The 46,057-nt window shown below is 38.9% G+C and carries 34 protein-coding genes and 1 pseudogene (1 of these 35 running past the window's edge); 23 read left to right on the forward strand and 12 right to left on the reverse strand.

The genetic code is table 11. The features are described from left to right. The 6 genes from tssF to AKG98_RS17575 all read left to right on the forward strand — a co-directional run. Nucleotides 1-1,124: the 3' portion of a type VI secretion system baseplate subunit TssF gene (gene tssF / locus AKG98_RS17550; RefSeq protein WP_067048902.1), read on the forward strand. The gene continues 712 nt to the left of window position 1, outside the view; 1,124 of the gene's 1,836 nt are visible here — the last part of the coding sequence; its start codon lies beyond the left edge, outside the window; the stop codon is at nt 1,122-1,124. Between the two features lie 15 nt (nt 1,125-1,139). Then, nucleotides 1,140-2,117: a type VI secretion system baseplate subunit TssG gene (tssG, locus tag AKG98_RS17555; RefSeq protein ID WP_067048905.1), complete on the forward strand. Its 978-nt coding sequence runs from the start codon at nt 1,140-1,142 to the stop codon at nt 2,115-2,117. A 208-nt stretch (nt 2,118-2,325) separates the two neighbouring features. Continuing rightward, nucleotides 2,326-2,988 carry a hypothetical protein gene (locus tag AKG98_RS17560; RefSeq protein ID WP_067048907.1) on the forward strand — a complete coding sequence of 221 codons (663 nt, stop codon included), beginning with the start codon at nt 2,326-2,328 and terminating at the stop codon, nt 2,986-2,988. A 21-nt stretch (nt 2,989-3,009) separates the two neighbouring features. Continuing rightward, the gene (locus tag AKG98_RS17565; RefSeq protein WP_067048910.1) at nt 3,010-6,552 is read left to right on the forward strand and encodes a toxin VasX; all 3,543 of its coding nucleotides are present in this window, start codon (nt 3,010-3,012) and stop codon (nt 6,550-6,552) included. A 10-nt stretch (nt 6,553-6,562) separates the two neighbouring features. Then, nucleotides 6,563-7,276, forward strand: a complete 714-nt coding sequence (locus AKG98_RS17570; RefSeq protein ID WP_067048913.1) for a hypothetical protein — start codon at nt 6,563-6,565, stop codon at nt 7,274-7,276. A 49-nt stretch (nt 7,277-7,325) separates the two neighbouring features. Then, complete coding sequence (locus tag AKG98_RS17575) at nt 7,326-8,051, forward strand: hypothetical protein (RefSeq protein WP_067048915.1); 726 nt, start codon at nt 7,326-7,328, stop codon at nt 8,049-8,051. A 76-nt stretch (nt 8,052-8,127) separates the two neighbouring features. On the opposite strand, the gene AKG98_RS17580 is transcribed toward AKG98_RS17575, so the two are convergent. Both AKG98_RS17580 and AKG98_RS17585 read right to left on the reverse strand, forming a co-directional pair. Further along, entirely contained in the window at nt 8,128-9,030 is a 903-nt protein-coding gene (locus AKG98_RS17580) for a S1/P1 nuclease (protein WP_067048919.1), read from the reverse strand. 291 nt (nt 9,031-9,321) lie between these two features. Further along, the gene (locus AKG98_RS17585) at nt 9,322-10,614 is read right to left on the reverse strand and encodes a serine hydrolase (protein WP_157534156.1); all 1,293 of its coding nucleotides are present in this window, start codon (nt 10,612-10,614) and stop codon (nt 9,322-9,324) included. Nucleotides 10,615-11,003: 389 nt separating this feature from the next. Here AKG98_RS17585 and tssH point away from each other — a divergent pair, with 389 nt between their 5' ends. From tssH to AKG98_RS17625, 8 genes are all read left to right on the forward strand, one after another. Continuing rightward, the gene (tssH, locus tag AKG98_RS17590) at nt 11,004-13,601 is read left to right on the forward strand and encodes a type VI secretion system ATPase TssH (RefSeq protein ID WP_067048925.1); all 2,598 of its coding nucleotides are present in this window, start codon (nt 11,004-11,006) and stop codon (nt 13,599-13,601) included. 235 nt (nt 13,602-13,836) lie between these two features. Beyond that, on the forward strand, nt 13,837-14,316 hold the full coding sequence (locus AKG98_RS17595) for a type VI secretion system tube protein Hcp (protein ID WP_067048928.1): 480 nt from the start codon (nt 13,837-13,839) through the stop codon (nt 14,314-14,316). Between the two features lie 76 nt (nt 14,317-14,392). Further along, nucleotides 14,393-16,294, forward strand: coding sequence for a type VI secretion system Vgr family protein (locus AKG98_RS17600; RefSeq protein ID WP_067048931.1), 1,902 nt, complete (start codon nt 14,393-14,395; stop codon nt 16,292-16,294). Nucleotides 16,295-16,330: 36 nt separating this feature from the next. After that, the gene (locus AKG98_RS17605; protein WP_067048934.1) at nt 16,331-16,618 is read left to right on the forward strand and encodes a PAAR domain-containing protein; all 288 of its coding nucleotides are present in this window, start codon (nt 16,331-16,333) and stop codon (nt 16,616-16,618) included. Between the two features lie 8 nt (nt 16,619-16,626). Then, a complete protein-coding gene (locus AKG98_RS17610; RefSeq protein WP_067048937.1) occupies nt 16,627-17,775 on the forward strand; it encodes a hypothetical protein in 1,149 nt (382 codons plus the stop codon). Next, a complete protein-coding gene (locus tag AKG98_RS17615; RefSeq protein ID WP_067048940.1) occupies nt 17,772-18,725 on the forward strand; it encodes a hypothetical protein in 954 nt (317 codons plus the stop codon). The genes AKG98_RS17610 and AKG98_RS17615 overlap by 4 nt, the downstream gene beginning before the upstream one ends. Nucleotides 18,726-19,117: 392 nt before the next feature. Then, nucleotides 19,118-21,766 (forward strand): ExeM/NucH family extracellular endonuclease, encoded by a 2,649-nt coding sequence (locus tag AKG98_RS17620; RefSeq protein WP_067048943.1) that lies wholly within the window; start codon nt 19,118-19,120, stop codon nt 21,764-21,766. Nucleotides 21,767-22,016: 250 nt separating this feature from the next. After that, on the forward strand, nt 22,017-23,291 hold the full coding sequence (locus AKG98_RS17625) for a DEAD/DEAH box helicase (protein ID WP_067049005.1): 1,275 nt from the start codon (nt 22,017-22,019) through the stop codon (nt 23,289-23,291). A 331-nt stretch (nt 23,292-23,622) separates the two neighbouring features. Here AKG98_RS17625 and AKG98_RS17630 read toward each other — a convergent pair whose 3' ends face one another. Genes AKG98_RS17630 through AKG98_RS17650 form a run of 5 tightly spaced genes read right to left on the reverse strand, consistent with a single transcriptional unit; the run spans nt 23,623 to nt 28,600 of the window. Further along, the gene (locus tag AKG98_RS17630; RefSeq protein ID WP_067048945.1) at nt 23,623-24,288 is read right to left on the reverse strand and encodes an OmpA family protein; all 666 of its coding nucleotides are present in this window, start codon (nt 24,286-24,288) and stop codon (nt 23,623-23,625) included. After that, on the reverse strand, nt 24,285-25,076 hold the full coding sequence (locus AKG98_RS17635) for a motility protein A (RefSeq protein WP_067048948.1): 792 nt from the start codon (nt 25,074-25,076) through the stop codon (nt 24,285-24,287). Before AKG98_RS17635 ends, AKG98_RS17630 begins: the two co-directional genes overlap by 4 nt. A gap of 3 nt (nt 25,077-25,079) precedes the next feature. Beyond that, nucleotides 25,080-26,894, reverse strand: coding sequence for a FliG C-terminal domain-containing protein (locus tag AKG98_RS17640; RefSeq protein ID WP_067048951.1), 1,815 nt, complete (start codon nt 26,892-26,894; stop codon nt 25,080-25,082). 8 nt (nt 26,895-26,902) lie between these two features. After that, entirely contained in the window at nt 26,903-27,466 is a 564-nt protein-coding gene (locus AKG98_RS17645) for a tetratricopeptide repeat protein (RefSeq protein WP_067048954.1), read from the reverse strand. Between the two features lie 9 nt (nt 27,467-27,475). Continuing rightward, nucleotides 27,476-28,600 (reverse strand): hypothetical protein, encoded by a 1,125-nt coding sequence (locus tag AKG98_RS17650; protein WP_067048957.1) that lies wholly within the window; start codon nt 28,598-28,600, stop codon nt 27,476-27,478. A gap of 322 nt (nt 28,601-28,922) precedes the next feature. Between AKG98_RS17650 and AKG98_RS17655 the strand changes: the two genes are divergently transcribed. Beyond that, nucleotides 28,923-29,807 (forward strand): metal-dependent hydrolase, encoded by an 885-nt coding sequence (locus AKG98_RS17655; protein WP_067048960.1) that lies wholly within the window; start codon nt 28,923-28,925, stop codon nt 29,805-29,807. A gap of 93 nt (nt 29,808-29,900) precedes the next feature. Here AKG98_RS17655 and AKG98_RS17660 read toward each other — a convergent pair whose 3' ends face one another. From AKG98_RS17660 to AKG98_RS17670, 3 genes are all read right to left on the reverse strand, one after another. Further along, on the reverse strand, nt 29,901-31,157 hold the full coding sequence (locus tag AKG98_RS17660; RefSeq protein ID WP_067048963.1) for an MFS transporter: 1,257 nt from the start codon (nt 31,155-31,157) through the stop codon (nt 29,901-29,903). A 349-nt stretch (nt 31,158-31,506) separates the two neighbouring features. Beyond that, on the reverse strand, nt 31,507-31,962 hold the full coding sequence (locus tag AKG98_RS17665) for an L-alanine exporter AlaE (RefSeq protein ID WP_067048966.1): 456 nt from the start codon (nt 31,960-31,962) through the stop codon (nt 31,507-31,509). A 308-nt stretch (nt 31,963-32,270) separates the two neighbouring features. After that, a complete protein-coding gene (locus AKG98_RS17670; RefSeq protein ID WP_067048969.1) occupies nt 32,271-33,095 on the reverse strand; it encodes a DUF2797 domain-containing protein in 825 nt (274 codons plus the stop codon). A 340-nt stretch (nt 33,096-33,435) separates the two neighbouring features. Here AKG98_RS17670 and thrS point away from each other — a divergent pair, with 340 nt between their 5' ends. The 8 genes from thrS to ihfA all read left to right on the forward strand — a co-directional run bounded on the left by thrS (nt 33,436) and on the right by ihfA (nt 43,451). After that, nucleotides 33,436-35,370, forward strand: a complete 1,935-nt coding sequence (gene thrS / locus AKG98_RS17675; protein ID WP_067048971.1) for a threonine--tRNA ligase — start codon at nt 33,436-33,438, stop codon at nt 35,368-35,370. Continuing rightward, entirely contained in the window at nt 35,367-35,909 is a 543-nt protein-coding gene (gene infC / locus AKG98_RS17680) for a translation initiation factor IF-3 (RefSeq protein WP_083544009.1), read from the forward strand. The genes thrS and infC overlap by 4 nt, the downstream gene beginning before the upstream one ends. An 84-nt stretch (nt 35,910-35,993) precedes the next feature. Further along, nucleotides 35,994-36,188, forward strand: coding sequence for a 50S ribosomal protein L35 (gene rpmI / locus AKG98_RS17685; protein WP_006034631.1), 195 nt, complete (start codon nt 35,994-35,996; stop codon nt 36,186-36,188). A gap of 27 nt (nt 36,189-36,215) precedes the next feature. Further along, on the forward strand, nt 36,216-36,572 hold the full coding sequence (gene rplT / locus AKG98_RS17690) for a 50S ribosomal protein L20 (RefSeq protein ID WP_019439702.1): 357 nt from the start codon (nt 36,216-36,218) through the stop codon (nt 36,570-36,572). Between the two features lie 229 nt (nt 36,573-36,801). Further along, a complete protein-coding gene (locus tag AKG98_RS17695) occupies nt 36,802-39,678 on the forward strand; it encodes an EAL domain-containing protein (RefSeq protein WP_228140346.1) in 2,877 nt (958 codons plus the stop codon). A 90-nt stretch (nt 39,679-39,768) separates the two neighbouring features. Then, on the forward strand, nt 39,769-40,752 hold the full coding sequence (gene pheS / locus AKG98_RS17700) for a phenylalanine--tRNA ligase subunit alpha (protein ID WP_067048981.1): 984 nt from the start codon (nt 39,769-39,771) through the stop codon (nt 40,750-40,752). Nucleotides 40,753-40,766: 14 nt separating this feature from the next. Beyond that, on the forward strand, nt 40,767-43,154 hold the full coding sequence (gene pheT / locus AKG98_RS17705; RefSeq protein WP_067048984.1) for a phenylalanine--tRNA ligase subunit beta: 2,388 nt from the start codon (nt 40,767-40,769) through the stop codon (nt 43,152-43,154). 3 nt (nt 43,155-43,157) lie between these two features. Then, entirely contained in the window at nt 43,158-43,451 is a 294-nt protein-coding gene (gene ihfA / locus AKG98_RS17710; RefSeq protein WP_067048987.1) for an integration host factor subunit alpha, read from the forward strand. A gap of 134 nt (nt 43,452-43,585) precedes the next feature. Here ihfA and AKG98_RS17715 read toward each other — a convergent pair whose 3' ends face one another. Both AKG98_RS17715 and AKG98_RS22530 read right to left on the reverse strand, forming a co-directional pair. Further along, complete coding sequence (locus tag AKG98_RS17715; protein WP_067048991.1) at nt 43,586-45,145, reverse strand: SulP family inorganic anion transporter; 1,560 nt, start codon at nt 45,143-45,145, stop codon at nt 43,586-43,588. Between the two features lie 168 nt (nt 45,146-45,313). Beyond that, nucleotides 45,314-46,057 (reverse strand): annotated as a pseudogene (locus AKG98_RS22530) (ribonuclease E); the annotation flags it as partial.

The following is a 46,057-nucleotide window of genomic DNA, read 5'->3' on the forward strand; positions in this document are numbered from 1 at the left end:
CTGTTTTACCTTATGGCAAGAAGTCGTTTGATGGTTATCGATTATTAGTCGAGCAGTTTGCTTTCCCACAAAAGTTTTTGTTTGTTGAATTAGTCGATTTGCTCTCTAAATTAACACCAGAGTATGAAGATGAAGTGCAGTTTCACTTTTATTTTTCAGCGTCTTCGCCAGAGCTTGAGTCAAATATTAATCAGGACAGTCTGAAATTAAACTGCACGCCGATCATCAATTGCTTTGAACAGCAGTTAGAGCCCGTTGTATTGGACCCCAGTGTATATGAGTATCGGATTGTTGCAGATAACCGCGATGAATCATGTTCTGAAGTTATATCGATTACAGATGTTGCCTTGTATGACAGCGAGATGGATAAAATGAGGCTCGGTCCTTTTTATAGTCAGACTCATCCACGTTATCAAGACGTGAAACATTTTTGGGTTGCAAGGCGTGAGCATTCAAATTGGTCTGGTGGCGTGGCACAAAAAGGCACAGAGTTATTCTTATCAGTCGTTGATCGTGAGTTTAATAGTTTTACGGATATCGCGGAAAATGGCAGTCGCCAGCGTTTAAGTTTACACGGGCTTTGCTCTAATCGTAACTTGCCAGTACAACTGCCTTATGGTGGGGGAAACCCTGTATTACATACGCCATCCGGTGGTCACATGGTACAAAGTGCCACTTGCATGACACCTTTCACCGCGTCAGTCAGACCTGAATTAGGTAAAGCAACCCGCTGGCAGCTATTACGTTTAGTTAGCCTCGAGCATTTCTCTGGGAATGAAGGTCGAGATAAACTACGTGATTTATTACACCTATTTAACTTTGCAGACAATGCGGCCAGTAATACTCAAATCCAACATATTGAGGGATTAACGATTACGCCTTCTACAGCCAAGTTACTGATACAAGGTCGTATGGGCGTTTGTTATGGCAGTGATATTAATCTAACACTCAATCCTGCTGGTTTTCCAGACAATGATTTATTCTTCTTCGCAACAATCTTAGATCGTTTCTTTGCATTGTTTGCTGCGATCAATAGCTTTACCCGTCTTAAGGTCACTTGTAACGGCAGTACGCAGTTATATCATCAATGGCCAGCGCGGATTGGCGAACGTGCTTTATTATAAGCTGAGGGAAGCGATATGTTAGACAAAGATTTAATACAATACCCGCAGGATTATGATTTTTACCAAGCCGTGTATGCATTGCAAAACCGCGCAAAGCGGGCTGGTTTTGAGCATGGTGCTATTGGACGTGATAACTTTCCGAGCCTTGAAGCCGTTCGCTTTTCGGTCGCTCAGCAAGTGGGTTATGCAGGCGCGCCAATTAACAAGGTTTCTGAGGTTACTGACAGTCACCAGTTAGATCTCGCCGTCACATTCTTAGGATTGACTGGAATGAATGGGGTACTGCCATTTCATTATACCGAGGCCATACTCCAACGCATTCGGCATAAAGATCATGCATTGTGTGATTTTTTTGATATGTTTAATAACCGCATTATTGCCTTGTACTACCGTAGTTGGGAGAAATACCGATTTGCAATAGGGTATGAACAGAATGCGTGCAAGCCAACAGATCCAATCAGTGTGGCACTCAGTAATTTAATCGGTGCTGAAGACGACTTAGCGTTATATTTCGCCAGTTATTTTAAACATGCTATCCGTAATGAAGCCAACCTGCGCAACATGTTGCAAGAGATCGTTGATGGTGAAGTTGTCATTAAGACACTGCAAGGTCAGTGGGTTAACATGGGCGATGATGAAGTTACGCGGTTATGCTCAAGGCAGCAACCTGAAGGAGCATTTGCCTGTTTAGGGGTTAATAGTATGCTTGGTGATAATATGTGGGATCTTAGCAGCAAGATTGATATCGTGATAAAACCCCGTGATGGCAGGGATTTTGACCAGTTAAAACCTAACTCTGCAACACGTAAGGTTATTGAAAACCTAGTCGCTAAGTATCTTGGCCCTGCAATTAAAAGTTCTTTAAAAGTGGAAGCTGATTATGATGCGATTATAAAGCCGCGTTTAGGCTCAGTCGAAATGCAGTTGGGGGCTGGTGCGATGTTGTTGCATGACGAATCAAAGAGTTGTCAGCCTCGTAAAGTGTGTTTATAATTAACAAATTTCATACTTTTTTCATATTTAAGCCATTGATATTGATGATAAGCTGACTTTATTACGGGATGGCGTTACGGCTATTCCCAATAAATTGTTGTATTAAGGATTGATAATGGCAGAACAATACTCGGTAGTGCAGGGCGATACCTTCCCACGGATTGCTAAACATCATGGTAATTAAATTTTTCGCTAAACGGATTTGGCAATGTCTTATAAGTTAATATTATTAAGTGATTTAACACCCACAGATCTTAAAATGGTATTAAGACCGCACGTTGCTGTGGATATAATTCGTGAATTGCATCTCTATCACACCCAGATTTGGGATCTTGATTGGCATAATGCTCATGCTGATTTCATGACGTTGCCAGAAGATAAATATGCTCGTGTAATTGATAAACTCCTTCTAGGCCACATTGTTTTATTACAATGGCCACGAGCACAGTTTGATGGTGTGATAGATCATCGTGGTAACGTAAACCTATCGATGACAATGGGTATTGGTAATGAAGTATTGGTGAGTAAAGTTAGGACACTTCAAGCGACAACAACAAAACAAGAAAGCCATTCTCTAGCTGCTGAAAGTAAACCTCTATCAAAACCAATTATTACACCAGTTAATTCACCAGATGTAGCATCTAGTCGAACGATAAAAGGTGCTGCCGCGCAGCAGCCTGTTTTGTTAGAATTTAAATTGCTAGACCATGATGATGTACCGATGGCAAATGCCGCGTATTTAGTCACGCTGGCATCTGGAGATGAAGTTAATGGACAATTAGATACTGACGGTTACGTGAAACTTTGTGGTGTCGAATATAAGAATGCAAAAATTTGTTTTCCAGAGTTTGATAGCGGAGATTGGTCATAATGACAACGTTAGGGATTGATAATGTCAGATAAATCTAGTGTATATACAGTTGTAAGTGGTGATAACCTTACTCTCATTGCTCGTCGTTTTGGTTTTCGTAATTATCAGACCATATATGATCATGAGCTCAATAGCGAATTCAAAAAATCACGCCCAAATCCTAATATAATCCATCCTGGCGATGAGATAATTATTCCTAATAAAGTCATGAAAACTGTACCTGCGGCAGAAGGAAAAGTACAAGTTTATCGATTGGTTAAAGAAAAACAGATCCCTTCTTCAGGTGGCCAGCAGATCGGTATTTTACCTGTCCGGTATGCTTTTTCTGACAAAATGGCTGAATCACTCGATGAAGAGCGTGAGCAACTCGATAGCACCGGAACTAACTTAGAGTCAGGGCTGATGTCGAGTGGTATGCGTGATTATACCTTGCGTCAATTACGTGATGGTTGGCTATATGTGTATAACGACACAAAAAGTGAATTAGACGAATACCAAATAACAGGGTCAACGTATACCAAATATGAATGGGATACGATAGATCAGCACGCAACCAGTCAGGCTGGAGACGCAAAAAGTATTCTGTTATACAACACTAGCGATAAACTGACCATTGCGTTTGCACCATTGCGTTGGACAGACCGTGTTTGTGAACACATGAGTAATGATGCTGGCAGTCGTGATGCATGGATGCGACAGTTGAATGTGAGTGACTACAAAGTTGCACCGCACACAGCTAACATTACTAAACTAAGCGAATTAGTTGCAGATGTGGATATTGAAGGAGAGGAAACCTTTAATAATACCTGTACACCGCTATCTTATCCTGAGTTAGAGGGGAATAATGATGGTTTGGTTAGTCACAAGGCTGCAAGCACAGAGGTTGATCATACTGTCGATCTGCCAGAGAACACAGCTGCTATTATCGTTGCGCTTGATGATTCCCTTGCCGATGTCAAAGATCTGTATATTGCTTTGGCACAACCTTACGCAAGGCACTCTCTGGTCATGGGGTCAACGGAAGAAGAAGTTGCAGAGAATACTCGTAAATGGGAAATGGCGCAGTTTACCAAGAGCTTAGCGAGAGTACAGTTAAGTGGTGATGAATTACCATCAAAAATTAAAGATAACCCTAAACTAAAAAGTAAATTCAACATTGATTTTAATGAATACTTAAATCGGGTTGAAGCTAAGAATGCTTATTCACAAACATATGCTGCGACACAAGATATGCTCGGAACTGTAGGCCAAAAGTATGATGATAAAATTGTGGAATCTAAAAATAAATTATTGGCAAAATATAATTTTGAATCTACGGGAAAACAAGATCTTGATTTTATTGCACAGCAAAAAAATAAATATCAAGATGAAGTTAGGTGGGATGAATTAGATGCATTTTGTGATGATATTGAACCTAAGTTAAAAGTCAACTTACCGCTAATTAAACAGGCTCATCAAGATTTATTAGTAAGTTTGCAAGTTATTGGTATTGATGCAATGAAGCTTGGCTTTGATGTTGAAAATACTGAGAGCATGATCTATCTATTGAACCTTTCGAATGCGCTAACTTCAATGCTTATGCTTACCACTCTCGATGAGGACGGTGGTGCGTGTCTTAAATCATTTTTAACTCAGCAATCCCCTGACAACCTGTTATCACTGACTACTTTCTGCTTTTCAACTGAGTATAAAAAAGAGTTTGAAGAACGAATGTCATTATTCCGAGAACTAAAAACTGAAACGGATAGTGGTAATTATAGCTTTGCACGTAGTGCAGCAAATGGTTCCTTGTGGGTGGGACGCTTCAGTGAAATTGATACCCTTATGGGTTTCAATGTGGCAGGCGCTCAGGGGTCAACATGGTATCCACTAGTTCAATCCGCTATTCAGCGAACTTTCAGTGCTTTTAAAGAAGCTGCAAAAGGAGCTGCTAGCTCGGCATGGGGGTCGTTGCAAACCTCATTATTCACTAATGCTCTGCCTTCTATAGTATCAAAGAATGTGAATGATTCGATCATTCACCATCTACGATTGGGATTATTAAGTAATGCAATTGAGGAGAATTCTATCATCTTAAATGAGCAGTTTGATATTAAGATGAAACAATTTAATGCTGATCTTGATGCTATCGACAATCGGCTTAAACCACTTCTTAGAAGCAAAGCGAACTTAAATTCAAATAAAAATACCAGTGGTAAAGGGAATTCTTTCTACGCTAAAAAATTCAAGAAAGAAGCAATCGATATAGAAATTGAAAAGCTAGTTAATCAAAAGCACATTCACATCGAAAATAAACCTGATTTGCTTGTTTTTGAAAATGAAAAGATGAAACAGATAGATGTTATATCTAGCCAAAGTACAGCAGAACTTGCTGGCACAGAAGTGGCAAAACGAACACAAAAAGCGCAAGTTATTTATGAAAAATATGGTGCTACTTCACCTGGGTTAGCTATGTTGAATTTTGTTAACCTACTGTATAAAGCTGAAGATTATGCAAATAGCTATGATTATTTGGATGACAAACAGAAATCTAGAATTAATAAAGATCTTGCTTCCACTTTCTTTTGGACTGCCTCGTCTATCAGTGATGTGTTTAGAGGCGTACATTGGGCGCAGGTTCAGAATCAAGGTGAAACACTATTAGCCCTATCGCTTCGGGAGGCAGTGTCTCATGATACATATGGTGCTTTGGTGAAACGGTTTAGTATCAGCATGGGAACTATGGCTGGATTTGGCCTAGTAGCAGCAGGTGTAGAAGCTTGGATGACTTGGGATGATATAGATGATGCAGGTAGTGAATTGGAAGATTCATTATTATGGGGGAAATTAGGAGCATTGGCTGTTCAAGGAGGCGTATTTAGTGTTCAGTCCGTACGTTGGCTATTGTCACAATTTGGTAGCAGAGCATTAGGAACTATTTTCCTTCCTTGGATGACAGCCGTTTTGGCTGTATCAGGTATCGTCTATCTTATTGTTTCAGTTGTTCTTGGTATTATACAAAAAACACCTCTAGAGATCTGGGTAAATAAAAGCACATGGGGCAAGAGACAAAATATCGAATGGACGGCTGAACAAGAACTTCTTGAATATGACAAAATAGTTCGTAAACCAGTGGTTGAAATTACCATGTTAGTGGAAAAAGAAACGGCAGCACAGAAGATGGGCTATGGCCGTGAACCTAATAAGAAACGTTTGGTTATCTTTGTACCTGGGGTTAAACCAAATGATGAAGTTGATGTTGGCATAATCAAGCACAGCTATGTATCTACATCAACGCGTATTAGAGACATAAGTGATATACCTGCGGTAGCATCACTTACATTGGATGACTTAAATCAAGGGACTTGGACTGAGCAAGATGGTCTATGGCAGTACAGTGTAGACGTTGTTGTAGAAGCAGAGCGTGATAGCTTCAATGTCGATATTGTAGTTCCCGCGGGCGATTCAGAAATAGAGTATAAAGCGACAGGTAGTGAAGGCTCTTTGACTGTACATGTACAAGATCAAGTAACTATTGAAAGTAGTTCCAACTTATTTACGAGCAGAGTAGGACATCATGAATAAAGGAAATGGAATGACAGAACAGGAAATAAATGAACTGCGTTGGCAGGAAGAAAGACAATTGCGGGCTATTTTAGATGAAAATTTATTTCAAGCACCTGTTAGTTATGAGTGGAAGGTACTTGTACCCGAAGAAATAATAATGAAGATGGCCAACGTTATTATAAGTGTAGTTATTGGTGGTCTATTTGTTTATGCGGGTCAATCAAGAGACTCTATAGGGTTAATTATTACTGGTGTTATTTTTGGTGTTTTATTCTTTCTCATGGCTCGTTATCTATTCAGTCCGGACAAGGATATGCACTACAAACTCACTCCTTTAGGAATCATTTACACTGAAAAAGATACCATCCCTGATGTAGCTTATACAATCATGCGTGGTTTTGCATGGTTCTCTGCGGTGGCCTGTTTGACGACGGTTGTATATGTTGGCCCACTTGCTTTTGTAGGTGCTGGTGGGATGGCGTTATTAGCCGTTAAATTTACTGGTTTTCATGCAGTGACGAAAACTGTTACGGTTCAATTTGCTAAAGATTATAAAATAAAGACGTTAAATAAAGCTGGTATTATGTGTTTGTGCAGTCAGCCCGTCGATATTTATTGTACTCGCCGAATCCACTACGAACCGAATCAAGAAGCTGAATTACTTGTAGCATTATCACAATATATAAATATCGAGCAAGTAATAAAAGTGAAAGGGCATCGTGCGCTTGGGTATTATAATTGAGTCTTAAGTTCACATATCTATGATTAATGATTAGTTACTGAGATCCTGTATGAGAAAAACAGACGAAATATCGGAACAGGAATTAAATGAATTACGCTGGCAAGAAGAGCGTAAGTTACGTGATATCTTAGATGCTAAATTATTAAAAGCACCTGTAACTTATGAGTGGCGACTCATGGTGTCTGGGCACATAGTAATCAAGATTAGTGGTGCTGTTATGAGTATATTTTTAGGCGGATTATTTATTCAGATGGGTGTAGGTGACGATTCTTTAGGGACCATTATTTTCGGTATTATCTTTAGTTTAATGTTATTAGGAATGACTCGTTATCTATTTTGTCCTGATAAGGCGATACACTACAAGCTCACTCCTTTAGGTATCATTTATACTGAAAAAGACACCATCCCTGATGTTGCTTATACAATCATGCGTGGTTTTGCATGGTTCTCTGCGGTGGCCTGTTTGGCGACTGTTGTATATGTTGGCCCACTTGCTTTTGTAGGTGCTGGTGGAATGGCATTATTAGCCGTTAAATTTACGGGTTTTCATGCCGAAACAAAACATAAGAGTGTAAATTTTATTGGTGAATATACGATTAAAGTTGTTCCAAATAATGGGGTGCTAAGCATCTGGAGTTCTAGTGATGAATTGTATGCATCACGTCGATTTTATTTTGAGCCTGCTAAAGAAGATGAATTAATTATGGAACTGTCAAAACATATGGAAATCAAAGAAATAATTCAGGTAAAGAGTATGCGTGAATTAGATTTTTAAAAAATGATATTTATCACCACTAACTTGCATAAAACGAGTCTAAAGTGACTCGCTTTAGGCGGTATCAGACTTGAGGTTACTTGGTTGGGTATGCCGAATTTATTTCATCAGCTAAACGATAACCGGCTTGGGATAAACGCTGTTTAACGTCTTTAGTGCCTTGCTTATAGTATGCAGCACTTGGTGTTGTGTCTTTCTTCACACTGTATCCGAAGTCAGCCATTTTATAACTTTCTTGTACCCACTGATTGATATTACCAGTAGTACCTAGTTCAAACGACTTTTTAGGGTGCGTTTGCTGTAGTGTTACAGCCACATCATGGATATTATAAAGTGTGTCAAGGAAACCCATACCACTGTCCCATAAATGGTGGAGATCGCGTTGTGGAATATTAAGCGTATACTTATTCGCACCTAGGTCACTATTACAGCTGTTAGCGGAAATGTCGCTGCTAATAGAGTGCATTGGTTGGTGTGAATCGCCAACAAGGTGGCTAATGAACATCATGCTTGCAGCTTGATGATTTACTTTGAAGCTATCAAATAAGCTTTTAGATACGACTTCCACATTTGGAATGTGAATAAAATTACATTTACTGCTTGCTGGATACGCTTGGTTAATATAATGCCAAGCACCCGTGGTTTTTTCATCCCACTGATTTAATGATGCAGGTATTTGTTCGCCCATCGATTCCCAAATGTTTTCTGCAGGAACCTTACGAATCAAATCCGGCACCATAGCGAGTTTTGCAAATTGACTTGCACCTTCAAAAGTATCCATTTTGTTTTTGATCTCTTGAGGCATTGAGCGATATGCTTTTTCTGCTAACACGTCAACGTGTGCGCGTGCTGTGTCAGATAGATTCTGGTAAGCAATTTCTGCAACGGTTACATGTCCTTGGTAGTTCCATGCGTTTGCAGCCTGTGGGAGTAGGGCCAATAGTACAACAGATGATGCAATCAGATTTTTATTCTTCACGTTCGTCTCTATTTTATCGTTCAATAAGATAGGCACCGATTAGGCATTCTTATGCGAGGTACGTCAAATAATATCTTGTAATCTTTTTTATTAAAGGTTGAATTTTGTGCCGTTTGGTCTTGAAGCATCTTTACAGTAGATTTTGAATGTAGGAATTGAAGAAGGGGAAGGACAAGAGTTCAACCAGATCAGTACAAGAGAGATTATGTATTTTGATGAAGAGATACTTATAGGCTTAATCAACTAGAATCTGATGTGTACTAGCTCAGATTAAGCCTAAGCTAGTACACCTTAGCTTATCTTCTCAAATTTAAACTTATCCGCTACCGTTATGCCAATAACTCTACCAACGTCATCTTTATGGAAAACGTATGGGTTAAACTTGGACTCTACCTCAATGAATTTTGTTTCCTCAACAGGGTATAAACGTGAAAATTTTTCTTCATCAGGTGCCTTAAATTGTAATTTTTCATCGATAACTCTAATGTCTACAATGTAGTCTCCAGAATAACCAATATTAGTGGACATTTTATACTTTCCTGTAAACTCTTTAAGTTTATCAAGAGGAACATAGAATACATCAATGGACTTTCGTTTATACATGCCCATTTCATAATATTTGGAGATGGCCATCATAACCTTCATATTCGTTAAACTACCACTGTCTCCATTACTCATCACTATGATGCCTTCACCTTCATTTACGAAAGCGTTAAAGTCATTAGTAAAACCAAGATTTTTACCGTCGTGACCAAAGATAATTTGGTTGTTAACCTGTCTTATAGATGGACCGAGTCCCCAATCACCTTGATGCTTGATAAAAATAGACTCTACTGTCGATTTCTTTAATATCCCATCGGTTTTCCCCGCTATTATTGATTGCATATGCATGACATATAAAGCTAAATCTGATGGTGTAGTCCATAGGCCGGCTGCAGCCTTCTCTGGGTAATCATTATAAATCGCGGGGTACATTTTTCCATTCTGGTCATAAGCTGCACTTGCACGCTGCTTTAACATCATAGGCAATACATGCTTGAATGTACTACTTGTCATCCCCATTGGCTTAAGAATTTGATTATCGGCATATTCTGAAAAAGAAAGCCCTGTAATGTCTTCGACTATTTTTTGGATGACAGTATAGCCACCTCCAGAATATCGCCAATTTTTTCCTGGTAGTTGATTAACTTCAACTTTGTGAGTGTTTCCCTTACCACTAAGAATATCAATTGTACTTGGAAGTTTACTACCAGTTGCGTACCCTGGAAAACCCGGAACGCTAAGGCCTGCATTATGAGTAAGTAAGTGGCGTAGTGTGACGGGGTTTTCTTTGGTCAGTTGGCTTCCTTCAACGTTCCAACCTTTTAGGTATTGATTGACATCTACATCTAGTTTCAACTTCCCTTGTTCAACCAATTTCAGAGCGGCTAGGGCGGCAATTGGTTTGCTGATTGATGCTGCTTGGAATAGAGTGTCAGTGTTAACCTTCGATGTTGTATTCGCAATACCATAACCTTTTGCCCAATCGATTTTTCCTTTATGAATTACCGCCACACTAAGGCCTGGTAAATTTGTTTTATTCATACTGTCAATTATAGAGATACTTGCGTCTGGTTCACCAACAATCTTAAAAATGTTTTTTAGATTGTTTTCAATATTTTTGGGCGCATCGGCGTTAGTTTGAGCTGCGCACGTAAATGTCAGCAAACACACAGAAAGCAGCGAGGTATTGAAAACCGAAGAAAAATAACGTTTTTTATTCCTAATGGCGTGTTTGATTTATAACTCCTTAACAAGCAAGAACAGATGAAAATAATGCTCTTTTTAATGATGAAGTGAAATTTTTCACTTGTATTACTTTAACTTGTTTAGACGATGTTTTTCAACCTTTTTTCATACCTCTAGCCGATTGTTGATTAGACCTAAAGTTCATACCATTGATGTGTTAATTTGATGAATTAAAAGGATTTTACATGTCAACGATGTCGTTAAAACACCTAGTGGATAAATTAAACCAAAGCGGGAAAAAGGCACTAGAAGGTGCTGCGGGACTTTGTCATTCACGCAGTCAATTTACGGTTGAGATAGAACACTGGCTATTACAGCTGGTCGAAAACAAACAAGATGATATAGGGATAATCTGTCAGCTGCAGGGCATCGATGTACAAGTGCTTATCAATGAACTTAATTTATCATTAGAACGACAAAAAACCGGGAATAGCGCAGCGCCAAGCCTCTCTCCGCATATCATTACCTTGTTAAGACAAGCTTGGTTAAATGCGACCATTGAGTTTGACGAACAGCAGATCCGTTCCGGTATTATTCTTTATACACTGCTTAGTGACGACAGTATTAATGCGATGTTGTCTCGTCATGTTCGCCAATTTGAACGATTATCAGCAGCCTTAATTCGTGATAATTGGTCTATCATCACCGAAAAATCGACAGAGCAAAACAGCCTTGTTGGTGTGTCTAATGCGGGCGTAGCAACAAACAGTAAAACACCGTCGTTAGACCAATTTACGGTTGATTTAACGCAAAAAGCCCGTAGCGGCAAGATGGACCCTATTTTAGGGCGTGACCCAGAAATAAGACAAATGGTCGATATTCTAACGCGTCGCCGTCAAAACAACCCAATATTAACCGGTGATGCCGGTGTGGGTAAAACCGCGGTTGTTGAAGGGCTTGCGCAACGTATCGCAGCGAAAGATGTCCCAGAAAGTCTGCAGCATGTTCAATTACGTGAACTTGATCTTGCGCTTTTGCAAGCGGGTGCAGGGATGAAAGGTGAGTTTGAAAACCGCCTTAAAGCGGTATTAAATGAAGTAAAACAATCTGCAAACCCGATCATCTTATTCATTGATGAAGCACATACCATGATTGGTGCTGGTGGCGCGGCAGGTCAAAATGACGCAGCAAATATCCTCAAACCTGCGCTAGCTCGTGGTGAGTTACGTACTATCGCTGCAACAACTTGGGCTGAATACAAAAAGTATTTCGAAAAAGATCCTGCATTAACGCGTCGTTTCCAAGTTGTTAAGATCGAAGAGCCTTCTGTTCCAACAGCTGTCACTATGTTACGTGGTCTTTTACCTGTCATGGAACAACATCATGATGTTGTTATTACTGCCGACGCCCTCCAAGCTGCCGTGACCTTATCTAAACGTTATATAAACGGCCGTCAATTACCGGACAAAGCAGTGGCCTTATTGGATACCGCTTGTGCTCGCGTTGCAATTAGCCAAGCGGCAACTCCGGGTTTAGTTGAAGATTTACAACGTCAGCAAGCGCAGCTTGAAGCTGAAATTAAACTGCTTGAGCGTGAACAGTTATCTGGCGATGATCACAGTGACACAATTAGCATGTTACAAACGAACCTTACTGGTATAAAAGATAATTTAGCGATTGAGAAACAGGCTTGGCAAGCGCAATCAGAATTAGTAAAAGCTATTCAACAACAAATTGCAGATATTCATGAAAATGGCGCAGAAGAAGAAAAATATACTCGACTTAAAGCGTTAAAAGCACAATTACACCAAGCTAAAAATACCATGGTCTACTGGCAGGTTGATGAACAAGTCATTTGTGAAGTCATTTCTGACTGGACAGGTATCCCATTAGGTAAAATGGCACAAGATGAACTGGAAACCGTGCTCAACCTAAGCGATGAGATGAAGTCACGTGTTATCGGTCAAGACCATGCGATTGATATGATTGCTAAAACAGTGCAAATCTCGCGTGCGCAACTCAGTGATGAAAGTAAACCCAATGGTATTTTCATGTTAACGGGTCCAAGTGGTGTCGGTAAAACTGAAACCGCGCTCACACTTGCCGAGCAGGTTTATGGCAGTGAAGAGAATATTATCACGATTAATATGTCTGAATATAAAGAAGAGCATAAAGTATCACTGCTTCTTGGTTCACCTCCCGGCTATGTCGGTTTTGGTGAGGGCGGCGTATTAACCGAAGCTGTTCGCCGTAATCCTTACAGTGTGGTGTTACTCGATGAAATGGATAAAGCAGCACCTGGCGTGCAAGATATTTTTTATCAAATCTTTGATAAAGGCTGTGTTAAGGATGGTGAAGGGCGAGATATAGATTTTAAAAATACCATCATTATCATGACATCCAATGTAGGTACTGACACGATAACAAGCTTGTTTGCCGATCCAGACACTGCCCCTGAATTAGAGAGCTTGGCTGATTGTATTAAAGCAGATCTAACTGCGGTATTTAAACCCGCGTTCTTGGGACGTGCAAACATAATTCCGTTTGTGCCGTTAACGGATGACATGTTAAGTACGATTGCTCAATTACAAATAAATCGTTTGGCTGCGCGAATTCGTCGTAATCACAATGCTGATTTTACAGTTGATAATGAAGTAATTACTCAAATTGTCAGTCGTTGTCATGACGTGGCATCAGGTGCCCGTACAATCCATAACTATCTACAAAATACCTTGTTACCCGAAATATCAGTACAAGTATTGGAAGCAATGACTAAACAGGTTGAATTTAGTCAAATAAACGTTATTACGAATGAAGAAAAATTCATTATCACGCTCATTTAGAACGAAAAGTATGAGATAGAAAACCATTCTTTTTATAGGGTGAAAGCATACTTGGAAAACTTGTATTACAGAGTGGTAATTTAGATAATGTAATCAGCTGTTGAAGCGCAGATTTGTTTATTTATTATAGTGTTAAGTAAACTAACTGGTAATTTGAAATATATTTTAGAGATGGTTTTATTGATAAAACTATTGTAATGAAAAGCTTATTTAAGCAATTTAAAAGGATGATAAAATGCAAGCAAATACGTATTTAAATTATGAAGGGATTGCTGGTGAATCTACTGCTAAAGAATTCCCAGATTTAATCACAGTATTATCGTTAGACTTCGGTACAACTCGTGTATTAAGTTCTTATACTGGTACTGCGCAAGATCGTGAAGCAAGTTCTGCAAAGCTTAATGATGTAACGATTACAAAATTACAGGATAAAGCGTCACCTGAGCTATTTAAAGAATCGACAATTGGTAAAGGTAAAAGTGCAATCTTCCACATTACTAAGCAGGGTAAAGGCATCGAAGAGATCATGAAAATTGAACTTACAGATGCAATGATCAGCGGCTACCAAGTTTCTGTTCAAGGTGACCGTCCTTTAGAAACGATTACAATTAGTTATACAGAAATGATGATGACTGTAACGCCGACTGATGATCAGAACAATGTACAAGCACCACTTGTATATGGTTACAGCGGTGTAACTGGCCAACAAATGTAAGTTTGCTGGTTTCACAGTTGGGTGACTTAAACAGTTGCCCAACTGTTTCGTTACACTTGTTCAGTTAGGAAATAAAATGGCAGCGGCTACTCAACAACATTCAATGATGAAAATCACCACACCATTGGGTGGTGACGCCTTACATATTACGGCCGTATCAATGCAAGAAAGCATATCTGCTTTGTACGAAATTAATGCCTCGGTGTATACCACAAATAGTGAGCTGGATTACCAAGCGCTACTGGGTCAATCGGTAACCATTGAACTTGCTGTTAAAGATTCTTCTGGCAACTACACAAGAAATTTTAATGGTCTTGTAACAAGTATCAGTTCTCAGGGGCAATCTTATGAAGCACTGAATAATACCAGTAAATATTACCGTTATACCTTAATTATTTCACCGCAGCTTTGGTTAGCAACTATGCGAAGTAATTGCCGTATCTTTCAAGACCTCTCCGTTATCGATATTGCGTCATTAATATTTCCTGAGCATAATATTCAGTTTGTTAACAATGCAGGTACTACATTTAAGCCCTATGAATACTGCGTTCAGTATCATGAAACTGATTATCAACTTTTGACTCGATTATTTGCTCAGGAAGGTATATATTTTTACTTTAAGCAAAGCAGTGGGTCTAATTCCGTTATATTAGCAAATTCAACGACTTCACATGTGAACTGTGCCGAAAGTCCTTTGCTACAATCAGATGAAATTATTTCTCATGCTTACGTCTCCACTTGGTCGTCATTGGCCGCAGTTAAACCCGGTAAGGTGAGCTTAAGAGCTATTAACTTTGAACAGCCCTTAATGAATATTGACGGTAGTTCAGTTAATGCTGAGTTTACAGGGCAAGATAATTTAGAACATTTTGAATATGTTTCTGGGCATAAAAATTTAGCCGCATCAAATTCATTTTCAGCAACACACTTAGAACAATTACAATCAAACAAAGCTATTTTTAAAGCCAACTCAAATTATGTGACGATTGAAAGTGGTAAGGTGATTGCTTTTTCTAAGCACGCAACACAAAGCCTTGTGGGGCCTGAATTCCTTATTACACGCAACCATTTTATGGCGAGTCAAGGCTCGCAGCTTGATGTTAATTCAAAAAATGGTATGGAGATCAATTCTAATTTTTGTTGTGTTGAAAATACGCCAAACTATCAGCCGATTATAAATATAAATAAACCAATCATTCGTGGTGTGCAAACGGCCATTGTAACGGGGGCTGCGTCGGACGAGATATATGTTGATTCTTACGGACGCATTAAAGTTAAATTTTATTGGGATAGGCTAGGTACATCAGACGAGAACAGCTCTTGTTGGATCCGAGTTTCTCAAAATTGGGCGGGTAAAAACTGGGGCGCATTCTTTTATCCCCGTGTAGGGCAAGAGGTATTAGTATCATTCTTAGATGGTGATGCTTCACAGCCTATTGTTATTGGTGCTATTTATAATGGCGATCAAATGCCCGTGAATCCTTTACCGGCCAACAAAACTCAAAGTGGTATTCGGACTCACTCAACAACAACTAACGGTAATGCAAACTGTAACGAACTGATTTTCGAAGACAAAATCGGCAGTGAATTGTTAGGCTTGCGTGCCGAGAAGGATCATCAATTAGTTGTCGTTAATAATCAGACCGACACTGTAGGTAATGACCGAACAACAACGGTCACCAATAATGACACATTGACAGTGACCAATGATCAAACGCAAACCGTCAATAACGACCGTAATAGTCAGATCGCTAATAACGATACGCTCGATGTTGGCAATATACTTAAACTTAAGGCTGCAACGGAGATTAAGCTTGAAGTGGGTGCGGCTAGCTTATTAATGAAAAGTGACGGAACGATAAAGCTTTCTGGCGTTAATATCGAAATATCAGGGACAAATGTCAAAGTTAAAGGCACTGCAACTAATATCGAAGGGGCAATGGTTGTCGTGAAAGGCTCTGTCGTTAAAATTAATTAAACTTATTTTATTATCTGGTTTTAGAAAAGGATTTTTATGGGAATGCCAGCTGCAACAATGACGAGTTTTCATGTATGCCCTGCGTCAACTAGTCGTGTGCCTCATATCGGCGGTCCTGTGATCGTCGGTTCGCCTACTGTGCTGATTGGAGGGCTCCCTGCGGCAAGGTTGGGTGATAAAATGGTATGTTGTGGACCACCAGACACGATTGTGAAGGGATCTGCGACGGTACTCATTAATGGTAAACCTGCTGCTCGAATGGGGGATGCCGCTGCACATGGTGGAAAAATTGTTGCAGGTGTACCAACCGTGTTAATAGGTTAGGGATTGATATGGATGTACAGTCTCTACTTTCGCTGATTGGCCAGGTTGAAACCTACTTTCAACAGCGTGAACGTTGCTTTGACAATTGCTGGTCAACGCATTTACAACTCAAGCAACTTGACCAGCAAGCCGCAGGTTGGTTTTATTTATTAACGCAACAACGTGATGCATTACCAACTTTAGATATAGATAAACCCACTTGGCTTGATTTATTATTAGCACAAACTGTCACCGAGTTAGTGGAACTCGTCAAACATCGCACTGCGATTAATGGTAGCGATAAGGTTTGTCTGCAATGGTGGTCTCAACGTCATAATGGTGCTGCGTTAATTGCTGCGCTTATTACACTGGAAGCCACAGCAAAGCAATCATCAACACCGCAGAGTTTGTTAACACAAGAATTGTTATGTGTTATAGCCACTGCAACACCTGTCATTAGCGATCAATTCAATTTTCTTCATGTCGATAATATTAAGCCCTGTATTCATTTTATTAACCAACATTTGGGCAAAGCATCGCATATCTGGTCTAGTCACTTTTTAGACGCAGAAACGACAGAACCAAACAGTAAAAAGTTATTAGCCTTGAGCTTATGTCGAGGTACGTTTCCTGTGAACTTGCCTGTATTAAGCAGCGTGTTATTAGCAGACAAATCTTTATTGAAACAATATGTTGTTCAAGCCGATAGCCGTTTGGTGGGTGTGGTAATCAATGAATTGTCTGCCCATAACGACAATGCCAAATTTGTATTATCACTCATGGCATTTAGCGGATATAAGCAATTCATTCCTTGGTTGATCCAAATGTTAACCGCTGGTTTTTTAAGTCACGCTGCTTTTGCTGCTTTGCATACCTTGTTAGGGGCTGACTTTGAGGCGCAACTACCTGCTAAATTATATGGCGAGTACGAACCTGAATCTAAAGTAGACTTGCTGGTGGCGTTGAAACAGTCATTGAGTGATTGGTGGATATTACACCGCGATGAATTCCCAGAGCGTATATTGGCGGGTAAACCAATTAATGAATCAAATATAGACTTTATCTGGCAGCAAGGAAACATTTCGCAATGCGAGGTTGCTGCTTATCACTATTGGTGCATGAAGGCTGAACATCGTTTAACGGATGCGCGTGGGTTTAATATCGGAGGTATGCTATGAAATTTACGGTAGTCGATTATGCCGGTGAGTTTGGTTGTCATCCTAATTCAATCGATTCTGTTTTGACTGGGCTAACACCGGATATAGCCTTAACAGAGCTTGCTGCATACGCGCAATTTAAGCCCGTTAAACAAGTCGCGTTTACTCAATCAGAATTGGCTGATAACCGTATTGACCGATGGCAAATATTGATTAACGCTGCGTTAGCAAACTCGAATTTAATTGAATTAAGTCAAGATGCCCCGGTATTGATGGTGCTGCCTTATGTCGATGCTAAATTTAGCCAGATGCAGAATCACTTGATTGATTCTGTGATTGATATTTTACCTGCGTGGACAAGGCACCCTAATAGTCATTATTACTTGCTGGGAAGTGCGGGGTTTTATCAGGCATTGCGCCAAGCGGACGTATTACTCAGTGCAGGTATGGAACAGGTGGTGATTGGTGCAGTAGACAGTTGGGCGACAGAGCAAGGCTTGTTAAAGTTTATTAGCAAGTTCAGTGATTATGGCTCTGTTGTATTACCTGCTTCAGAAGGGGCTGTCTTTATTGTGTTGTCTCGGCTGTCACAGGGTATAGAGGTGTTAGGTTGTGGTATGGATGTGGTGATTGATCGACATGCTCCAAGTGGCCTAATTGCAATTATTGCGGATCTTGTCGCTAAACAAACTCAACCTGTACAGTATTTGTCGCTGTGTCATTCCGGAGATGAAAGCTTAGATCAAGTCGGGCACAATACACTCTGTGCTATTTCAGGGCTTTACGATGCCAATACTCAGTTTTTAACGCCACAAATTACGCAAGGCGATATTGGCGCTTGCTATAGCTTATTACATTTTTTACTCAGTTATCATCATTATAAACAGCATATCTGGCAGGGAACTAGCCTACAAATTGATACGTCGTCGTTGCCTTATGTTGGCGCTGCGATTTATCGCTGGTGTGACTGAGTATTTATCGCTGGTGTAACAGATTAATTACCGGCAGTAAGACACCTTATTATTGAAAAGATTAAATGGACTTATTTTCATGAATGGAATCACGATGCAAAGCCCTCTATCGATTGATAGGAGGGTTAACTATGCGGTATGCAATTAAATAACTGAAGTTGAGTGTATCTATTGGCTTAATTTTGATTTTTGGAAAACAAAAACGCTGCCTTCATGACAGAATTGCTGGTACTAAAGTAGTAAATATATAGTAATTTCAGTGTTTTTTAATAAGTATGCTTATAGTTTATTAAAGTTGTAACTTAATTGTCACTATTCCTAATTAGTATTTTAAAACATTGGTATTTAACGGATTGATACCGACTAATATACTTTTACAAAGGAATGTTTAGATGAAGAAAACAATACTATATTTGTCTGCGAGTGCTATTTTCTCGTTGACGGCACATGCTGATATTTTAATTTCTGAATATATTGAAGGGAGTTCGTTTAATAAAGCCATTGAAATAGCGAATACAGGTAATGAACTTGTTACGTTAATCGGCTATGAATTAGCAAAGTCTGCGAACGGCAATAATGAATGGGGTAACCGTTTGCCGTTAGATGGCATCGCTATTGGCGCGGGCGATGTGTTTGTGTTGGCTCATAGCGATGCTAACGCCGATATTTTGTCTAATGCGGACATGACTGATACTAACGTGATTAGCTTTAATGGTGATGATCCTATCGCGTTATTATTGAACGGTGAGGTACACGATATCATCGGTGTAATGGGCGATCAAAACTTTGGTAAAGACGTTACCTTAGTAAGACAAAGTCGCATTGCAGCTACTATATACAAGGAATCAGATTGGCTTGTTAAGGCAAAGAATAATAGCGATGGCTTAGGTTCGTTAGACTCATCTGGTGGCGGTTCTGATAATGGCGGGGAACCTGATACTATTATCGAATCGACAATTATGGCACTTCAGGGAAATGGTTGGTCCTCTCCCTATACAGACCCTACAACTGAAAAATACATCTCAGACGAAACGTTCCTAATTGAAGGTATTGTCACGGCCATTCAAGTTAATGCTTTAGGTAATGATTTACCACAAGGGTTCTTTATTCAAGATGAACTGGGCGATAATGATGTGACAACATCTGATGGTATTTATGTCTCAGGTTTTATAACGGGTCTATCTATCGGAGATAAGGTTGCGGTTACTGGTAAAGTCAAAGAGGATTACGGCTGGACTAAGGTACAAGCAACAAATGTAGACGTGATTGGTAATGGCACGATACCTGTAACAAATGTAAGGGCAGCAAGTGACGATGGTGATTTTGATTTTACATTAGAAAGACATGAAGGCATGTTCGTTAATATTGACCAACAAGCAGATATGTATGTTGCACGTACTTATGGCTTTGACTATGGCCCATTTCGTAACAACATGGTGATAGCCAAGTCTGGCCTTAACCTGCACCCCAATCAATTGAATATTCCCGCTTCTGCAGGTGCAAACTCGCAACGTGATGATAACGAAGATAGACGCATTATCGTGGAAACCATGATTAAAGCGCCCAACGGTGCCCCTCTATGGTATCCAACATTCGGTCAAGATGATGGAACGGGTACCACAAACGACTATATACGTAATGGTGACTTAGTTAACGGGTTAGAAGGTGTGCTAGGCTATTCTTACGGTGATTTTAGACTTTATATTACTAACCAAGCTGACGAATTTACTTTTATTCATGCGAACCCTCGATTATCTCGTCCTGATGTTACAGGCGAGGGACTACGCATCGCCACTTTCAATGTTTTAAACTACTTTAATTCTCCTTTTGACGGAGCTGCGAACCCCACTGGGACGAATCGTGGCGCTACGACTTATGCCGAATTTGAATTACAAGGCGATAAGATCGCGGCTGCTATTTTGGCTTTAGATGCAGATATTATTGGTTTAATGGAAATCGAAAATAATGGTTTCGGTGATAGTTCTGCAGTCGCTTATTTGGTTGATAAAGTGAATTCATTATTACCAGACGTTGAGCAATATGCATTTGTCACAAGCCCTGATAGTGCGGGTTTTATTGGTAGTGATGCCATTGCTAATCAAGTGATTTACAAACCTTCGATGGTGACGCTTGATACTTACCGAATCATTAAGATGCCTGAGCAACATGCAGGTCAAACGGGTAAAGAAAATGGTGACAACTATCAACGCGATGCGATAACGCCAACGTTTAAGGTTAATGACTCAGAAGAGTTGGTCACTGTCTCTGTTAATCATTTCAAATCTAAGGGGTCTACGTGTTGGGAAGATGTTGCTATTCAGAATGGCGAAGATGTTGGCTTACAAGGTTCTTGTGAGCACTTACGTGTTTCAGCGGCTCAACATTTGGGTAATGAAATGGCGTTAATTGCGGGTAATAAGCTGATCATTGGTGATCTTAATGCTTATGGGCAAGAAGACCCGCTACTTGTGTTAACAACCATGCCCGAAAACCACAGCGTGATGCCTGCACGTATGACATACATAGGTGACGAACCAATGGCGGGAAGTAATCCAAACGCTATCTCTGATTCATTTGGGTTTGTTAATGTGATCAGTGAACAGCATCCTGCCGCGTACAGTTATATTTATAACGACACTGTCGGTACACTCGATTATATTTTAGTAGACAGTGAAACTGCATCAAAAGTGGTCGATGCAAATGTGTGGCATATCAATGCATCAGAATCAAAGTTGTTTGAGTATTCGTCAAAATATACTGCAGACTTAGCTAAGTACCCTGATTTATTTAGATCGTCAGATCATGAACCCGCTATTGTTATTTTGGATGTATTAGGCGATGCTGACCAACCTGACCAACCTGACCAACCTGACCAACCTGACCAACCAACGCCACCGTCTGGTACTGATGACACAACAAGTAACGATGATGACGAAGAAGAATGGTATGGCGGCTCTACTGGCTTATTATCACTTGGTTTCTTAACTGGTTTTGCTTTGTTTCGACGCTTCGGTCAACGATATATTAAGATGAACAGATAATCAAAGACGAGGTTATACCTGTTGAATCATTGGGTATAACCTCATTATTTTGATCTGTATTTACCCATTCACAGGTAAGCGACATGTCGATGGCTCCACTACCGTTTTTGCAGGGAAATATAGGGTATTAAGTATTAAAAAGTAAGATTAAATGACATTACCGCAAGGTTTGATCGATTTCACTAACTTAATAGGGCATAAATACGCTAAAATAGTCGGCTATTATCTTATTTCTGAGCTTTATATATTAATGACAACTGTCACAGCACCAGCAAACTTTACCGAACTTGGCCTTATTTCACCTTTGTTAGCGCGATTAACTGAGCTGGAATACCAGCAGCCAACGCCTATTCAAGCACAAGCTATCCCAAGTGTATTAGCGGGACGTGACTTAATTGCAGGGGCAAATACCGGTTCGGGTAAAACAGCCGCTTTTGCATTACCTATGCTGCAGCACTTACATATAGAAAAGCAATCGGGTAGTACAAGCAGTAAAGGTAACTATGTTACAGGACTGATTTTGGTACCTACCCGTGAACTCGCTAAGCAAGTTGCTGACAGCATTAAATCTTATGCAGTGCATTTTAACGGCGCGATTAAAACGGTTGCTGTTTTTGGTGGTGTATCAGTGAATACGCAAATGCTCGCATTACGCGGCGGCACTGATATTTTAGTTGCAACACCTGGTCGATTACTCGATTTGATTTCAAGTAATGCTATTAAGCTAGATATGGTTAAAACCTTAGTGCTAGATGAAGCCGATCGTATGTTAAGTTTAGGCTTTACAGAGGAGTTATCTTCACTGTTAGCTTTGTTGCCAAAGAAAAAGCAAATTTTATTATTTTCAGCGACCTTCCCTGAAAAAGTACAGACTTTAACGCAAACTTTGCTTAACGACCCAATTGAAATTCAATTGCAAAGTGCGGATGCAAGTACCTTAGTTCAGCGTGTTTTTACTGTTAACCAAGGTGAAAAAACAGCCGTTCTAGCGCATTTGATCAATGAAAATCAATGGCGACAAGTGCTTATTTTCGTTAATGCTAAACACAGCTGTAATCACTTAGCAGACAAACTTGCTAAGCGTGGCATTACATCACAAGTGTTTCATGGCGATAAAGCGCAAGGCGCTCGTATTCGTACGCTTGACGGATTTAAATCTGGCGAAATTCAAGTGCTGATTGCAACTGATATCGCAGCCCGTGGTTTAGATATCGAAAAACTACCAGTGGTGATCAACTTTGACTTACCAAGAAGTCCATCTGACTACATGCACCGTATTGGTCGAAGTGGCCGTGCTGGTGAAGTGGGCTTAGCATTATCGCTTATCGACCATGAAGATTATCATCATTTCAGCGTCATCGAAAAGAAGAACAAGATCCGACTCGAGCGTGAACAAGTAGCGGGTTTTGAAGTAGATGAAACTATCGAAGCATATATACCGATGGCTCCACCTGAAGGCAGTGGTAAGAAAAAACGTAAAAATACAGCACCAGTAAATGCAGATATCTGGTTGAGAAATAATTAACCTACGCAGAAGCTAAATCTAGTATATAAGAGTAGGTGTCGCGCAACGGCATCTACTTTACAACACTTCAACGGCCTTTCAGATTCACTTGGTTTTTCCACTGGTTCTATCGTGTTAAATGTTTCAGTAATTCCCATGGAAAACTTCAAGCAGTAATATTTAACTTACATCATACTTAGACCATCATGCATATTGTGTTAACTATGGTGTTCGCTTTAAGATTTACGTATGTTGTATTTCAGCAGGAATGTTCGGGTGCTAGAGTTGGTTTAAATAAGATATACCCCAACGAGTTGGGGTATATGACTTATGAGCGTTAATTCAGAAGGTTTTAAGGCCTACGAATGTAAATGACAGCGCGACGGTTTGCTGCTCTAGCTGCGTGTACATCCTTAGTTGTACTTAATTCGACTTTGGGTCTTGAGTCAGCATAAGCAACTGCTTTCAGTTCCTTTTTTTCAACACCTTGTTGCTCAAGTCGTTTAACAATTACAACGGCTCGAGCGCTCGATAACTCCCAGTTTGATGGGTAGAGTAGGGTATTGATTGGAATGTCGTCAGTATGACCTTCAATTTCAATCAGCTGGTTTTTGACATTTGAGTTATTAATGACGTCAGCAATTTGATCAATCACAGGTAACATCTGTGATTTGATCTCCGCATCACCAGAGCCATAAAGGGCCTTATTAGAAAACTCAATCTTGATACCTTTTTTATCAATACTGACATCGACTAATTCAGTCATGTTATTTTTTTCAAGTACACTCGTAATGTCTTTTTTCAATTCACTAAAAGGCATAGAGGTCTTTGTGGTGCTGGTTATCGATGTGATACCTTGCTCGAGCTCTTGTAAACGACCTTCATTTACTTCTGATACACTGACCAGAATAACAAAGAATGCGAGCAATAACGTGATCGCATCACTGTATGTGACTAACCAACCATTATCGTCTTGATCGTTTAATTGCGAGGTAGACGGAGGTCTTTTTAATCTCATTTACCTAACTCCGTCATTTTATGTTTGGGCGCTAGGTAACAGTTTAATCTGTCTTGAATATACAAATTATCTTTATTTTCTGTTATCAACTCAAAACCAGCTGTTATAATTTGACGCTCGAAGAAAATGCGGTGCTGTCTTCTTGCGATGCGAATTGCAGATGGCTTAAAGAGTAGCTGTGCTAACAATGTACCGTACAATGTCGTTAATAGAGCAATGGCAAGGCCTTTGCCTAATTCAGACAAATCACCACTCATATTATCAAGCATGATAATTAAGCCAATTAAAGTACCAACCATACCAAAACTAGGGGCATATATTGAAAGTGTATTAATGACATTTACGTGTTCATTTCTACGTTGAAAATCACTTTCATTCGTGTCGTCAAGCATACTAGAAAGAACTTTCGATTTATAACCTGTACCCAATAACTCCATTGCATTGATAATGAAATCATCCTTTTTTTCTTTCTCAGTCAAACTATTTTCTAACGCTGTAATACCTTGCTTTTTATATATATCATTCCATTCGACAATACGATTAACAAGTTGCTTTAATTGTTTGTGTTGGTTCTTTTCGTCAAGCAGATTAACCATCATTTCGGTAAATGCGGCCCAAATCAAACGAAACGAGTAACTGATTAAGGTGGCACCAAAAGTTCCGCCAAGCACGATAAGTAAACTGAATAGGCTTACAAATATCAGGTAATTATCAGTGCTTTTAAAAATTGCGTAAACGAATAAACCGACTGCACCTAATATGCCTACGAAAGTACTAATTGAAATCATTTATTATCCCTTTAAATCATTCATAGTGAAACGACCTGAATTGAGCAACTGTCTTACTGCTACAACAATGTCTTGTTGCGCTCGAGCTATGCTTTCTTGATCTGGCACTTCGAGTTGTTTTATCTCAAATAGCAGCGCTGATTTTAATTTAACAGGCAGATCTGTTAATGCATGTTGAATTTGCTCTTCTTCAAAAGAGTGCAAACCAATGGCCACTATTTTACGCTCAAGGTTACGCAATGCATCGGCAAGTACTAACGTTGGTGTCTTCAATACATCATCAAAGCAATAAAATTTCTCACGAATTTTTATGTAGGTTTCTGGGGAGTTTTCTTTAAGCTGCGTTAATAATGCTTGCTGCTCGTTTAGCGGTAAACGATCTAACATTCCAAGTAACAACTCAGTGCCATCTGCATTGATGTGCTCGAAGTCTGGTACATGCCGTGATTTCTTGGCTAGACGCTGTGCAATCTCGTTAAACGTTGCGACTGGGAAGTTATGGAACTGTCCAATTTCAACTGCAACTAATGCACGCTCAGTAGGGCTTAATTGTTTTAATACAGCCGTTGATTTTAATTCTTCAAGCTGTATTAAAACTAACGCTTTTATTCTTGGTGGTTCTTCTTTAATTAACCAAGATATTTGATTGTCGGTTAATTTTTGAAGGTAAGAAAATGGTTTATGTGTAACTGCTTCAGCATCATTTTCTATGTGAGTCAATAACTGTAGTAGATCATTTAGACTAGTGATCAAAGCAGGGTAATCTTTTTGCTCTTGCTTAAGGTAGTTTATATATTGTGGAATTTCATGCACAAGATTAGGGAAAATAGAAGTGAATATCGAACGACCTAATGTTTGATATGAAGCTGCTAACAGTGGCATATTTTGCTCGTTTAAAGCGATGTTAGCTACGGTGGTTTGGATTTTGTCCGGAGATGCTAAACTCAAGCTGATAATTCGCTGACGAAGTGCTTGTACATCTTGTTGCTGTTGCATTAATAATGGTTCAGCGGATGGTGGTGTACTATCTATTTCTTCGCGAGGCTCTTTCTTATTTGTATTCCGTAACAATAATACTAATAGAAGCATAATCAAAACAGATAATAATATAATTAGCCAATTGATCCAATCTTGATACCAAGGCGCTTGTGTTAAATCGTCAAGATCTTGAACAGTCGTTGTTGGAAAATTAGTTGCTGTGATCGTTAATGTATCCCCTCTAAAAGGGTTGTAATTTAACTTTTCAGTAAGTAAATTTCTTAGGAATACAACTTGTTCGTTATTAACCGTGTTAGTCACTAATAGCTTAGTGTGAAGTACTCGCAATTTTTTTTCTGACGTGTCCTTACTTCTTGGTTGATTGGCTTGTTTTACTTGATTTTCGAGTAACTCAGCTTGTTTGGTAATTGTTTGCTCCATCTCTGCAATTTGAGCTTTTGCCTGCGCTACTACTGGGTTGACAGCAAGTTCTTTAGGCGTATTACTTGGTAAAGCTGGTAAGTCAAATTCATCTTCAGTTTCAGGTGTTAATGCTGAAGGCGTTTGATTACTCTGTTCTGGACTTTGCACTTGTTCCGGAGTGGTATGTGAGGCTTGAGGTTGTCCGTTATTATTCGTTAAATCTTGAGCCCTAGGCGTCGTTAATACTTCAGCTCTAATCGAAAGTATAAAGCTATCATCACCGAGATAGGCTTCGATATCTCTATTCAGCCTTTCTTCTAAGCCTTGACTTAACTCGAGTGATTCAATTTCATTTGCCATAACCAGTGGTGTGAGCACAAGTAATATAGCTAATAATAAAGATTTAAAAATAGTCATAATCATCCTTATTTATCACCCATTTTAGTTAATGCGTTCTGAACATCTTCGTATGATGGATCAAGTTCTAATGCTTTATTCCATGCGGCTCTTGCATTGGCATAGTTTTTCATTCTGTAATTCACGCTACCTTTAAGTGCGTGAGTTTGTGCAAGACTAGGCGCTGCTTTAATCGCATCTTCGACTTTAACAAGAGCCTCTGGGTAATCTTTATCTACAGCAAGTTGTTGAGCCGCAGATAATAAGCGTAATGCCTTACCTATATCTTCTGATGCTGGTTCTTCTTCATCTAATATGTCTTCGAACAGCTCGAGGTCGTCTTGATTGTTGATAAGTTCTGCTGCATTTATTTCCTCATCGTTTTCGATCTCGAATATAATATCGCTACCAAGTACGTTAAATGCGACTTTTGATTCGTAGTAAGTTCCCTTATGTCGAAGGGATAATACGCCTAGTTCTAATGGGTTACCTGCTGCATCTGTAATTGCTTGTACATGATTATCATGATTATCTTTTTTAGCACTACATGCGGTAAGGGTGATAAGCATGCATAAAGTAATTATCTGTTTCATATTCTGTCCTTAGAGACGGAAGCTAAGTGTAATATCGAAGCTTATGCCACCAAATGTAATCTCTGATGCATAGCCTGATTTAGAACCTGCATCGATATTATGTTTAGGGACGCTAATGATGCCTAGTTCTAACGAACCATTATCGGGGAAGCTAATTTCAGTACCTACTCTAAACGCAACGGCATGGTAATTTTTGAATAATATTTGACCAATACCGATATAAGGTTTGAATTTAATTTTTTGGTTCCAATCTGGCATTAATAATAAAATTCGACCTTCGATGTTTACACCGGCTAAGTTTATAATGTCTCTATTTTCAAGGTTTGTGATCGCATCAAAGATAATTGCGTAATCAAGGTAAGGTGTGAAACCTGAAGATTTATTGTTACGCACACCAATTGTTGTGAACTTATCTACAATCGTAGCTTTACCTGTGCTTGTGTTTAATCGTTTAGCTTCAAGACCCCAAACACCTAAAGTAACTGCCCAGTCTGATTTTTTTGAAAAACCAATATCCGAATTTATCTCAACGGTTTCAGATATATTTTTAGCCCATATCACATCCATCGTTTTTGCATTAACAAGTTTTAGTTGCAGATCGTAAACGTCATCATGAACTGATGCATCCCACATTAGAAAAGCATTCGCACGAATGTCTTTCGCCATTGTTTGTAATTCTTTATTTGTTTCGGCGCTATGTTTCACACGCACACTGCCATTTTTTACAGTGATATATGTTTTAGAGCATTGAACACATGTTTTAACTCGTATGTCGTTGTCAATAAGGCTTAATGATAATTTATTTTCGATTAAGCTTAATGTTGTTTTGTCTAGTTGGTGCTGTAATCTATCACCGGTATGGTAGAGGGCAACTGTTCTAATATTTTGATCAGAAAGTTCCCAGGGAAGTTCTCCCCAGATATCTTTACGGTCAAAAATATTTAAAAATACAAGGTATGATTGGCTAGGGGTAATATTCGATGGCGTTAAAGCTTGATGAGTTATTTCTGATTGTTCGTCATTGTCGGTAATTTCTGCGGAATTGCTGAATGGGATATATGCGATTGAAATTATACAAAAAGAAAAAAGATATAAAAAGAATGATTTTTTTATATCAAAAAATGAACGTGTCATGGAATGCCTTTTTTATATTTTAATAAGTATATTAATGTATTAGTGTATCTATTTTCAGATTTTTAAACTGTAAGTAATATGTAAGCTGACCGTAATGGAGTGTAAATAATCAGGAGAGGGGGCTGTAAATTACACCTGCCTAGGAAATTCAATCATATTAAACTTATTGATTAATTCAGGCATAAGGCCGATCAAGGTGATACATAGCATTGGCTAATATGAATCGTGCTTTATACCAATTTTTCAATTGAGGTATCTCCTTTAAACGTGTTGAAAGTGGTATTATTCTGCAATTCATTTACTAATTATTGAAGGGTGTTTAATGTCTGATGTTGTAATTCATCAAGTACGACCAACTAAGGTTCTTTTTACTCAAGGAATCATGCAATCTTTAACTCAAGTACAGTGGGTTGAGCAAACAGACACCAGTACTTATGTGGTTACTGAAAAAACACCGTTTCACCCGGTAAGTCATATCTGGCCAGATCATCCTGCGGATAAAGGGTTTTTAGTATTTAACGGTAAGCAATACACAGTCACAGATTGCGTGACGGGTGCTTTTGATATTGAAAATAGTAAGCTATATAAAGGTACAGATATACCAGTAAAACGTGGCGAGCCCGGCTGGTATTTTGTTGTCTTACACGAATTAGAATTAGACATGGCATTAAACATTAATGATGCTGTTGAATTAGTTGTTGATGCAAGGTATCAAACGGCGTTAAGTCGGGGGCACAGTGCAGGGCATTTGGCTTCTTATGCGTTAAATAAGGTTTTAGAACAAGGTTACTGGCGTAAAGATGCATCACGCAAAGATGTATTAAATAATCGCGACTTTCATTCATACGCACAAACATTAAGTTTGGTCTCTGAAAACAAATCGACGGACAGTTACCGTTTAGGTAAAACGTTGAAAAAACGAGGCCTTAATGTGGCAGAAATACTTGCAGATCTATCACTCATTGAAGCGAGGGTTAATGACGTACTGGCAACCTGGCTTGCGACTAACGCATCTGTTGTGATGAAGTGTGAAGGTGATACGCTTACAGACTCTCGCTTTTGGTGTTGCGATTTAGGTATTGGAGAAAGTATCACTATGCCTTGTGGAGGCTCACATGTGCAAAGTTTGACTGAATATAAAGATATAACGATTGAGTTAACATTTAAGTCTGACCAAGAACTAGAGATGATCACAAAGGCTAATTAAAAATAACCCTAACGGATGCATCAACATATACATCATAAACGTTGAAGAGGTTCGTTTAAATTTGTTATTTGAACCTCTATATGCCATTAACCTCTATTTATACAATGACTCTGCTTTTACATGCTTAACAAAACCAGGATAACATTGGGATAATAATGTCAAAACAGATAATGCAATAAACATACTTGCCAAGACAAGCTCAGTATCTGGCAGGTGAGCACTCAATTGAGTAAGACTAAATAAACCAAGCATCTGTAATGCACCAAAGGTGGCTCCCACTTGTCCTTTATGATTAGGAAATAAATACAGTGCACTTACGGCGGCTGTTGCTGTCAACAATCCCGATGAGAACGCATATAAACAGATCGCGATTAACATCAGAGTGAATAAGTGTAGTTCAATATTAAGGACGAGCAGACCACTCGCTACTAACATCATTGCTCCACCGGTAAGTAACATACGCCTTTTTGTGACATGTGTTTTAAGGTAATAGCTAAAAAATAATCTGCTAGCAATCGTACAACTGACGATTAAAATAGAAGTAAGCCCAAAGGATTTAGGTTCCAAACCATAATCGTGAAAAGAGACAAAGGAACCAATAATATAAAAAATCATAATTCCACCACTCGCCGCAACCATCATTAAAAGATAAATCCAAAATATTGGATTCTTAATTATCATCCAATAGTCTGCAACGAGTGTTTTCATTACTAACGCATCCGGATTTTTTTGTGTATGTGTTTCCGTTAAAAATAAGAATGTAAATAATAAAATCAGCAGTGATAGTACAAGCATAAACTTAAAATTTGAACGCCAACCTAAATAGCTCTGTAATAGACCGCCAATGGCAGGTGCTAGGGCGGGTATAGACATGAATAAAATACTAAACCAGGCGAGTATTCCAATGAGTTCTTCTTTACTTAATGAATCTTGCAATATTGTAAAACATAATAAATACAATGCACTGACTCCGATCCCTTGAATGCAGCGTCCTATTATTAACATCGTTATATTAGTTGAAAATAAACACACGAGTGTACCAACCACAAACACTACTGCGCCTATTAGAACCAAAGGGCGTCTTCCGAAACGCTCGGAAGCAACGCCAACAACGAGCTGACTACAAGCGACGGACACAAAAAATACGCTGATGGTTTGTTGCACCGTAGACGCTGTACTTGAAAATGCATCAACAATAAATGGAAGACTAGGGGCAAACATATCGGCAGCAAAAAAATAACTACATGCCATCAATAAGCTGATTAATACAAGACGATAAATAAGTTTAGTATCTCTTAAATCGACATGACTATTATCACGTTTACTGACCGTTTTATTTGTTATTGACATCGATATTCTCCACATGATTAATGCGCGAAGACTATCATTTAACAATGGTAGGACTCAATAAATATAACCGCTGGTATATCAATGACTTATGTTTGCGTGTATTGGTGGGTACAAGGGGGTAAATAAGCCCCGTAAGGGACGTTCGCTATGTGAAAGGTAAGCGATGGTTAATAAATTAAATTAGCTTATTGTAAATACAATGAGCAGTGATTACTGGCTAGTTTATAGAGTGAGCGATTAGGATGAATTAATAACAAAACAATGTCATATTTCACATCCTAATCTTCAGGGATAATCCCAGTTTGATATATTGTTTTCATCTACAGGTATATAAAGTTATTATCTCGGGTTAAGCACTAATACCGGATTGATATCCTGGTACGCGAAATAGCTTACGACATAAATCAAGAAATTGACCGTAAAATACACCGACAAAGCATGACACGACAGCGTTACTTGATACCGCTGTTACGATTTTCTCAACATCAGCACCGACAGATAATAGAATTAAGGCATAAACAGGTGATTGGAAAGATACATACGCAAACGTATCACCAAATTGTTTTGTTAGTTTATTCTTAACTAATTTAGCACCAGTCCTAATAATAAAGTCACGATATAAACCATATGGGTATGCAATGGCGATGTTGACCGGAATAGAAACTACACGGGAAGCTAAAGATCGTTCAAACGACATCCCAGAGACAAAAATCTCAATCAACATTCCCACAACAAAGCTAAATACGACCATTGCGAATGTGTCAGCTGCGGCATTACGAACGCAGAAAGGGGCTTTAACTTGCACTTGCTTATCTCCAACTAGATTAATATCGTGTAATAATTGATTTATTCATCACTTATAAACTGGGTGTTTATCTGCGAGTGGAATATGTGGCTATTAAATCACGTATCAAGCAGTTTTAATCACTAAAGATAAGTTGGTTTTTAAGTTTTTTATGTATTTAATACTGGGAATCTATAGAAAACAGAGAGTAAATGCTGGGCAATACAAAATATGTGGCAAATTAACGTGACGCACTTCAAATTACTGACCGAAATAAACGGTCAGCATCTCGTAAGTTACAATTGTTTGTTGACATTCGAGTCAGTTAATTAAGCTTTTAATGTGATTTCATAGCTTGTGAATTTACGCATGTTGATCACACCAGTATCAAAAAACAGATATTGACCTTTAATACCTTGTAGTATGCCTGTTACAACAGGTTCTTTATCAAAGTTGTGTGAAACTATTTTAGTCGGGTGCTGAGTAACAGGGTAGTTAATGGTCACAATATCCCCTTCGAGTTCCTCGATTGCATCTAAACCATACATCATTTCAATATGACCTAATTGTTCTTCAATTAAAGGCATTAAACGTGCTGCTTCCGCTTTTAAATCAATATCTGCGTTTTCGCCTTTAAGCATGGTACGCCAGTTGGTTTTATCACCAATAAATTCAGCTAATGCGGTTTCGACTAATCCTGATATTTGTCTGGTTTTTACTTTAAATATCGGTAAACCTTGTGTTGCACCTTGATCAATCCAACGGGTTGGTAATTGAGTATGACGGGTAATACCTACTTTTAATGCAGACGTATTTGAAAGGTATACATAGTGGTCAGTCATACAGAAATCATCGGCCCATTCTGGTTGACGACAAGTTCCGTACTCATAATGACACGTTTCTGGTTTCATGATGCACATATCACAACTGGCTAGCTTGCGTGTACAAACAAAACAATGGCCTTGTGAATAGCTCTTCTTTGTTTTCTTTCCACAGTTTAAGCAATGTATGTTGCCTGTGTGCGTGAGTGTGATTGATTTACCGATAAGTTCGTTTAACGGAATAAGTGTATCGTCGAGTGGTAATTGGTAACTGACACTATTATCTGCATTAAGTGTTGAAACCATTTTACTGATATGGCCTGTGTATGACATTTTATGATATTCCATTGCTCGTGAAATTATTTTAGGCTTACGTTGTTTGTTAATTTACGTGTCTCTTCTTATTATAGGGGGATTAATCTACGTAAGATTAACAAAAGCCGTGTAATTATAATGTAATTCTATATAATACTGGGTCTGAAATTTCTTTCTACTTATTGTTATCACTTTTAGTTTTTAGATGGCAAAATGCCCAGATTGGATTTTAGTTCTTTATTTACATTAGGTACGTTACTTTGTGTATATAAAAGAAAAATTATCACACGATGTTTAATCACATCTTAATTTATGCAAACGCTGCATCGTAGGCAGCATCACTGCAAAAGGATATAAAATGCCTGTAATTACTCTTCCAGATGGCGCTCAGCGTCAATTTGACAACCCAGTAACGATTATGGAAGTTGCTGCAGATATCAGTTCTGGTCTTGCTAAAGCGTGTATCGCTGGCCGCATTAATGGTGAACGTGTTGACGCATGTGACCTGATCACTGAAGACGCTGCAATTGAAATCATTACTTCTAAAGATGCTGATGGTCTAGAGATCCTACGCCATTCTTGTGCGCATTTACTTGGTCATGCTATTAAGCAATTATGGCCAAACACCAAGATGGCTATTGGCCCTACCATTGATAAAGGCTTCTATTATGATGTCGATATGGAAGAACCAATTAGTGAAGCTGATTTAGCTAAGCTAGAAAAACACATGAACAAACTGGTTAAGACCAACTATCAAGTAATTAAGAAAGTTGTATCTTGGCAAGAAGCACGTGACACGTTTGAAGAACGTGGTGAGACTTATAAAGTAGCTATCTTAGACGAGAACATCGGTAAAGATGAAACGCCTGCTTTATATTTCCATGAAGAATACGTAGATATGTGTCGTGGCCCACACGTACCAGTCATGAAGCATTGCCAGCATTTCAAATTAATGTCTATTGCAGGCGCATACTGGCGCGGTAACTCAGACAATAAGATGTTACAACGTATATATGGTACAGCTTGGACTGATAAGAAAGAGCTAAAAGCACATATTGAACGTCTTGCTGAAGCTGAGAAGCGTGATCACCGTAAAATTGGTAAGCAACTTGATCTTTACCATATGCAAGAAGATGCACCAGGTATGGTGTTCTGGCATAACGATGGTTGGATTATTTTCCGTGAGTTAGAAAATTTAATTCGTGAAAAATTACGTGAATTTGATTACCAAGAAGTGAAAGGTCCACAAATCATGGATCGTAGCTTATGGGAAAAATCAGGTCATTGGGATAAATATTCAGAAGGTATGTTCTGTACTCATTCAGAAAACCGTGAATATGCGATTAAACCAATGAACTGTCCGGGCCACGTTCAGATTTATAACCAAGGTTTAAAATCTTACCGTGATTTACCATTACGTATGGCTGAGTTTGGTTCATGTCACCGTAATGAACCATCGGGTTCGCTACATGGCTTAATGCGTGTACGTGGCTTCACACAAGACGATGCACACATCTTCTGTACTGAAAGCCAAATTCAGAAAGAAGTATCTGATTGTATCAAGATGGTTTTTGAAACTTACGCTACATTTGGTTTCGAGAATATTGAGATTAAATTATCAACACGTCCTGAAAAACGTGTAGGTAGTGATGAGACTTGGGATAAATCTGAGCAGGCACTTGCTGATGCATTAACTGCTAGTGGCTTAAGTTATGATGTGCAAGAAGGCGAGGGTGCGTTTTATGGTCCTAAGATTGAATTCACACTACATGACTGCTTAGATCGTGCATGGCAATGTGGTACAATTCAGCTAGACTTCTCAATGCCTGAGAAATTAGGTGCGGAATATGTGTGTGAAAGTAACGGTCGTGAGACGCCTGTTATGATTCACCGAGCGATTTTAGGTTCACTTGAGCGCTTCATTGGTATTCTAATTGAAGAATATGCAGGACTTTTCCCTACTTGGTTATCACCTGTACAAGCTGTTATTATGAACATAACAGACAAACAGGCTGTTTTTGCTACAGAATTTGTAGAAAAAATGAAGAAAGTAGGCATTAGAGCAAAATTAGACTTGAGAAATGAGAAGATAGGCTTTAAAATCCGCGAACATACTTTGAAACGTGTGCCGTATCTTTTGGTCATCGGCGATAAAGAAGTCGAATCAGGAGAAATAGCAGTACGTACTCGTAAGGGCGTTGACTTAGGTACTATGAAGTTAGATGACTTCATCAGTAAATTACAAACCGAAGTCAATAGCCGCGGTAAAACAACTTTGGAGGATTCGTTATAAAAGGCGGAAAAAAAGGTCAACAACAAACGACCAGACAACATCGTATCAACGAAGAAATTCGTATACCTGAATGTCGCTTAAACGGTGCTGATGGTGAAGTGATTGGAATCGTATCTATAAGAGAAGCTCTTGCTATCGCAGAAGAAGCTAGTTTAGATCTTGTAGAAATTAGCCCGAATGCCGAGCCTCCTGTTTGCCGTGTCATGGATTACGGTAAATTTATATACGAGAAAAGTAAGTCTGTTAAAGAGCAGAAGAAAAAGCAAGTTCGGGTTCAGGTTAAGGAAATAAAATTCCGACCTGGAACTGATGTTGGCGATTATCAGGTAAAACTACGCAACCTGACTCGCTTCCTCGAAGAAGGTAACAAAGCAAAAATTACGCTGCGTTTCCGAGGTCGAGAAATGGCGCACCAGAGCTTAGGCTTTGATCTTTTAAATCGTATTAAAGAAGATTTAAAAGAAATTGCAGTCGTGGAAGCTTTCCCGAAAATGGAAGGTCGCCAAGCTGTAATGGTGTTAGCCCCTAAAAAGAAATAGTAAGTGCTTCCAAGTGATATGAGTACGTAAGTATTCATATTCGCCTTACTGTTATTCATTAATATTCAACAATGCGGAGTTATAATGCCTAAGTTGAAATCGAATAAAGGCGCTGCAAAGCGCTTTAAGAAAACCGCTAATGGTTTTAAACGCAAACAGTCTCACCTACGTCATATTTTGACCAAGAAGAGCACTAAACGTAAACGTCACCTTCGTGGTACGGAAATGGTTGCAAAGTGCGATGTTGCATCCGTTAAACGTATGCTTCCATACGCTTAATTTTAGATATAAAAGAGGAAAATAGTTATGCCTAGAGTTAAACGCGGTGTTGTTGCACGTGCTCGTCATAAGAAAGTTTTAAAACAAGCTAAAGGTTATTACGGAGCTCGTTCACGAGTTTACCGTGTTGCTTTCCAAGCAGTTACAAAAGCTGGTCAATATGCTTACCGTGACCGTCGTCAACGTAAACGTCAATTCCGTCAATTATGGATTACACGTATTAACGCTGCTGCACGTCAAAATGGTATGTCTTACAGCCGTTTCATTAATGGCCTTAAACACGCCTCTATTGAAATCGATCGTAAGATCTTAGCAGACATTGCTGTATTCGATAAAGCGGCATTTACTGTACTAGTAAATAAAGCAAAAGAAGCAGTTGCTTAATTTTAATTAATTAAGTAAATGTTATTGAAGGAGGCCTCGGCCTCCTTTTTTAGTATTTGGCATAATAACGAAAATTATACCTATAAATAATTAATACTCTTGCCTTATAAAATAGTTATAAACGCCTGTCCACACTGCCTCCTATATACTTGCATAATCCTTTTCTGTAATATCAATGACTCAATTTAAAATAATTCTGAGACTGATATTAAAATTTATGCATTCTTTATTGTCTTTACTATTTTTTATCACTTTTAGTCTACACGCCACTTTTGTACAAGCAGAAGGCGTTGTTATTGATTCTGACTTTAAGGTTGGCCGTCTTGGTACATCAACAAAGTATTTTGAAGATAAAACCAATTCATATACATTTGATTATTTGTCACAAAGACAATCTGCTATTCCATGGGTTAAAACTAATCAAACTCATTTTAATTTTGGTTTTTCAGATAGCACATTTTGGTTTAAGGGTGAAATAGTTAATAAAACGAACGTTGATAAATACCTGATTATTGATTTTGGTGATTCGCTGTTAGATCAAATAGATCTTTATTTGATGCATGAAAATGGACCGTTGGTTGTAAAAAGACTCGGTACGCGTCGTTTGGGTGAGGACAATATGTCTAAACTTACATTCGCTACGGGTTTTAAGGTTGAAGCGGGTGAAAGAGTGAGTTACTTCATTCGAATTAAAACAAGTGCCTTTTTACAAACCCCTCTCACGATCCGGAATGCGAACGATTTCATTGACGAACAATCACAACATAAATTAATGGTTGGTATGTTTACTGGCCTATTTTTAATGATGGTATGTTATCTAATATTTTTATATATTCACCTGCGTGAACCACGATTAATCCAATATGTTGTATTTATCATGTGTTATCTCTCTGTTATATGGATTTTAGAAGGTTTTGGCTTTGTTTATAATGTAAGTTTTATAGCTCATTATTATGATTCAATAATCGTGATATTAATGGGTATGATTGGTTTAAACTTGAGTTTATTTGCACGGCAATTATTAAAGTTAAGATACCGTTCTTGGTTTTCGGTATCGACAAAAACACTCATCTTTTTCTCGACGGTTGTTATTTCAAGTCCAGTATTATTTTCATTTAAAACCGGCATCATATTGATGTCTATTTTGGCCTTTGGCATTACATTGTTGTCGATTGTTTGTGGTTTATTTTTTATCCGTAATGAATCTAAAGATGTTCGTTTTTATGTGCTGTCATTGGTGTATTTTATACTTGGTATTGATATTCACATATTAACCCGTTTCGGGTTGCTTGGTCAGAATGAGTTTACGGATTATATCTCGGCATTTTCGGCTTTAATCGTATTGGTTTATTTATGTTGGAATTTTGCAAAGCAAATGGCGCATGACCGGATTGTAAAAAAAGATGTCGAAAAGCAAATGACATCAGCCAATGAGCGTTATTACAACGTATTTCAAAATGCAGCCGAGGGTATGTTTACGACTTCACTTGAAGGGGACATATTAGCGATTAATAAATCAATGTGCAGATTACTCGGTTTTATTAATTTAGAGGACATGGAAAAGTCAGGAAATCTAACCGCAGATGAGTTTTATGCAGACCCTGACTTGCGTGAGAAGATAATAGAGAAACTTCGTATTGAAGGTGAAATAAATAGCATTGAGATGTCTGGTTATGACCGTTATGGTGAAATATTCCACGGTGAAATCAATATGCGTCTAAATATACAAGCGGATATAACAGTCATAGATGGTTCATTTGTCAATACGACAAAACGTAAGCAACATGAAATAAAATTGGCGTCTATTGCTAAATATGATCAGTTGACAGGGCTTGTGAATCGTATTCATTTTGAAAAATTGGTGGGTGTATCTTTAGAAAGTAAGTGTTCGGTATTAGAAGACAATATTTTACTTTATTTAGACCTAGATCAGTTTAAATTAGTCAATGATATTTGCGGGCATGATGTGGGTGATTCATTATTGAAAAAAATCACTGTGGTTTTAAAATCATTCCTTGATGCCAATGCAATATTGGCACGATTGGGTGGTGATGAATTTGGTATTCTGCTTAACAAGACGAACTTTGATAGTGCGTTAGAAACTGCAGACACCATTCGCTGTGGTATTGAAAAATTTAGGTTTACACATAATGGTCGACATTTTGTGTTAGGTGTCAGCATTGGTGTTGTCACTTTAGATGAGTCAATTGAAAATTTTTCACAAGCATTGAGTCTTGCTGATACAGCGTGTTTTACAGCAAAAGAGCAAGGACGTAATCGCGTTCATGTGTACAGTAAAAGTAATGATGTAATGCTTGGTCATCAACGTGAAATGCGTTGGATCGGAGTATTACGAGAGGCGTTAGATGCAGATAGATTCGAGCTTGCGTTTCAAACTATCAAGCCTTTATCTCCTTCTGTTAATGAGGGCTATCGTTATGAAATTTTACTTAGGTTAAGAGATGAGCAAGGTATTTTACAATCACCAAGTGAGTTTATTGCCGCCGCTGAAAATTATAATTTTATGTCGCAGCTTGATCGTTGGGTTGTTAAAACGTACTGCCAATGGTTATCATCTAACCCTAAACATCTCGAACTTCTTACTTCAGCTTCAATTAATTTATGCGGACAATCTTTAGTTGATCGCAGTATGCATACCTATATAGAAAAAACAATTTCGGACTATGGCATCCCCCCTGAAAAACTGTGTTTTGAAATTACAGAAAGTCAGGCAATTATGGACTTTGATCGAACAATACTGTTTATGAACAAGTTTAAAGATTTGGGTTGCCGTTTTAGTTTGGACGATTTTGGTAGTGGGTTTTCTTCATACAGTTATATTAAACGATTGCCAATTGATCAACTTAAAATTGATGGTTCATTTGTTAAAAATATTGAAACAGATCATGTTGATTACACGATGGTTAAGTCATTTAATGAAATTGCAAAAGCGGTTAATATTAAAACGGTAGCTGAATATGTGGAAAATGAAAACATTAAAAATATCCTGTCAGGAATAGGGATTGATTATGTTCAAGGCTATTTAATAGCCAAACCTGCACTTTTAGTCGATTTAGTTGATATTGAGCACCTAGATTCTGCTTAAGTACTAGCACTTCGGCTTACTTTTGAGTAAAATCATCCATTACTGAATGAATCTATTCACTTTTCCTGCCAACAGGGTGATAAGAAAAACATGCAACACCTCAAAGAAATAATAGTACAGGCCGTAGAAGCCGTAGCAAACGCAACTGACCTCGCAACATTGGACACTGTTCGTGTTGAGTACCTTGGTAAAAAGGGTATTTTAACTGAACAGATGAAAACATTAGGTAAACTGCCTCCAGCAGAAAAACCTAAAGCTGGCCAAGCGATTAATATTGCTAAGCAAGAAGTTCAAAAAGTCATTAACGATAAACGTGATGCATTACAGAAAGCTGTTTTAGATGCTAAATTAGCAGAAGAAATGATTGATGTGACTGCACCAGGTCGTACCAACCTTAATGGTGGTTTACATCCTGTAACACGTACTATCGAACGTATTGAATCATTTTTCGGCGAATTAGGTTTCGCTGTTAAATCTGGTCCAGAAGTTGAAGATGATTATCACAACTTTGATGCATTGAATATCCCTGAGCACCATCCTGCTCGTGCGGATCACGATACATTTTACTTTAATCCTAAATTAGTACTAAGAACACAAACGTCTGGTGTTCAAATTCGTACGATGGAAGTGGAAAAACCACCAATTCGTATTATTTCTCCAGGCCGTGTTTACCGTAATGATTACGATCAAACTCACACACCAATGTTCCACCAAGTAGAAGGTCTATTTGTGGACGAAAAGGTAAGCTTTAGCGAACTAAAAGGTGTGTTACACGATTTCCTAAATAACTTCTTTGAAGAAGATTTAGAAATTCGTTTCCGTCCTTCTTATTTCCCATTCACAGAAACTTCTGCCGAAGTTGATGTTATGGGCAAAAATGGTAAATGGTTAGAAGTACTAGGCTGCGGCATGGTTCACCCTAACGTATTAACCTCTGTTGGAATCGACCCTGAAAAATACTCTGGCTTTGCCTTTGGTATGGGTGTTGAACGTTTAGCGATGCTTCGCTATGGCGTTAACGATTTACGTTCATTTTTCGAAAATGATTTACGTTTCCTCAAGCAGTTTAAATAAGATAGGACTCAATAATGAAATTCAGTAATGAATGGTTACAAACTTGGGTTAAACCAGGTCTTACAAATGAAGAGCTAGCTCATCAAATCACGATGGCTGGTCTTGAAGTTGACGGTATTGACGCTGTTGCGGGTGATTTTACTGGTATCGTTGTGGGTCACGTTGTTGAATGTGGTCAACACCCAGATGCAGATAAATTACAAGTAACTAAAATTGATATTGGTGCAGAAGAGTTAATTGATATCGTATGTGGTGCAGCTAACTGCCGTGAAGGACTAAAAGTTGCGGTTGCAACCGTTGGTGCTGTATTACCTGGCGATTTCAAAATTAAAAAAGCAAAACTACGTGGTCAACCATCACACGGTATGCTTTGTTCTGAGTCTGAAATGGGAATGGCTGAATCAGCAGATGGTATCATTGAATTACCAGCTGATGCAGTACCGGGTACTTGTATCCGCGAATGCCTTGGTCTTGATGATGTTACGATCGAAGTTGATCTAACACCTAACCGTGCTGATTGTCTAAGTATCGCAGGTATTGCTCGTGAAGTCGGTGTTTTAAACAACATTGCTGTAACGGCACCTGAATGGACAAATGCAACGGAAACAAGTTCTGAAACAGTAAGTGTTTCTGTAGACGCAACAGCACTGTGTCCTCGTTACCTTGGTCGTGTGATCAGCAACTTAGATGTGACGGCGAAAACGCCTTTATGGATGGTAGAGCGCCTACGCCGTTGTGGTACTCGTTCAATTGATCCAATCGTTGACGTTACTAACTATGTATTGTTAGAACTAGGTCAACCAATGCATGCATTTGACTTAGCGACTTTAACGGGTGGTATTAATGTTCGTCTTGCAAACCAAGATGAAAAATTAACACTACTTGACGGTAATGAAGTTAAGCTAAATGACAATACACTTGTTATTGCAGATGATAGCGGTGCGATCGCAATGGCTGGTATCTTCGGTGGCGAAAAAACGGGCGTAACGACTGCAACAAACTCAATTTTACTTGAGTCTGCATTCTTTAGCCCGCTAGCGATTACTGGTCGCGCTCGTGCATACGGTTTGCATACTGATTCTTCACATCGTTTTGAACGTGGTGTTGATTCAGAGCTTCAATATCAAGCGATGGAACGTGCAACACAGCTGATCGTTGAAATCTGTGGTGGTGAAGTCGCTCCTGTTGTTGATGTGACTACAGAGTCTGCATTACCGACACATGCGCCAATTAACTTACGTCGTCATCAGTTAGATAAAATAATTGGTTTCCATGTTGAAGATGCGAAAGTAACTGATATTTTAAACAGTTTAGGTTTATCTCCTACGTTTGAAAATGATACATGGACAGTTACTTCACCATCTTTCCGCTTCGATATCGAAGTTGAAGTGGATTTAATTGAAGAAGTAGCGCGTGTATTCGGTTACAACAACATCCCAAATGTTGCACCTGTTGCGCCATTGAAGATGACAGATCATAATGAAGCAACATTACCTGTTCGCCGCATTCGTGACTTAATGGTTGACCGTGGTTTCCAAGAAGCAATTACATATAGCTTTGTTGATCCAAAACGTCAGTTATTATTACACCCTGAAGCAGACCATCTTGTATTACCACATCCAATTTCGATTGAGATGTCAGTAATGCGTGTAAGTATGTTTACAGGTTTGGTAGAAGCTGTTGTAGCTAACCAAAAACGTCAGCAACAACGTATTCGTTTATTTGAAACTGGTCTTACTTTTATTAAAGATGAATCAGTTGAAAATGGCGTGCTTCAAGTGCCAATGCTTGGTGCAATCATCGCGGGTACAGCAAATGCTGAATCGTGGAATCAAGAGAGTAAGTCTGTTGACTATTTTGATCTTAAAGGCGATTTAGACGCATTATTAGATCAAACATGTAACACTGATGCATTTGTACTTAAACGTGCAAGTCATCCTGGATTACATCCTGGTCAAAGTGCTGAAATCTTCTGTGGTGATCGTTCTGTTGGTCATATTGGTACTATCCATCCTTCACTAGAGAAGAAGTTAGGCCTAAATGGTTCAGCGATTATTCTTGAGATTGAACTGGCTACATTAACATCACGTAAATTGCCGCAAGCTGTTGAAGTTTCTAAGTTTACTTCGAACCGTCGTGACATCGCTATGATTGTTAAAGACGACGTTAACGCTGGTGATGTTCTTAACTTCATCAAAAAAGTTGGCGGGAATCAGTTAGTTGGCATAAACTTGTTTGATGTATACCAAGGTACAGGTGTTGCAGAAGGTCATAAGAGCCTAGCAATCAGCTTAACCTTGCAAGATATCTCACGCACCCTGGAAGAAAAAGAAATATCTGAAGCAGTAAATAATGTTGTGGAAGCTATCTCATCTGAATTCAATGCATCCTTGAGGGATTAATTTATGGCACTAACCAAAGCTGATATTGCTGAAACTTTATTTAACGACGTTGGCCTGAGTAAACGTGAATCTAAAGAAATGGTAGAAGCTTTCTTTGAAGAGATTCGTTTATCTTTAGAAGTTAACGAACAAGTTAAAATATCTGGTTTTGGTAATTTTGACCTTCGTGATAAAGGTGAACGACCTGGTCGTAATCCTAAAACAGGTGAAGATATACCAATTACAGCTCGTCGCGTTGTGACTTTTAAACCGGGTCAGAAATTGAAAGCGAAAGTTGAAACTATCTTAAAAGATTAGAGTTTAATCAGATAATAAAAAACCGGCGAATGCCGGTTTTTTTATGCCTGTTACAAACGAATATTCATAGCAGTTACAGATACATGATTACCCTACAACATAATAAAAGGAAGTAGGGTAAGCGCTAAAAGGAATTAACCGCCTAGCTTATCTGATGCAATATGGTACTCAGGGTCTTCAATTAAATTAACTTCAATCATATCGCCTGCGCGCTTCATTAATTGTTTACATTCTAATGAAAGGTGGCGTAGGTGTAATACTTTACCTGTAGCAACATAACGCTCAGCCAGTGTGTCGATCGCTTCAATTGCTGAGTGGTCACATACGCGAGAGTTAGCAAAATCAATAATTATATCTTGTGGGTCACCATCAGTGTCAAATAGCTCTAAGAAGTGGCTAACAGAACCAAAGAATAGTGGACCATTCACTTTGTATACTTTACTACCAGATTCTTCGGTAGACTTTTCTGCATTGATATGTGCTGCATGTTCCCAAGCAAAACGTAATGCCGAAACAATAACACCGATGATCACTGCAACAGCTAGATCGGTAAATACAGTAACAACTGTCACAAGCACAATTACAAAGGTATCAGCTTTAGGGATTTTACGGATTACGCGGAAGGTTGCCCATTCAAATGTACCAATCACAACCATGAACATAACACCAACAAGCGCAGCTAGTGGGATAACTTCAATCAGTGATGAGAAGAATAGGATAAAGAGTAATAATGAGATAGCAGCTGTGATACCGGATAAACGGCCTCGACCACCCGAGTTAATGTTGATCATTGATTGACCAATCATTGCACAACCCCCCATAGCACCAAAGAAGCCGCTTACGATGTTTGAAGCACCTTGTGCAACACACTCTTGATTACCTTTACCACGTGTACCTGTCATTTCATCAATAACTGTTAGTGTCAGTAGCGATTCAATAAGACCAACAGCAGCAAGGATTAATGAGTAAGGTAGGATGATATAGAGTGTTTCTAGGTTAAATGGCACACTTGGAATACTGAAACTCGGTAGTGAACCAGAAATAGTTGCATTGTCATCGCCTGTCATTGAACGCACAAAATCAACAACTGTACGCGTATCTAGACCCATGTAATAAACAATTAGCGTTACGGTTACAATCGCAACGAGCGAAGAGGGTACTGCTTTTGTTAATTTAGGTAAGAAATGAATGATCGCCATCGTTAAAGCAACTAAACCAAGCATAATGAATAATTGCGTATCTTGTAGCCAAGCTAGGTTACCATTACCGTCAGCAAATTTGAATTGACCTAGTTGCGCTAAGAAGATCACAATCGCAAGACCATTCACAAACCCCATCATTACTGGGTGTGGAACAATGCGAATGAATTTCCCGAGCTTAAATATACCTGCGAGTACTTGCAGTAGACCCGCAAGAACGACAGCGGCGAATAAATATTGCACGCCATTGTCAGCTACAAGCGATACCATTACAACAGCCATTGCACCCGTTGCACCAGAGATCATGCCAGGTCGTCCACCAAAAACGGCAGTGATTAAACCAACCATAAATGCAGCGTATAAGCCAACTAGCGGTTCAACACCTGCTACAAAAGCAAATGCTATCGCTTCAGGCACAAGTGCGAGTGCGACGGTTAAACCAGACAAAACATCATTTTTTACTGATGCTATGGAGTATTTAGGAAATTCAAACATAAATTATAAGTTACCGAGTTGTCATTTGTGAATAAAAGTAAATAAAATAAAAGGACCATGTGAATTTGACATGATCCTCGTTATTAAAAGTGTACTAAGTACGTACCAAAAAGCCGCATAACATGCGGCTTTTAAATTTAGCTAATAGTTATTGTTTAATAATAGTTATTATTTAGCTAATTTGGTTGGCGATGTGCTTTGTGAAGAAGCAAATTGACTGCCACCTGGTCCAGCCGCCACATCAATTAATGGTCGTTGAACGACACCAACTTTGGGAACAAAGTGGTGTTGTGAAGGTGCTACTTGTTGAGGTGTTGCCATCTTAACAGTGAAGTTAGTCTTCTTTGATGTTGTACCTTGTGCTTGCAGTGCAGGCACTGAAGTCACTTCAATAGCCTGATAAGCAACGGGTGTTTCAGCAACAACGGGTGTTTCAACAACAACGGGTGTTTCAGCAACAACGGGTGTTTCAACAACAACGGGTGTTTCAACAACAACGGGTGTTTCAACAACAACGGGTGTTTCAACAACAACGGGTGTTTCAACAACAACCGGTGTTTCAGCAACAACCGGTGTTTCAACAACAACGGGTGTTTCAACAACAACCGGTGTTTCAGCAACAACTGGTGTTTCAACAACCGGTGTCTCAACAACCGGTGTTTCAACAACCGGTGTTTCAACAACAACTGGTGCGGCACCTGGACGAGTTGCTGGAGCCGTGTGCATTTGACGCGTTATAGATTTAGTTTCAATCTTTACACGTTCAGCTGACGCTTTCGCTGTTGGTGTCACAGCAAGGGTAGCTTCAACAGTAACTGGTGCTGGTTTAGCTGCAGCTGCTGTATGCATAACAGGTTTAGTTACTGCTGCTGTTACAGGTTTAGTTACTGCTGCTGTTACAGGTTTAGTTAC

Origin of the sequence: Moritella sp. JT01, assembly GCF_001574435.1 — a bacterium.
GTDB lineage: Bacteria > Pseudomonadota > Gammaproteobacteria > Enterobacterales > Moritellaceae > Moritella.

Bases quoted from the DNA above. Each gene is read 5' to 3' on its own strand.
- tssG (WP_067048905.1), top strand. From the start codon at position 1,140: ATGTTAGACAAAGATTTAATACAATACCCGCAGGATTATGATTTTTAC.
- AKG98_RS17560 (WP_067048907.1), top strand. From the start codon at position 2,326: ATGTCTTATAAGTTAATATTATTAAGTGATTTAACACCCACAGATCTT.
- AKG98_RS17565 (WP_067048910.1), top strand. From the start codon at position 3,010: ATGTCAGATAAATCTAGTGTATATACAGTTGTAAGTGGTGATAACCTT.
- AKG98_RS17570 (WP_067048913.1), top strand. From the start codon at position 6,563: ATGACAGAACAGGAAATAAATGAACTGCGTTGGCAGGAAGAAAGACAA.
- AKG98_RS17575 (WP_067048915.1), top strand. From the start codon at position 7,326: ATGAGAAAAACAGACGAAATATCGGAACAGGAATTAAATGAATTACGC.
- AKG98_RS17585 (WP_157534156.1), bottom strand. From the start codon at position 10,614: ATGAATAAAACAAATTTACCAGGCCTTAGTGTGGCGGTAATTCATAAA.
- tssH (WP_067048925.1), top strand. From the start codon at position 11,004: ATGTCAACGATGTCGTTAAAACACCTAGTGGATAAATTAAACCAAAGC.
- AKG98_RS17595 (WP_067048928.1), top strand. From the start codon at position 13,837: ATGCAAGCAAATACGTATTTAAATTATGAAGGGATTGCTGGTGAATCT.
- AKG98_RS17600 (WP_067048931.1), top strand. From the start codon at position 14,393: ATGGCAGCGGCTACTCAACAACATTCAATGATGAAAATCACCACACCA.
- AKG98_RS17605 (WP_067048934.1), top strand. From the start codon at position 16,331: ATGGGAATGCCAGCTGCAACAATGACGAGTTTTCATGTATGCCCTGCG.
- AKG98_RS17610 (WP_067048937.1), top strand. From the start codon at position 16,627: ATGGATGTACAGTCTCTACTTTCGCTGATTGGCCAGGTTGAAACCTAC.
- AKG98_RS17615 (WP_067048940.1), top strand. From the start codon at position 17,772: ATGAAATTTACGGTAGTCGATTATGCCGGTGAGTTTGGTTGTCATCCT.
- AKG98_RS17620 (WP_067048943.1), top strand. From the start codon at position 19,118: ATGAAGAAAACAATACTATATTTGTCTGCGAGTGCTATTTTCTCGTTG.
- AKG98_RS17625 (WP_067049005.1), top strand. From the start codon at position 22,017: ATGACAACTGTCACAGCACCAGCAAACTTTACCGAACTTGGCCTTATT.
- AKG98_RS17630 (WP_067048945.1), bottom strand. From the start codon at position 24,288: ATGAGATTAAAAAGACCTCCGTCTACCTCGCAATTAAACGATCAAGAC.
- AKG98_RS17635 (WP_067048948.1), bottom strand. From the start codon at position 25,076: ATGATTTCAATTAGTACTTTCGTAGGCATATTAGGTGCAGTCGGTTTA.
- AKG98_RS17640 (WP_067048951.1), bottom strand. From the start codon at position 26,894: ATGACTATTTTTAAATCTTTATTATTAGCTATATTACTTGTGCTCACA.
- AKG98_RS17645 (WP_067048954.1), bottom strand. From the start codon at position 27,466: ATGAAACAGATAATTACTTTATGCATGCTTATCACCCTTACCGCATGT.
- AKG98_RS17650 (WP_067048957.1), bottom strand. From the start codon at position 28,600: ATGACACGTTCATTTTTTGATATAAAAAAATCATTCTTTTTATATCTT.
- AKG98_RS17655 (WP_067048960.1), top strand. From the start codon at position 28,923: ATGTCTGATGTTGTAATTCATCAAGTACGACCAACTAAGGTTCTTTTT.
- AKG98_RS17660 (WP_067048963.1), bottom strand. From the start codon at position 31,157: ATGTCAATAACAAATAAAACGGTCAGTAAACGTGATAATAGTCATGTC.
- AKG98_RS17670 (WP_067048969.1), bottom strand. From the start codon at position 33,095: ATGTCATACACAGGCCATATCAGTAAAATGGTTTCAACACTTAATGCA.
- thrS (WP_067048971.1), top strand. From the start codon at position 33,436: ATGCCTGTAATTACTCTTCCAGATGGCGCTCAGCGTCAATTTGACAAC.
- rpmI (WP_006034631.1), top strand. From the start codon at position 35,994: ATGCCTAAGTTGAAATCGAATAAAGGCGCTGCAAAGCGCTTTAAGAAA.
- rplT (WP_019439702.1), top strand. From the start codon at position 36,216: ATGCCTAGAGTTAAACGCGGTGTTGTTGCACGTGCTCGTCATAAGAAA.
- pheS (WP_067048981.1), top strand. From the start codon at position 39,769: ATGCAACACCTCAAAGAAATAATAGTACAGGCCGTAGAAGCCGTAGCA.
- pheT (WP_067048984.1), top strand. From the start codon at position 40,767: ATGAAATTCAGTAATGAATGGTTACAAACTTGGGTTAAACCAGGTCTT.
- ihfA (WP_067048987.1), top strand. From the start codon at position 43,158: ATGGCACTAACCAAAGCTGATATTGCTGAAACTTTATTTAACGACGTT.
- AKG98_RS17715 (WP_067048991.1), bottom strand. From the start codon at position 45,145: ATGTTTGAATTTCCTAAATACTCCATAGCATCAGTAAAAAATGATGTT.